Source organism: Microbispora sp. NPDC004025, from assembly GCF_053604425.1.
In genome coordinates this window covers 339,885-397,555 of the sequence record NZ_JBSGHN010000002.1, presented here as the reverse complement: position 1 = coordinate 397,555, position 57,671 = coordinate 339,885, and the positions used below count along the sequence as shown (strand labels likewise).

Sequence of the window (57,671 nt, the reverse complement as noted above, 5' to 3'; positions counted from 1 at the left end):
GTCAGGTAGAGGAGCCCGCCGGGCCGCAGGACGCGCAGGCACTCCTCCAGGCCGCGTACGGGGTCGGCCCAGTGGTGGAAGCAGGAGTAGGAGACCACGAGATCCGCGTGGCCGTCCGGATAGGGCAGGTCGTGTACGTCGGCGAGGTCGAAGAAGATCTTGCCGGGAGGGTCGAGCCGCTCGCAGGTGGCCCTGGCGATCTCGTGCATCGCGGGATTGATGTCGACCGCGTGGACGACCTCGGCGTGGTCCCTGGCGAGGTACGCGGTCAGGTGGCCCGGGCCGGTGCCCATGTCGATCGCCACCCCGGCCCGCGAGCCGAGGCCGTGAATCCTCGAAATGCGGGCGGAAAGGACCGGGTAGACATACCACTGGTACTTCTCGACGAACTCGGCATAGGTCTTGCACTCGGCTGCAGTGATCACTGGGGTCCTTTTGACGAGCTGGGACGGGGGATTTCACTGCGGCATATCCGGTGACGGAAGTATGCCGGGCAAAGGGCCGGATTCAGCGAATCAGTGGCCGCCGTCGACGACCATGCGGCGCAGCTCGATAACGACCGGCTTCACGTAGGACTTCATGACACACCTCCTCCCCGAGGGCGAGAGCGAATGGTGCGTACGTTTCACATCAGTGGCCGCCGTCGACCACCATGCGGCGGAGTTCGATGACGACCGGCTTCACGTAGGACTTCATGACACACCTCCTCTCGCGATACAGGAGAAGGGGTAATGCCCCGTTTTCGGCTGTCGACGTCCCCCGTCCCAGCTCTGTAAGGATGGTACGAAGCCGATCACAAATCGGTCAAGGGCCTTGTTTGGTTCGATTTTCAACGGTCTGCTTTTCTTTCCGGGCTTTCTCCGGTGGTCACCGGCGTGGCCTCGACTTTCGGCTCGCCGGAGACGGACAGCGCGCGCGGATGTTCGGAGTGTGCCCATGCCGGGTGGCGGGGGCCGGTGCTCGATGTGAGGGCGGTTACCTTCTACGTGTGGCTGAGCGGCGTATGCGTGGACTGCGCGGATTGAGTGGGCTGATGAGGGCGAAACCGGAGCAGGCTCCCGAGCACTCCATGGACCCCCGCGCGGGCGAGGAGGAGACGTTCCGGCACAGCGTGATCGACAACGCCGTGTACGTGGACGGCGAGCGCGTGGCCTCCCCGCTTTCGCTGGGCGACGCGATCGCCGCGCTGCGCGCGCGGCCGGGTGCGATGGCGTGGATCGGCCTGTACCGGCCGGAGGAGGCCGAGCTGATCAAGGCGGCCGAGGAGTTCGGCCTGCACGAGCTCGCCATCGAGGACGCCATCGTCGCCCACCAGCGGCCCAAGGCCGACCGGTACGGCGACACGCTGTTCGTGGTGCTGCGGGCCGCCCAGTATCTCGACCAGCCCGAGAAGGTCGCCTTCGGCGAGCTGCACGTCTTCGTCGGCCCCGACTTCGTGCTGACCGTACGGCACAGCGAGGCGCCCGACCTGTCCAAGGTGCGCCGGCGCATGGAGTCGGACCCCGACCTGCTGCGCCAGGGGCCGCAGGCCGTGCTGTACGCGATCCTCGACGCGGTCGTGGACGGCTACGCGCCGGTGGTCGCCGGGCTGCAGAACGACGTCGACGAGATCGAGGTGCAGGTCTTCGGCGGGGACCCGGCCGCGCCCCGGCGCATCTACGCCCTGTCGCGCGAGGTCATCGAGTTCCAGCGGGCGACCAGCCCGCTGGTCCCGATGCTCGACGGCTTCATCGCGGGCTCGCCCAAATATGGCGTGAACGAGGAGCTGCAGCGCTACCTGCGCGACGTCTCCGACCACGCCATCACGGTCACCGAGCGCGTGGCGGGCTTCCGGCAGATGCTGCAGGACATCCTCGTCGTCAACGCCACACTCGTCAGTCAGCAGCAGAACGAGGAGATGACCAAGCTCACGGCCGCGAGCATCGCCCAGGGCGACGAGGTCAAGAAGATCTCGGCGTGGGCGGCCATCCTGTTCGCCCCGACGCTGGTCGGCACGATCTACGGGATGAACTTCGATCACATGCCCGAGCTGCACTGGCTGCTCGGATACCCCATGGCGATCATGCTCATGGGCGTCGTCTGCCTCACGCTCTACCTGGTCTTCAAACGCCGCGACTGGCTCTGACGAACCGGGTCACGAGTACCTGAACTGGAAGGAGACCTCGAGCCTGCGCCCCATCGTGGTGTCGTCGGCCGTCAGGACGGTCCGTACCGTCTGGCCGTTCAGGCCGGCGACGACGATGGCGTCGTCGTCGCCGTCCCCGGTGGCCTGGCAGACGACGTGCTCGTCGCCGAACCAGGCGTAGACGTACTGACAGCCGGCGGTGAACCGCCGCAGTTCCCGGCCCGTGTCCGCGTCCCAGACGCAGTACGTCCTCGCCGGCCCGGCGCAGGCGGTGAGGAGCGACCGCCTGGAGGGCGCGAACAGGACCCCGACCTCGTCCGCGCGGACGGTGTCGGCGACGGCGCCGACCGCCATGTCGCGCACCGCCGTCCCCGCGCGGTCGAAGAAGCGTATTCCCCGGGCGCCGCCGGTGCCGGTGAGCGCGACCACGCCCTTGTCTCGGGCGTCCCACGTGAACGTCGAGTGAGCGATGGCGGGGTCCGCGACCGTGACGACCCGTGCCTTCGGCTCTCCCACCTCCACCATGACGAAGCCCTTGCTGGTGACCTCGGTGGAACCGGTGAACATGATCAGTGTCAGCAGGACCCTCCGGCCGTCCCTCGACCACTGGATGTTGGTGCCCTGGAGGGGTTGCCGCACCGTCAGCGTCCTGCGGACCTCGCCGGTCTCCAGGTCGATGACGTCGACCGAGTCGTAGCCGTCGGTGAACTCCGTCGGCAGACCCGCCGCGTACCTGCCGTCGGGGGAGACCTCGACCTGGAAGTAGCCCGTCCACTTCCGGAACTTCGCGCCGGGGGAACTCCTCGTGTACAGAGCCTGCGGGCGCCCCTTGGCGTCCGTCACCCGGTACGCGGCGACCGCCACCGGGTCATCCGGGTGTTCGTGGAGCACCGCGGAGACGCCGGGCAGTTCCCGCCCGGCGAGACCCGTCGTGGGAACGGCCTCGTCCCGTGCCGAGGGCGACCGCGGGCCGGAGCCGGGACGGGGCTCGGACTTGCGCTGGAACGTCGTCCCTCCGCCGGCCGCTCCGCCGCTCTTGCCGGAGGTGCCCTGCGGCCGGGGGTCGCTCGGACTCGTGACCGGGGTGGCATCCGTGGCCGGCGTCGGGTTCGCCTGTCCGGCGGGGACGACGGCGAGCGCGGACGCCGGCGGCGAGCCCGGCAGGGACGTGTGCGCCCTGGCCGCCCCCACACCCGGGTCCTCGCCCTGAGGCAGGACGAGAACGGCCGCGGCGACCGCCGCCACCGCGGCGCAGACCGCCGCGACGACCTTGGCGGCCGGGCGGCCCGGGTGCCCATCCGTGTCCGCGGCATCCGTGACATCCGTGAGCGCGTCCATGGCCGCATTCGTGCCCGCATCAGTGGCCGCGTCCGTGGGCGCGGCGACCACGCCCACCGGGCCCGGAGCGGGCGACGGCTCCGTGGTCGTCTCCGGGCGGTCGGCCCGGTCCGGCTCCTGCGCGGATGCCGCCGTGGACGCCGCACCGGCGGCCGCCGGAGGCGCGGACTCGGGCGCGGTTCCCCGCGCCCTCTGGACGAGTGAGGGCGCGGTACCCGGGGCGCTCTCGACGGGCTCGGGCGCGGTCTCGCGAACGCTTTCCCGGGCACTCCCGGAAGTGCTCTCCGGAGCGGGTTCGGGGGCCGACTGCTCGATCAGCGCGTCGATGACCTGCTGGGCGGACGGCCTGCGAGCCGGATCCTTGTCGAGGCAGGACGCCACCACATCCCGCAGCCTGCCCTCGATGTCCCGGATCTCGGGCTGGGCGTTCAGGATCCGGTTGATGACGGCGGGCAGCGACTGGTTCCCGAACGCTCCCGACCCGCTGGCCGCGAACACGATCGTGCCGGCCCAGGCGAACATGTCGGCCGCCGGGCCGATGTCCTGGTTGAGGAACTGCTCCGGCGCCATGTAGGCGGGCGTTCCGATCGGCACGGAGGTCAGCGACGACGTGGTGTCGAGGGCGCGGGAGATGCCGAAGTCGATCACCCGCGGACCGTCGGGACCGATGATCACGTTCGGTGGCTTGAGGTCCCGGTGGACGATCCCGGCACGATGGATCGCCGCGAGAGCGGTGGCCGTCCCGACCGCGAGGCGGGACAGCGCGTTTCCTCTGATGGGGCCCGAGGTGGCGACGCTCTGCTGGAGTGAGGGGCCGTCGATGAACTCGCTCACGATGAACGGCCGGTCGTATTCCACCCCGGTGTCCAGCACCTGGGCCGTGCAGAAGGCGGCCACCCTCTTGGCCGCGGCGACCTCTCGGAGGAACCGCTGGGCGCCGGCGATGTCGCCGGTCAGGTCGGGCCGGATCCACTTGACCGCGACGGGCTGCCCGGAGGGATCGACCGCGTGGTAAACCGTTCCCTGGCCGCCCACGCCAATACGACCGGTAAGTGTGTAACGACCGATTTGTGGCGGGTCTCCCGGCCTTAAAGGTGATATCTCCGGCACACGGTCATTGTTATGGATCGATCCAAGCGGCAGTAGATGTCAATGGGGCAATTGTTATCGGAACGGTGTGCTCACAACATGCGGGCGCGCGCCGAATTCACGCGCCATGACGGACGGCGCGAAGGTGAACGCGCGGTCCCCTGGTGGGGCTGGTCCGGCCGTCCGCGGGACCGCCGGTCGCGGCATGAACCGGCCCGGGGCGTGCGCACGCCCCGGGCCGGCTCACAGATCCCTTAGCGCTTCACGCGCACCCAGTCGCTCCGGCTGGAGGACGGGCCGGCCTCACCGTTGCCGGCGAAGACGACCTTCCAGTAGCCGGACGCCGACGCCGTGGTCTTGCCCCAGAGCTTGCCGGAGCCGTTCGTCCACAGCGTCTTGACGTAGTGCCAGGAGCCGCCGGCCTTCTTGAACCAGACGGTCACCTTCTGGTGGCCGTAGCCCTCCCAGCCGTGGTCCCAGACCTGCAGCTTGCCGCGGAAGGTGAGGTACCTGTGGTACTTCACCGGCTCCGGGGCCGCGTTGAACAGGATCACCCGGGTGCCGGCCCTGGGCGGAGGCACCGGCCGGGGCACGCGGACCGTCACGTAGTCGGTCGCGCTCGCCGAGTACGCCGCTCCGGCGGTCGCCTCGAACTCGGCCCGCCACCATCCGGAGGTCCTGGCCGTGACGTCCGCCGCGAAGCGGCCGCGGGAGTCGGTCCGGTCGGAGGTGACGTACTGCCAGCGGTAGCCGCCGGCCGGCTTGAACAGGATCTTCACGCTCCGCCCGGGGTAGCCGCTCCACCCGGCGAAGCCGGAGATCTCCAAGCGGCCGCGCAGGCGCAGCGTGTCACCGGCGTCGACGGGCTCGGGGGAGGCGTCGAATCCGGTGATGCGGGTACGGCTGGCCGCGGCCCTGACGTCGACGCGGTCGCTGTCGCTCGTCGCGGGCTCGGCGTCGGTGGCGCCGGCGAACTCGGCCCGCCACCAGCCGGTGCTGTCGGCCCTCTCGTCGACGGAGAACCGGCCGTTCCGGTCGGTCGTCACCGAGCCGACCCGGCTGTAGGAGCCGCCGACCGGCTTGAAGGCGATGTCCACCCTCTGGCCGTCGTACGCCTGCCGGCCGGCGCCGTCCAGGTACGTCAGCGCGCCGGTCAGCCTGATCCGGCCGCCCCGCTCGACGACGTCAGGGGAGGCGTCGAAGTCGAGGTCGGTGGTCCAGTGGACCTGGAACTCCTTGCTCGCGGTGCCGCCGTCGGCCCGCACCTGGAGCTTCCAGACGCCCGGCTCGTCCTTGAAGGTGAAGCCGTACTTCGCCGCGTAGACGCCGGGGCCCGCGGGCGCGGGGTCCAGCGGGACGGCGCGGCCGTCGCGGTCGACGAGCCTCGCCGCGCCCTTCTGCGACGCCTTGAAGGTGAAGGTCGCCGTCGTGCCCGAACCGCCGGCGACGACCACGGGATTGGGGGAGACGGTCAGGTCGCTCGGACCCGCTGCCGTCGCCGCGCCGGCGGTGGCCGGGAGCGCGACGAGGACCGCCCCTCCCAGGACCACTGCCGCGATCGCGGCTTGAATGCGTTTCAACATTCCGGTGAACCATCCTTCCCGGTGGTTGAACGCGGCCTGAGGGTGCCACGTCATTCATAACGAGTAGACGGGCGAATACCGGCGACGGTTGAGCGCACTGACCTATCGTCATCGATTTGTGTCAAACGGGAAGATCCATAACCGCTGGCGCACCAAGTTGTCGCTGTGCGGGACGGAGCGTGCATCGTGCGACATAATCGGCCGTGTGGTGCGGGACGTTGTGGAGACGCATTTCGCCGAGGCCGTCGGGGCGCTGACCCCCGGACCCGCCCGGGATCCGGACCTGCCGGTACGGCCGGGCACGGGCCTGACGGGCACGCGGTGCCGTGAACTGTTCGCCGTTCAGCTCGGCAGCCGGCTCCTCGACGTCGCCGCCCGTCACATGCGTGAGCGCGACGAGGGCTTCTACACGATCGGGTCGTCGGGGCACGAGGGGAACGCCGCCGTCGCCGCGGCGCTCCGCGTGGACGACCCCGCGCTGCTGCACTACCGGTCCGGCGCCTTCTACCTGGCCCGTTCCGCCCAGGCCGGCCGGCTGGCGGAGGAGGGGCTGCGCGACGTCCTGCTGGGCATCACGGCGTCGGCCGAGGAGCCGATCGCGGGCGGCCGGCACAAGGTGTTCGGCCACCCCGGCCTCGCCGTCATCCCGCAGACCTCCACGATCGCCAGTCACCTGCCGCGCGCCGTCGGCGTCGGCTTCGCCATCGAGCGGGCGCGCACGCTGGGCCTGCACTCCCCCTGGCCCGGGGACGCCATCGCCGTGTGCGGCTTCGGCGACGCGTCGATGAACCACGCCACCGCGCTGACCGGGCTGAACACCGCCGCGTACGGCCGCCACCGCGGGCTGCAGATCCCGGTCCTTTTCGTGTGCGAGGACAACGGCCTCGGCATCAGCGTGAAGACGCCGCCGGAGTGGATCGAGCGGGCCAGGCACCCCCTGCTGGAGTATTTCCAGGCGGACGGCTGCGACCTGGCCGACGTCTACGACGCGGCGCTGCGCGCCGTCGAGCACGTGCGCGCCAACCGTGCCCCGGCGTTCCTGCACCTGAAGACGGTGCGCCTGATGGGCCATGCCGGTTCCGACGTGGAGATCGGCTACCGCACCCGCCGGGAGATCGCCGCCGACCTGGATCGCGACCCCCTCGTCCGTACGGCGCGGCTGCTGGTGGAGGCGGGCCTGGCCGAGCCCGACGAACTGCTGGCGCGCTACGAGGCCGAGCGCGACCACGTGCTGAAGCTCGCGCTGGAGTGCGCGCGCCGGCCCCGGCTCGCCACGGCCGAGGAGGTGACGGCCCCGCTCGCGCCGCGTCGTCCCGACGCGGTGGCCGCCGAGGCCGTCCGGTCCGCGCCCGCCGAGGCGCGCGAGCGCGCCTTCGCCACCCTGCCGGAGCAGGAGGGCGGGCTGACCGTCGCCCAGGCGGTCAACCGCACGCTGGCCGACGCGATGGCGCTGGACCCCGGGGTCCTCGTGTTCGGCGAGGACGTGGCCCGCAAGGGCGGGGTGTACGGCGTGACCCGCGGGCTGCTGCGCAGGTTCGGGGCGGAGCGGGTCTTCGACATGCTCCTGGACGAGCAGGCGATCCTCGGCCTGGCGCTCGGGAGCGGGGTGTCGGGGCTGCTGCCGGTGCCGGAGATCCAGTACCTCGCCTACGTGCACAACGCCCTCGATCAGATCCGCGGCGAGGCGTCGACCATGCAGTTCTTCTCGCAGGGCGCGTATCGCAACCCGCTGGTCGTAAGAGTCGCCTCATATGCGTACCAAAAGGGCTTTGGTGGACATTTCCACAACGACAACTCAATAGCCGCATTGCGCGATATCCCCGGTGTAATCGTGGCGTCCCCCGCCCGGCCCGACGACGCCGCCGCGATGCTGCGCACCTGCCTGGCCGCCGCCCGCGCGGACGGCAGCGTCTGCGTGTTCCTCGAACCCATCGCGCTCTACCACACCCGTGACCTCTTCGATGAGGGCGACGGCGGCTGGCTCGCGCCGTACGCGCCGCCGGCGCGCTGGGCCGAGACCCACGTCCCGGTCGGTCGCGCGCGTTCCTACGGCGACGGCCGTGACCTGACCATCGTGACCTACGGCAACGGCCTGCGCATGAGCCTGCGGGCGGCGGTGAAGCTCACGGCCGAGGACATGAGCTGCCGGGTGCTCGACCTGCGGTGGCTGTCGCCGCTGCCGGTCGACGACCTCATGCGCGCGGCCGAACTGACCGGCCGCGTGCTGGTCGCCGACGAGACCCGCCGCAGCGGCGGTGTCTCCGAGAGCGTGATCACGGCGCTCGTCGACAACGGCTTCCGCGGCCCGATCAGCCGTGTGACCTCACAGGACAGCTTCGTGCCGCTCGGCCCGGCCGCCGACACCGTCCTGCTGTCGGAGTCCGACATCGAACGCGCCGCCCGGAAGATTCTCTCCTGACCCTCCTGGATCAGCGCCCGCCGGCGGGCGGTGCGGACACGACCAGGCGGTGCCAGCGGAGGAGCCCGGCGAACGTCAGGGCCGCGGTCACCACCCCGCCGGCGACCCGCACCCAGTGGCCGGCCTCGAACTCGGCGGCGACCTCGCGGAGATAGCCGGCCGGGTGGGTGCCGACCGGATCCACGAACATGATCGTGTTGCGCGGCCAGAAGAAGGCGGCGGAGAACAGGAACTCCGCGCAGACGAACACCACGGCGGCGGCCGCGACCCACCAGCGGACCGTGGGGATCCGCCAGGTGAGCAGGGTCGCCGCCACGGCGCCGGTGATGACGGTCAGCCCGAGCGGCGGGAAGAAGTCGGACGGTCCGCCCGCGACGATGAACTCGCGCGCCAGGACGAGCGAGGCGGGCGGATCGCGGAAGATGTTCGGATAGAGCATCACGGTCTCGCCGAGGATGCCTCCCAGCGAGATCATCGAGGCCCAGACGAGGACGGTCAGGACCGCGGTCGTGACCTGCCGCCTGCGAATCATACGAGTCTCCTGACGTGAGGGGTACGGATGGGACGGACTGCGCCGCCGCCTCGCCCCGCGGCAGGAGGGCGTCCCGTCCTCCGGGGGCCGGGATGTCCTCTTTCCGGCGCACAGGAGGTCGTCCTGGAACACGGAAACCGGGGTGGCGTGCCGTGCCGCACGAGGAGACGGCGCACCCGGCACGTTAGGCCGGGCGGAAGGCCCCGGTCTGCCGTGGCGGATCGTCGCGTGGTGTCGCTTCCCGGCGTACGCGCGACCCTGCGGATGTCGCCTCCGGACGAAGGCGGTGGCCGGGAGGCTCTTCCTACACTGTCCCGGTGTGGAGAACGCGAGTGCCCCCGGCCGTGCTCGACGTCGTCGCGGGGGCCGTCGTAACGGCGGTGATCGCCGTCGCGATCGGCGCCAACGTGGGCGGCACGTCGGCGCCCCCGGCAGGCGCCTATCTGGCCGCGCTGGGGTTCGGCGCGCTGCTGACGGTCCGGCGGCGGTTCCCCCTGCTCGTGCTCCTGGTCAGCGCGGCCGGGCTGTTCGGGTACTACGCCGCGGGGCTCCCGCCCATCGGGCTGGCCCTTCCGCTGGCCGCCGCGCTGTACGTCGCGGCCGAGGCGGGACGGGTGCGCTGGGCGGCCGGGACGGCGGTGGTGGTGGCAGGGGTCTCCACCCTCTTCCGCCTGCTGGAGGGAGACGACCCCGCCTTCCTGTTCGGCCTGGAGACGACATCGGCCGTCGCGCTCATGGCCGCGGTGATCGCGCTCGGCGACGGTCGGCGCAGCCGCCGCCTGCTGCGGGCCGAGATGCGCCGCAGGGAGGAGGCCGCCGCGGCCGAGCGGGAGCGGGAGGCGGCGCGCAGGACGCAGGAGGAGCGGCTGCGGATCGCGCGCGAGCTCCACGACGCCCTCGGCCACACCACCACGGTCATCTCGCTCCAGGCCGCCGTGGCGGCCGAGGCCCTCCCCGGCGACCCGTCCGCGGCGGCCTCGGCCGTCGAGGCGATCCGGCAGGCCAGCGGCGAGGCCATGAGGGAGCTGCGCGTCACACTGGGGCTGCTGCGCCGGCCCACCGGCGAGGCCGGAGGGCGGGCGCCGGTCGGCGGGCTCGCGGAACTGGACCGGTTGGTCGCCAGGGTGCGGGCCGGCGGGCTGACGGCGACGCTGCGGATCCTGGGCACGGCGGTGCCGGTTCCGCACGTCATCGACGTGACGGCCTACCGCATCGTCCAGGAGTCGCTGACCAACGTGTTGCGCCACGCCGCCGCGACCACCGCCGAGGTCGTGGTCCGCTACGGGAGGGAGCTGGAGATCACGGTGAGCGACGACGGACGGGGTGGCGCCCCCGGCGGCGGAGGCGAGGGGCTTCGCGGCATGGCGGAACGCGCGGAACTGCTCGACGGGAGCGTGTGGGCGGGCGAGGGCGAGGACGGCGGGTTCCAGGTCCGGGCCGTGCTCCCGCTGGCGGTCCCGGGCCGGGCCGCCCCGCCCGGGACCGCCCGGCTGCCGGCTCCGGCGGCGCAGTGAGCGCCGCCGGGGCGATCCGGGTGGTGATCGCCGACGATCAGCACCTCGTGCGGGGCGGCCTGCGGGCGCTGCTGGAGCGGGCGCCGGACATCGAGGTCGCCGGTGAGGCGGCCGACGGCGAGTCGGCCGTGGGGATGGCGCGGCGCGAGCGCCCCGACGTGGTCCTGATGGACGTACGCATGCCGGGCGTCGACGGCATCGAGGCCACCCGGCGGATCGCCGCCGACGATCGGCTGCGCACCGTACGGGTGGTCGTGCTCACGACGTTCGATGACGACGAGTACCTCTTCGAGGCGATTCGGGCGGGCGCGGCGGGGTTCCTCCTGAAAGACACACCGCCCGACGACCTGCGCGCCGCCGTGCGGACGGTCGCGGCCGGGGACGCGCTGCTGTCGCCCGCGGTGACCGGGCGGGTCATGAGCGCGGCGGCCCTCGCCTTCACGACTGTCGACCCGGGACGGATCGCGGGACTGACCGAGCGGGAACGCGAGGTCCTCGCCCAGGTGGCCACCGGGCTGTCGAACGCGGAGATCGGCGCCGCGCTGTTCATCAGCCCCGCGACCGCCCGGACGTACGTGAGCCGGCTGCTGACCAAGCTCGGCGCCCGCGACCGCGCCCAGCTCGTCGTCGCCGGGTACGAGAGCGGGCTGGTCCGTCCGGGCGGACTGGACCGGAGCGGGACCGCTCACCCTGGCGGGTGACGACCCCCGCCTGCCCGGGCGGCTGACACGGCGGGCCGGCGGCTCGGCGCTAAAGCCGGGACAGCGCGGCGCGGGCCATGGTGCGCAGGAGGTCGGCCATGGCCTCGGGGGCGAGCTCCCCGGCGCTGCGCGGGGTGGAGTTGAGCAGGCCGAAGACCGCGTGCGTGGCGGCGCGCAGCCGCGCGGGCGGGCAGGCGGGGTGCAGCTCGGACAGCACGGTCACCCACTCCTCGGCGTACAGCCGCTGTAGCCGCCGGATGGCCCGCCGGGCCTGCTCCGGCACGTTGTCCAGCTCGCGCTCGTGCACGCGGATCAGCGCGGGGTGATTCAGCGCGAACTCGATGTGCCCGGACAGCAGCGCGTCGAGCGCGGCCTCGGCGGTGTCCGGGTCGGCGGTGGTGGCCAGCCGCGCCCCCTGCTCGCGCAGCCGTTCGCTGATGTCCAGCAGCATCTCGGCGAGCAGGGCCTCCTTGCCGCTGAAGTGCCGGTACAACGCCGGCCCCGACACGCCCACGGCCGCGCCGATGTCCTCGATGGACACGCCGTGGAAGCCGCGTGTCGCGAAGAGGCCCGCGGCGGCGTCCAGGATCTCGGCCCGCCTGTTGCGGGTAGGGGTCTTCACGGTCCTCCCGGTCTTCACGGGACCATGGTAGACGGAGTCTGTTAACGATGACTAACATCGTGGCATGAGCACGAGTGACTGGCCGGCGCTGGAGAGCCGGTGCGACCCGGGCGGCGAGCCGTACAAGCGCAACGCGGAGGCGAACGAGCGCCTGGTGGCGGACCTGCGGGAACGGCTCGCGGCGGCGGCGCGCGGCGGCCCCGAGCGGGCCCGGGCCAGGCACGTTCAGCGCGGCAAACTGCTGCCCAGGGACCGCGTCGACACGCTCCTCGATCCCGGCGGGCGATTCCTGGAGCTGTCCCCGCTCGCGGCCACCGGCATGTACGACGACCAGGCCCCCGCCGCGGGGATCATCACCGGCGTGGGACGGGTCGCCGGGCGCGAGGTCGTGGTCGTGGCCAACGACGCCACCGTCAAGGGCGGCACGTACTACCCGATGACGGTCAAGAAGCACCTGCGTGCCCAGGAGGTCGCCCTCCACAACAACCTGCCGTGCGTGTACCTGGTCGACTCCGGCGGCGCCTTCCTGCCGAAGCAGGACGAGGTCTTCCCCGACCGCGAGCACTTCGGCCGCATCTTCTACAACCAGGCCACCATGTCGGCCCGGGGCATCCCGCAGATCGCGGCCGTGCTCGGCTCCTGCACCGCGGGCGGGGCGTACGTCCCGGCGATGAGCGACGAGGCCGTGATCGTGCGCGGCCAGGGCACGATCTTCCTCGGCGGGCCGCCGCTGGTGAAGGCCGCGACCGGCGAGACCGTCACCGCGGAGGAGCTGGGCGGCGGCGAGGTGCACGCCCGCGTCAGCGGCGTCACCGACCACCTCGCCGAGGATGACCCGCACGCCCTGAAGATCGTGCGGGACATCGTCGCGTCGCTCGGCCCCCGGCCGTCCCGGCCGTGGGAGGTGGCGCCGTCCGAGCCGCCGCTGTGGGACCCGCGCGACCTGTACGGCATCGTCCCCCAGGACACGCGCCAGCCGTACGACGTGCGCGAGGTGATCGCCCGGGTGGTCGACGGCAGCCGGTTCCTGGAGTTCAAGGCCGAGTACGGCCCGACCCTGGTCACCGGGTTCGCCCGGATCCACGGCCACCCCGTGGGGATCGTGGCCAACAACGGCATCCTGTTCGGGGAGTCGGCGCTCAAGGGCGCCCACTTCGTCGAGCTGTGCGACCGGCGCTCGATCCCGCTGGTGTTCCTGCAGAACATCAGCGGCTTCATGGTTGGCAAGGCGTACGAGGCCGGGGGCATCGCCAAGCACGGCGCGAAGATGGTGACGGCGGTGGCCTGCGCCCGGGTGCCGAAGTTCACAGTGATCATCGGCGGCTCGTTCGGCGCGGGCAACTACGCGATGGCCGGCCGCGCCTACTCGCCCCGGTTCCTGTGGATGTGGCCGAACGCCCGTATCTCGGTAATGGGCGGCGAGCAGGCCGCCACCGTGCTCACCATGGTCGGCGACGCCGACGCCGACGAGATCCGGGCGCAGTACGAGCACCAGGGCAATCCCTACTACTCGACGGCGCGCCTGTGGGACGACGGGGTGATCGACCCGGTGGACACCAGGACCGTCCTCGGCCTGGCGCTCGGCGCCGCCGCGAACGCCCCCCTCGAACCCGTAGGCTACGGCGTCTTCCGGATGTGAGGTCGACCTCGTGATGTTCACCAGTGTCCTGATCGCGAACCGGGGTGAGATCGCCGTCCGGATCATCCGCACGCTCCGCGCGCTGGGGATCCGCGCGATCGCGGTGCACAGCGACGCCGACCGCGACGCCCGTCACGTGCGCGAGGCCGACCTCGCCGTCCGGCTCCCGCGCGGCTACCTCGACATCGACGGGATCGTCGAGGCCGCCCGGGCGAGCGGCGCCGAGGCCGTTCACCCGGGATACGGCTTCCTCGCCGAGAACGCCGGGTTCGCCCGCCGCTGCGCGGCCGAAGGCCTGGTGTTCGTCGGTCCGCCGGCCGGGGCCATCGAGGCCATGGGCGACAAGATCCGGGCCAAGGAGACGGTCGCCCGCGCGGGCGTGCCGGTCGTGCCCGGCGGCGCGGAACCGCACGACGACCTGGCCGAGGTCGCCGCGCGCATCGGCTTCCCCGTGCTGATCAAGCCGTCGGCGGGCGGGGGCGGCAAGGGCATGCTGCGGGTCGAGTCCGCCGACGCCCTGGCCTCGGCCGTCGAGTCGGCCCGCCGTACGGCGACGGCGGCCTTCGGGGACGGCACCCTGCTGATCGAGCGGTTCGTGGACCGGCCCCGGCACATCGAGATCCAGGTCATGGCCGACGGCCACGGGAACGTCGTCCACCTGGGCGAGCGCGAGTGCAGCCTGCAGCGGCGCCACCAGAAGATCGTCGAGGAGGCGCCCTCGCCGCTGCTCGACGAGGAGACGCGGGCCCGCATGGGCGCGGCGGCGGTGGAGGCCGCCCGGTCGGTCGGCTACGTCGGCGCCGGCACGGTCGAGTTCATCGTCCCCGGCTCCCGTCCCGGCGAGTTCTTCTTCATGGAGATGAACACCCGGCTGCAGGTCGAGCACCCGGTCACCGAGATGGTCACCGGCCTCGACCTGGTCGAGCTGCAGCTGCGGATCGCCGCGGGCGAGCCGCTGCCGTTCGGACAGGACGAGGTGCGCCTGCGCGGCCACGCCGTCGAGGCCCGCGTGTACGCCGAGGACCCCGCCCGCGACTTCCTGCCGACGGGCGGCCGGATCCTTGCCCTGCGGGAGCCCGCGGGCGAGGGCGTGCGGTTCGATTCCGGGCTCACCGGCGGGATGACGGTGGGCAGCGACTACGACCCCATGCTGGCCAAGGCGGTGGCCTGGGCCCCCGACCGGGCGGGCGCGCTCGCTGCCCTCGACCGGGCGCTGGCCTCGACCGTGATCCTCGGGGTCACCACGAACATCGGGTTCCTGCGCGCGCTGCTGGCCGACCCGGAGGTCGCGGCCGGGCGGCTCGACACGGGGCTGGTCGAGCGGCGGCTCGCCGACGTCGTCGGCGGCCAGGTGCCGGACGAGGTGCTGGCGGCGGCCGCGCTCGTCTTCCACTCCGGCTTCGACCGCTCCGCCTCGGGCGACCCGTGGGACGTGGCGGACGGCTGGCGGCTGGGGGAGCCCGCCTGGACCGTGCACCGGCTCGGCGTGCCCATGCCCGTGCGGGTGCGGGGCGCCGCCGGAGACGTGGAGATCGAAGTTAACGAGCGTTCACTCGGCCGGGCGCGGCTCGAGTGGACCGGCTCCGAGGAGGCGGCGGTCACCCTCGGCGGTGTCACCCGCAGGTACGCGGTCGCCCGGAACCGCGACACGGTGTGGCTCGCCGAGGGGGGCCGCGCCTGGCCCGTCACCCGGCACGAGCCGGGCGACCCGCAGGACCGGCAGGGCGGGGCGCTCGCCGGCGACGGGGTCGTACGCAGTCCGATGCCGGGAACGGTGCTGCTGGTCAAGGCGGCCGAGGGCGACCGGGTCAGCGCGGGACAGCCGCTGGTCGTCGTGGAGGCGATGAAGATGGAACACACTCTGACGGCGCCGGCCGACGGCGTGCTCGCCGAGCTGCGGGCCCGGCCGGGCCAGGCGGTGGAGCTGGACGCGGTTTTGGCGCGGGTGACGCCGTGCGAGTGACGATCTACGAAGTGGGCCCGCGCGACGGCCTGCAGAACGAGTCGGCCGTCGTGCCGGTCGAGGTCAAGCGCGAGTTCATCGGGCGGCTGGCCGAGGCCGGGCTGACGACCATCGAGGCGACGAGCTTCGTCCACCCCAAGTGGGTGCCCCAGCTCGCGGACGCGGGCGAGCTGCTGGAGAGCCTGCCCCGGGTGCCCGGGGTCCGCTATCCGGTGCTCGTCCCCAACGAACGGGGCCTCGACCGGGCGCTGGAGCAGGGCGTCGCGGACATCGCGATCTTCGGCAGCGCCACCGAGTCGTTCGCCCAGCGCAACCTCAACCGGACCGTCGAGTCGCAGTACGAGATGTTCGCCCCTGTCGTCGAGCGGGCGCTGGCCCACGGCATGCGGGTCAGGGCGTACGTGTCGATGTGCTTCGCCGACCCCTGGGAGGGGCCGGTCGTGCCCGCGCAGGTCGCCCGCGTCGGCCGCCGGCTGCTCGACCTCGGCTGTTACGAGCTGTCGCTGGGCGACACCATCGGCGTCGGCACGCCACGGCACGTCGAGGCGCTGCTCGACGCCTTCGCCGAGGCGGGGGTCGGGCCGGACCGGCTCGCCGTCCACTTCCACGACACCTACGGCCAGGCCCTCGCCAACACGCTCACCGCGATCAGGCGGGGGATCACGGTCGTGGACTCCTCCGCCGGCGGCATCGGCGGCTGCCCGTACGCGAAGAGCGCCACCGGCAACCTCGCGACCGAGGACCTCGTCTGGATGCTCGACGGCCTCGGCGTCGAGACCGGGGTGGACGTCAGGTCGCTGGCCGCCACCAGCCTCTGGCTCGCCGGAATCCTGGGCCGGCCGAGCCCCTCCCGCGTCGTCCAGGCTCTCGCCAAGGAGATTTGAGATGCTCAACGACGAGCACGTCGAACTGCGCAAGTCGGTCGAGGAGTTCGCCCGCGAGGTGGTGGCCCCGGTCATCGGGGACTACTACGAGCGCTGCGAGTTCCCGTACGACATCGTCCGGAAGATGGGCGCGATGGGCCTGTTCGGCCTGCCGATCCCGGAGGAGTACGGCGGCATGGGCGGCGACTACTTCGCGCTGTGCCTGGCACTGGAGGAGCTGGCCAGGGTCGACTCCTCGGTGGCGATCACGCTGGAGGCGGCGGTCTCGCTGGGCGAGATGCCCATCCTCCGGTTCGGCACCGACGCGCAGAAGCAGCGGTGGCTGCCGAAGATGGCGGCGGGGGAGGTCCTGGGGGCGTTCGGCCTGACCGAGCCCGGCGGCGGGTCCGACGTGCCGGGCGGGATGCGCACCACGGCCGTCCTCGACGGCGGCGAGTGGGTGATCAACGGCTCGAAGGCGTTCATCACCAATTCGGGCACCGACATCACCGGCGTGGTAGGGGTGGCGGCGATCACCGGCCGCCGCGAGGACGGCAAGCAGGAGATCTCCACGATCCTGGTGCCGTCGGGCACGCCCGGCTTCACGGTGTCGAAGAAGTACTCCAAGGTCGGCTGGTCGGCCTCCGACACCCGGGAGCTGTCGTTCACCGACTGCCGGGTGCCGGAGGAGAACCTGCTCGGCGAGCGCGGCCGGGGCTACGCGCAGTTCCTCCGTACGCTCGACGAGGGCCGGGTGGCGATCGCCGCGCTGTCGGTGGGCCTCGCCCAGGGCTGTGTGGACGAGTCGCTGCGCTACGTGGGCGAGCGCCGGGCCTTCGGCCGGGAGATCGGCCGCTACCAGGCCATCCAGTTCAAGATCGCCGACATGGAGGCCAGGGCGCACACGGCCCGGCTGGCCTACTATCACGCCGCCGAGCGCATGCTGGCGGGCCTGCCGTTCAAGAAGGAGGCCGCGATCGCCAAGCTGGTGTCGTCCAACGCCGCCATGGACAACTCCCGCGACGCCACCCAGATCTTCGGCGGCTACGGCTTCATGAACGAGTTCCCCGTCGGCCGCTTCTACCGGGACGCGAAGATCCTGGAGATCGGCGAGGGCACCAGCGAGGTGCAGCGCATGCTCATCGCCCGCGAACTCGGCCTGCCCGCCTGAGCCCGCCCGCCTTGGCCCATCCGAGCTCGGCAACTCACCCGTTGTAGGCCGACCGCGAGCTACGCCTCGCCGAAACCGGGCTGATCTTCACTCCGACGTGATCAGGTCTGCGACGCCACGAGTTCGATCTCAGGTAGAGCGCGTCAGCTTCTCGTTCGTGCTCCGCGACATCTCCCGGGTCGCCTCCCATGAGCTGGTGCGGCACCGGGCCGGGCTCTCGGCCGCCTCCGGTGTGACGGGCCGGCCGGCAGGTAGGCACAGCGGGCAACGGATTCGGCCACCGGGTTTCCTGTCGGTCACCATCACGAAAGATGAGGCCTTCTGCCGGCGGTTGCGTTTAGCGCCTCTGTGTACTATCGCGAGTGCGGCCGGAATTCGGGGGAAAAGGGGTGCGCCGAGGCCGGGGCCGGGTCCGACCGGCTGGCCGGGCACTTCCACGACGGCGGGGATGCGCACCACGGTCGTCCTCGACGGCGGCGAGTGGGTGATCAACCACTTGAAGGCGTTCATCACCGATTCGGGCACCGACATCACCGGCGTGGTGGGGGTGGCTGCGCCGGGGCTACGCGCAGTTCCTCCGTACGCTGGACGAGGGCCGGGTGGCGAGCGCCGCGTTGTCGGTGGGCCTCGCCCAGGGCTGTGTGGACGAGTCGCTGCGCTATGTGGGCGAGCGCCGGGCCTTCGGCCGGGAGATCGGCCGCTATCGGAGCGTCGAGCACTGTGGGAGCCGCCAGGAACGGAGGGCCCATATGGCGGTCGAGATCGTGTACGAGACGCATTCGATCACAGAGGACAATGAGAACGGCATCGCCACCGGGTGGCTGCCCGGCAGGCTCTCCGAGCGCGGGCGGCGGCTCGCGGCCGAGCTCGGCGAGCGGCGCAGGAACACGGGTCTGGCGGCCGTGTTCGTCTCCGACCTGCACCGGGCGGTGGAGACAGCCCGGATCGCGTTCGCCGGCACGCCGATCCCCGTCCACGAGGACGCGCGGCTGCGCGAATGCGACTATGGCCCGCTCAACGGCGGCTCGGTCTCGTCGGTCGCCGCCAACCGGGCAGCGCACGTCGACGTGCCCTTTCCCGGCGGTCAGAGCTACCGTCAGGTGGTCGAGGCCACGGAGAGTTTCCTGCATGATCTGCTCGCCGGCTGGGATGGTGCTCGCGTGCTCGTCGTCGCTCACTCGGCCAACAGGTGGGCGCTGGACTGCCTGCTGACCGGCGCGCGCCTCGAAGACCTGGTGGACGCGCCCTTCGACTGGCGGGAGGGCTGGCACTACACGCTGCCCACCGGCTGGCGCGGATCCGGAAACTGACCGTCCTTCGCACGGCGATCCGCCTCCGGCCACCCTGCCGCTGCCGCCGTCCCGAGGCATAGGGTCCCGATCATGAGACGGATTCTCGTCTCGGGGGTGTGGGGGTCGCGGCGCTGGCCGTCGCGGGGGCCGTCGCCCAGGTCGTGACCTCCGCCACCGGGGCGCCCGCCTCCGCCTGCACGGCCGCGGAGGAGGCGCTCGCCGCCGCCCTCGCCGCGCTTCCCACCCTGGACATCCGCCCGGAGGGCGCGACGCCGCGCGGCGGGCGCGTGGCCGGGTGCGACCGCGACGACGCGCTCGTCTCGGCCGGGCAGTCCTACGAGCTGCCGGGACCCCGGACGGGAGTCCTGTCCTTCTATCGCTACGCGGCGCGACGAGAGGGCTGGACGCGATCCCCGGACGACGAGGGCGACGGGACGATCTGCCTCGTCAAGCGGACCGGCGGACGGGACGTCCACCTGTCGGTGTGGTTCATCGGCCCGGTGGCGGGACGGGACGGCGACGGATATCACGTGAGCGCCACCTCGTCCCTCGACGGCGCAGGGCGCTGCTGACGAGTCGCCTTTGAGGGACGGTCCGGGTGCGCCCGTCGAGGTCGTCGACGCCGGTTGCCGCGATCCCCCAGCGCCGGTTTCCGTGCCGCCTCCGGCGGTCCTGCCGGAGGCGGCGAGGTCGCGTCACGCGATCACGCGACGGCGGTCCCCTCGAGCTCGACCATCAGGTCGGGGATCGCCAGCCGGGTCACCCCGAGCATCGTGGTGGAGGGTGCCACCCCTGCTACGCCCAGCCGCGACGCCAGCACGCCGTAGTGCTCGAAGAGCCGATCGACGTCGGTGGTGTAGACGTTGAGCCGGACGAGGTTGGCGAGGGACATGCCGGCCTCGCCGAGCACGGCCTCCAGGTTGTCGAGGCTCAGCGTCAGCTGTGCCGCCATGTCCCCGGCGTGCCGGGGCTTGCCGTCGCCGCCCATCGCGGTCTGCCCCGCGCAGTACAGGGTCCGGGCATGCCCGGAGACGATCTCGCCCTGGTTGTATCCCAGCTCCGTCGACCACGCCCACGGATTGACCGCGGTTCGCTCCATCGCCATATCAGCTCCATTCGATTCGTCGACGACACGTACGTCGATCGGCTCGGTAGCCGCGTCGATGAGCCTCCCAGCGAATCACGACATCCTGTGTCGTATATTCCGGTAGGTTTTCGCCGTGCGTGCCGACCGGTTGGTCTCGCTGGTACTGCTGCTGCGGCAGCACGGCCGGCTGTCCGCGGCCGCGCTCGCCCGCGAGCTGGAGGTGTCCACCCGCACCGTGCTGCGCGACATCGAGGCGCTGTCCGCGGCCGGGGTCCCGGTCTACGCCGAACGCGGGCGGCACGGCGGGTTCGCGTTGTTGCCCGGTTTCCGCACCGAGCTCACCGGACTGAACCACGACGAGGCCCTTGCCCTGCTGGTCGCCGGGTCGCGGCGCGGCGCGCAGGCGTTCGGTCTCGGCTCGGCGCTCGCCTCGGCGATGCTCAAGGTGGTCGACGCGCTGCCCGAAAGCTATCGGGACACCGCGGCCGGAGCGGCCGAGCGATTGCTCGTCGACCCGGAGACCGATCTCCTGTCGCGTCGGCTGTCCGCCGAGGAGGTGCCCGACGCCATCGCGGCCGAGGTCCTGCGCGCGGTGTTCGCCGGACACAGGCTGCGCATCCACTACGCGGCCGTGGACCAGACGCCGAAGTGGCGCACGGTGGACCCGATCGGCCTGGTCACCGTACGCGGCCGGGGCTACCTGCTGGCCACGAGGTCCGGCGCGGACCGCACCTACCGCCTGTCGCGCATCCTGGCCGCCGAGGAGCTCGCCGAACCCGCACAGCGACCGGAGCGGGTCGATCTGGACCGGGCCTGGCAGGAACGCAGCACGCGGTTCCGGACCGGCGGCGACCAGGTCACCGCGCTGGTACGGGTGGACCCGGCGCGGCGGGAGGACCTGGTGAGCACCGCGCTGGCCCTCCGCGCCGAAGAGACCGACTCGGACGGCCGGCTGCGGCTGGAGGTGGACTTCCAGGACCCGAGACACGCCGAATGGGCGCTGTGGCAGCTCGGCACGGACGCGGAAGCCCTGGCGCCGCAGTGGTTGCGCGACTCTCTGCACGACCGCGCCGCCGCGATCGCCCTTCGCTACGGACCGTCATCCTGAGACCGTCCGCCGTCCGCGGGCTGTGCGCTCCTCGCGGACGCCGGACCGTCCACGAGCGATCAGTGGGCATCCGGCGGACGACCTCGGCGCCGGCGGAATGTATCCGTCGCCGGATTCCGCGTCAGGAGCCCTCGGTGATCCACATGCAGGTCTGCGACACCTTGAAGGTCGTCTCGACTCCATATTCCGGATCGCCCGGGAACCACTGGTACTTGTCCGATGCTTCCGCGTTCGTTGGGAAATGCAGGTACTTGCTGCTGCTGGTCCGTAGTACTGCGCCGCAGCCCTCCTGGTCGTCCAAAAATTGGACGGTGTTGGAGATGTCCGGATTGACCTTCTGTACGGCCTCGTTGTAGGTCGCTCCCGCCCGCACCACGGTGAACAGGTGCGTATAAGAGCAATGCGTGTAATTCCTGGTGCTCCCGATTTTGCCGCTGGTGCACACGGGCGGCGTCGGCTCGTGATTCGTGATCCCATCGACGATCGCGTTGGCCGGAGCGGCTGACGCGACGAGTGCGGCGACCGCCGCGGCAAATACCAGACCGGAGGCGCGAGTTATCTTCTTCATGAGCGGAAAGTTACGGCGCTCCGGATGCGATTTTCTTGCGTGATCCTTGCATGCGACTTACAGCCGTGTCGCGCCGGACCGTGCCCCCGGCGGCTCGCTCTGACCGGATCAGCGGGCGGGTGGTGCGAACTCGGGCTGGTCGAGCACGCGCAGCCAGCTCCCGTCGGGCTGGCGCCGTACGACCTGGGCCCGGGCGCCCGCGCCGTCCTTCGGCGGGGTCGAGGTCAGCGCGAGGTCGCCGCTGACCAGGGTTGGGAGGGGCTCCTCGGGCTCGAAGCGGGGACGGTTCGCGAGGACCTTCTCCCACAGGGCGCGGATCGCCTCCCGGCCGGCCGTCACGCTCCCCGGCGGGTAGGCCAGCACCGCGTCCTCCTCGTACAGCGCCGCCACGCCCGCGGCGTCCCCGGCGTTCGACCGCTCGACGAACAGGCGGGTGATGTCCTCCGGCCGCATGGCCTTCTCGTACTCCGGCATGGTTCCTCCCGATCTCTCGTACGGTCTCCAGCCTGCCGAGGGGCAGGTGAGAAGTCCAACAGATGGATCTGATGGAACCTAGAATCAGTGGTTATGGAACTGCGTCAGCTGGAGTATTTCGTCGCGGTCGCCGAGGAGCGCAACTTCACCCGCGCGGCCGAGCGGGTGCACATCAGCCAGTCCGGCGTGAGCGCGCAGATCCGGCAGCTCGAACGCGAACTCGGCGCCGAGCTCTTCGACCGGTCCGCACGGAGCGTCACGCTCACCGTCGCGGGAAAGGCCGCGCTCGATCATGCCCGCGCCGCGCTCGCCGCCGCCGGGGCGCTGGGACAGGCGGTGGGCGAGGTGACCGGCCTCATCCGGGGCCGGCTCACCGTCGGGATGGTCGTCGGCTGCACCGTCACGCCGCTGTTCGACGCCCTCGCCGCGTTCCACCGGGCCCATCCGGGGGTCGAGATCGCCTTGCTGGAGGACAACTCCGACCGGCTCGTCGACGGGGTGCGGTCCGGCGCCCTCGACCTGGTCCTCGCCGGGCTCGCCGCCGCCCCGGAGGACCTGGAGACGTTGACGGTCGTCAGCGAGCGGCTCGTCGCCGCCGTCCCACCGGACCACCCCCTCGCGAGCCGGGACGCCGTCACCCTGCGCGAGCTCGGCTCGCACCCGATCGTCTGCATGCCCGCCGGCACCGGTCTGCGTACGGTGTTCGATCGGGCCTGTGCGGCCCGGGACGTCCAGCCGGTGATCGCGCTGCAGGCCGGGGCGGCCGACTCCGTCGCGGATCTCGCGGCCCGCGGGCTGGGCGTCGCCGTCCTCAGCGAGTCGATGGCCGCGGCCCACCGCGACCGGCTCCTCGCGCTCACCATCGCGGACGTCGAGTCGCCGGCGCTGCTCGCCCTGGTGTGGCGCGGCGGGCACGGCCCCGCCGTACGCGAGTTCGTGCGGCAGGCCCGCCGGGCCTTCACCAGGGCGCCGGCGTGAGAACCGCCGGAGGACCCCCTGATTGGACGTATGTGCCCAGTTACTCCTGGGGTCCCTTCATGGGTGACCCGCCCCGCCTCACCGACGCGTGGTCCATCTCGCCCCGATATCAGGAAATCAGGCGGGCCGTTCCGGCACGTTCCTCAACGGCCCGCCGATCGCCTGATCAGACGATGAACGTGTACACATTCCCCGCGATGTTCATCAACTGCCCGTTGGTCGGGTACCCGTTCTGGCGCTGATCATTGTTCTGCAACGGGGCGCCGACGGCCAGGACATAGTTCTGCCCCGCCGCCAGTGCAGCTGCTCCGCCCGCGATCGTCACCGCAAACGAGTTGGCGAGCTGCTGGCCAAGCGTGCCCACCGCTAGGTGCATCGCTCCCGGTAGAGCCCCGGCCGGGTAGATGTAGACGTTCATGTCACTGTCCTTTGGATTGGGTTGCCGGACGCGTCATGTCGTGCGGCCCGACCATATAGGCGCAGGCATCCGTTCTCCTACTCCGAATTCGATCCGGGCTGGCATATTCAGGTACCTATTGCGGCCCATAATCGGTCGCAGACAACATAGTTCGCAAGTTACCGCCACAAAGCGACCGAGATATGGTCCCGCCGTGATTCAGGCTTCGGTGGGCACCGGAATCGCGGAGCCCGGCCAGTGCCTTGGTCGCGCTGCGGGGCCCCCGCGGCGAGCGTGACCATCGTTCGCCGGCAGGATCGAGCGAGCGCGCTGGTACCGACAACAGCGGCGCTCGCCACCAGCACGTCGTACGGCAGGCCGGTCGGGCCTTCACCAGCGCGCCGGCGTGAGAACCGCCGGAGGACCCCCTGATTGGACGTATGTGCCCAGGTACTCCTAGAGTCCCTTTCATGACGTCTGGTGATCTCCAGCTCCGGAGGGCCGAGAAGAGCGACGCGGACGAGATCTTCGCACTCGCCCGCGAGTTCGCGCTGACCTTCCGCCCCGAGCGCGCGCCGTTCGACGCCGCGCTGCCGCAACTCCTGGAGAACGAGGACGCCTTCCTCATCGTCGCCACCGTCGACGGGACCGTACGCGGCTACCTGCTGGGCTTCACCCACCTCACGCTGTTCGCCAACGGCAGGGTCGCGTGGGTGGAGGAGGCCATGATCGAGAGCAGCTACCGCCGTCACGGCATCGGGCGCAGGCTGCTCGAGGAGTTCGAGACGTGGGCACGCTCACGGCAGGCCGGGTACGTCGCGCTGGCGACCCGGCGGGCCGCCGAGTTCTACGGCGCCCTCGGCTACGAGATCTCGGCCACCTACTACCGCAAGATGCTCAGACCGAAGATCTGATTTCTTCCCCCGCCCGACCCGCGGCTGCCCGGCTCCTCGCGCGTCGCGCCGTACGCCACGCGCGGGCGGGGCCGGTCAGACCGAGGACGTGAGCTGGGCGTCCAGGCGGTATCCGTCCACGGTCACGTAGACGGAGTCACCGGGCCGCGCGTTCAGCCGCATCAGGACGGGCTGGAGCGAGTCGAACACCGGCTGCCGGTCGCGCCACACCAGGACGACGGCGTTGTCCCCCGGGCCGGTGACCGACAGCAGCGTCCCCGGGCGCATGCCGAGCTGCGCGGCGTATCCCTCGGGTACCGCCACCGGCTCGCCGCGCAGATGGCCGCTGGTGACGTCGATCCGCTGCCAGCGGCGCGGGTCGGAGGCCGGGCTCGAGGTGGGGCGGGGGTTCGGCACCAGATGCGGCCGGGGCACGCCCCCTGCCAGGTTCCCGTTCAGATTGCCGCCGAGGTTGCCGTTCAGGTTGCCGCCGATGTTGCCGTTCGTGAGCGCGTTGAGCGCGGCGAGCGCGGTGGCGGCGTCGGGCCCGTTGTTGGCCTGCGAGGGGACCGGGATCCCGCCGCGGCCGTGGTGGTGCCCGTTCGCGCCGGGCGTACGGCGGGGCAGCGGCGTGGGCTTGGCGGCCTGCTCGGACCCGTTCCGGGTGGGCAGGGGGCCGGCTTCGGACGGGGAGCTCGCCTTCGGCATCGAGTCCAGCCACGCCTTGGCGGAATGGGCACGGATGCCGAGCTGGCCGAGCAGCTCCACGACGTCCGCGTCCGCGGGCTTGTTCGCCAGCAGCTGGCGGGTCTTGTCGCGCAGCCCCACCAGGTCGCCGACCACGAGCCAGCCGTCCTGGAGGCGCCGGTCCGGCATCAGCGTGACCAGCACCCGCCACAGCGGCGTGCCGAGCGCCGGGACCTCGACGGGGTGGGACGGGTCCGCCGCGATGAGCTGTTCCTGGGTGGCCGCGGCGCCCAGCCACTCGGTGAGCCCGAACAGGTGGCCGGTGAGCGGCGCGGAGTCGGGGGAGCGCAGCCACAGCAGCACCCGCTCCTCGGCCGTGCGCTGGGCCTGGGAGAGCAGTTCCCGGTCAACGTTGAGGTTGTGCGCCAGCGTGCGGAGGCTCACGGGTTCGGCGGCGAACAGCCGCTCGGCCGCGACGGCCCTGGCGAGCGGGTCCCAGTCGCGGAACAGGCCCTCGATGACCGCGATCATCGGGTGCGCGCTGAGGTCGGGCGGCTGCCGATCCGGCGCCGGTTCGGCGGCGGGCTGGGCGGGAGAGGCCGCGGGCTGCGGGAGCGAGGCCCCGGCCTGCCGGGCGAAGGGCTGGGTGACGGGCTTGGCCGGCTCGGCGAGAGGCGCCGGCGCGGCGGGCGACGGGGCCGGCGCGCCCTGTACCGGTCGTCCGGGCGCCTGCCCCTGCTGTGCGGGCGCCTGGGCGGCCTGCCCGGGCGCGGGCGCGGCCGGGCGGGCGAACGGCGGCGCCGTGGCCCCGGGGGCGGCCTGGGGGAACGGTTGAGAGACCGGCCCGGGAGTGACCTGCGGGAACGGCTGGGAGGAGGTCCCGGCCTGCGGGACCGGCTGTGACGGCGCCCCGGGGGCGGCCTGGGGGAACGGCTGGGAGACCGGCCCGGGAGCGACCTGCGGAATCGGCTGGGAGACCGGTCCGGGGGTGGGCTGCGGGAACGGCTGGGAGGTGCTGCCCGGGGCCGCGGCCTGCGGGAACGGCTCGGAGGCGGGGCCGGCCGGTGCCTGCGCCTGCGCCTGCGCCGGTTTCTCGTCTCCCGCGAGCGCCTGCGCGGACTCACCGGAGGCCAGCTCGCTCTCCAGGCGTGCGAACACCTCACGGAACACCGTGGTCAGGAGGACCTCGGGCGAGGCGGGGGCGGCCGGAGCCTGGAGATCGCACGGCGTCAGGCGGCGCAGCCGGTACCACCCGCCGAGCTGGTTGACCACGGTGCGGACCGGGTCGGGCCAGCCGGGCATGGCCGGGTCCACGGTGTGCACCTGGAGCGCCGGAAGCAGGTCGGTGAGGGGCAGGTGATCCCAGCGGCCGACGGCCAGGCGGGCGAGCCGCTCGCAGAGCCAGTCAACGCCGGTCGCCCGCATCGCCCGGCCGACCCCGACGGATGCCCACCAGCCGCCGGGCAGGCGCGGGTCGGCCAGCGTCTCGGCCACCTGCTGAGGACGGCTCCACCGCAGGGCCGGGACCAGGTCGCTCAGGCAGATCGTTGACTCGGCGTCCATCGGTATGACCGCACCCTCCCGAGAGTGACGCATGTTGCTAATGGTGCAGCTTACGCCGCAAACCAGCAATTGGTGTCAATAGGGTAAAGTTCCCCGAACCGGCCGGCCGCCGACCTGGGCGACCGCCACGGCCCCCGCCTCACACCCCTTGCGCAGTGCTTCGTCGGGTGCGCACCCGGCCATCGAGGCGACCAGGAACCCCGCGGCGAACGCGTCTCCCGCGCCCGTCGAGTCGACCACCTCCGCCGGGGGCGCGGCCGCCTTGGCGACTATACGGCCATCGCGGGCCAGCACGGCACCGGCGGCCCCCAGCTTTACCACCGCGGTGCCGTAGTGGCCGCTGAGCGTGCGGGCCGCCGTCTCGGGATCCTCGGCGTCCGCGAGCAGCAGCGCCTCCTCCAGGTTGGGGATCACGACGCCCGCCGGGGCGGTCTCGCGGAGGAACCGCTCGCGGCCGAACGCGCGCAGCGGCCCGCAGGAGGCCGGATCGACGCTGATGGAGATGCCGCGCCCGGCGGCCTCGCGCATGGCCAGCCGCGCGAGCTCCAGGCCCGGCTCGGCGAACATCGTGTACGCCGACAGGTGCAGGTGCTCGACCCCGTCGAGGAGGCCGGGAGCCCAGTCGCCGACCCCGATGTGGCCGCTCGCCCCACGGTTGGTGAGCATGGACCGCTCCCCGGTGGCGTCGACCATCGCGATCACGACTGCCGAGGGCCGTTCCGGGTCGATCCGCAAGTGGGGCCGGACCCCGGCCTTGCCCAGCTCGGCCGCGTGCCACTCGCCGGTGTCGTACCCCGCCCGCGCCAGCAGGCGGGTGTCGGCGCCGAGCCGGGCGGCCCAGGAGGCGGTGTTCGCCCCCGAGCCGCCCGGCCGCAACGCGATGTCGGCGGGCGTGTCGGTGCCGGTGGCCGCGGGGCCGTCGTGCAGCGCGACGACGTCGGTGACCACGTCGCCGATCACCAGCAGAGCGCTCACCCGGCCGCCCAGGAGGCGGCGATCTCCCCGGCCAGGCGCGTGTTGCCGCGTACGGCCGCGAGGTTGGCCTCCAGCGAGGCGCCACCCGTGCCCTCGACCAGGTACTCCAGCAGGAACGGGGTGATGGCCTGACCGGTGATCCCGCGCTCCTCGGCGGCGCGCAGGCCCTCCGCGAGCACCCGGTCGTGCAGGCCGGGGTCGAGCTGCAGGTCGGCGGGGACCGGGTTGGCCACGATCAGCGCAGTCTCCAGCCCGGCCAGCGCGTCCTGGGCCCGCATGATGCCGGCGGCCTCCTGCGGCGTCTCGATGCGCCAGTCGACCGGTTCGCCCGAGCTGTGCAGGTAGAAGCCCGGGAACTCGTCGGTCCGGTAACCGACGACGGTGACCTGCTTGGTCTCCAGCCGCTGCAGGGTCGCGGGCACGTCGAGGATCGACTTCACCCCGGCGCACACGACCGTGATCCGGGTGCGGCTGAGCGTGTCGATGTCGGCCGACTCGTCCTGCACCGTGGTCCAGCCCCGGTGGACGCCGCCGAGACCCCCGGTGGCGAACACCCGCACGCCCGCACGGGCGGCCAGGAACGAGGTGCCCGAGACCGTGGTGGCGCCGCTCAGCCCGAGCGCGGCGGCCGGGGCGAGGTCCCGGAAGCCGAGCTTGCGCAGGCCCGGCTCGGTCGCGATCCGCTCCAGCCCGTCCTTGTCCAGACCCACCCGGGGAACGCCGTCCAGCACCGCCACCGTCGCCGGCACGGCCCCCGCCTGCCGGACGATGTCCTCCAGTTCGAGGGCGACCTGAAGGTTGCGGGGCTGGGGCAGTCCGTGCGAGATGATGGTGGACTCCAGGGCGACCACCGGACGGCCGGTGGCCAGCGCCTCGGCGACCTCATCGGTAACGCGCATGTCTCTCCTGTTCATAGTGGCGGAGGATTGTCCGCTTCGGCATATTCTGCCCGGGTCTTGTGGGGGAACTTGCGATAGGTTGCGGGCATCCGCCCAGGCCCGTCCCGCGACACCGAGCCACGTACGACCGGGAGAACGCTCCATGCCACGCTCGCACTACGACGTCGTCATCGCCGGGGCCGGGCACAACGGCCTCGTCGCCGCGGCCTACCTCGCCCGGGCGGGGCGCGAGGTGCTGGTCCTGGAACGCCTCGGGCACGTGGGCGGCCTCGCCGTGTCAGCCCGGGCGTTCCCCGGCGTGGACGCGCGGCTCTCGCGCTACTCCTACCTGGTCAGCCTGCTGCCCACCAAAGTCGTGAAGGACCTCGGGCTGCGCCTCGACCTGCGCCGCCGCCGCTTCGCCTCCTACACCCCGGCCGGCGACACGGGCCTGCTCGTGGACAACGAGGACGCCGGGCGCACCGCCGCGTCCTTCGAGGCCGTGACCGGGGGACGGCACGACCTCGCGGCCTGGGAGCGGTTCTACGGGATGACCGCCCACGTGGCCGGGCGCGTCGCGCCGACGCTGCTCGAACCGCTGCCCGGCCGTACGGACCTGCGCGAGGCCGTGGGGGACGACGAGGCGTGGCGCGACCTGTTCGAACGGCCGATCGGCGAGGTCGTGGACGAGCGGTTCGCCGACGACACGGTCCGCGGGGTCGTGCTCACCGACGCGCTGATCGGCACCTTCGCCGACACGGCCACCGACCTGCTGGCCAACCGGTGTTTCCTCTACCACGTGATCGGCGACGGCACGGGCGACTGGAACGTGCCGGTCGGCGGCATGGGCGCGGTGACGACCGAACTCGCCGAGGTCGCGCGGCGGCACGGCGCCGAGATCCGCACCGGGGCCGAGGTCCTGGCGATCGACCCGGACACGGGTGAGGTCACGTTCGACGACGGCGCGCAGCACGTGGTGACCGCGGGGAAGGTGCTGGCCAACCTGCCGCCCGCCGTGCTCGCCCGGCTGCTCGGCGAGACGCCCGAGCGGCCCGAGGGCGCACAGCTCAAAATCAACATGGTGCTGTCGCGGCTGCCCCGGTTGCGGGACCCCGCGGTGGACCCCGCCGAGGCGTTCAGCGGCACCTTCCACATCAACGAGAGCCGCGACCAGCTCGCCGCGGCGTACGCGCAGGCGGCCTCGGGAAAGGTGCCGGAGCTGCCGCCCGCCGAGGTCTACTGCCACTCGCTCACCGACCCCTCGATCCTCGGCCGGGATCTGCGGGAGGCGGGGGCGCACACGATGACGCTGTTCGGCCTGCACATGCCGGCGCGGCTGTTCGCCGACCCGCAGGCCAAGCGGGAGGCGCTGGCCCGGACGCTCGCCTCGATCGACTCGGTGCTCGCCGAGCCCATCGAGGACTGCCTGCTGCGCGCGCCCTCGGGCGAGCCCTGCCTGGAGGCCAAGACCCCCCTCGACCTGGAACGGGAGGCGGGCCTGCCCGGGGGCCACATCTTCCACCACGACCTGTCCTGGCCGTACGGCGAGGAGGGCGACCACGGGGCCCGGCCCGGTCAGTGGGGCGTCGAGACCGCGCACGAGCGGGTGCTGCTGTGCGGGGCGGGCGCCCGGCGCGGCGGCGGCGTCAGCGGCATCCCCGGTCACAACGCCGCCATGGCCGTTCTCGGCGGAGTCTGACGCGCCACGCCCCGCCGCGCGTGGCGCGGGCGGCGCCCCGCCTCGCCCACCCGGAGCCGCGGCCTTAAGCGGATTCTCATGACCCTCGGGTAGCTTGTGCCGGTGCGTGAGGAATCGGCGAAACTGCTGGTAGTGGACGATGAGCCGGCCCTCAGGGAGGCGTTGCGCAGCAGCCTTGAGTTCGAGGGGTACGCGGTCGAGAGCGCCGCGGACGGGCTGACCGCGCTGGACCTCCTGGAGCGGGGGGACTTCGACGCGATGCTCCTCGACGTCATGATGCCCCGGCTCGACGGGCTGACGTGCTGCCGCCGGCTGCGCGCCTCCGGCAAGCGGGTGCCGGTCCTCATGCTGACCGCGCGCGACGCCGTCGGCGACCGCGTCTCCGGCCTGGACGCCGGAGCGGACGACTACCTGGTCAAGCCGTTCGAGCTCGACGAGCTGCTCGCCCGGGTGCGGGCGCTGCTGCGGCGCGGCGGGCGGTACGCGCAGAACGAGGCCGGCGGCGACGTCCTCGCCTTCGGCGACCTGCGGATGGACACGGCGAGCTGGGAGGTCACCCGGGCCGGCCGCAGGCTCGACCTCACCCGCACCGAGCACCTGCTGCTGGAGCTGTTCCTCACCCATCCCCGGCAGGTGCTCACCCGCGAGCAGATCCTGCGCGAGGTGTGGGGCTTCGACTTCGAGCCGTCGTCCAACTCGCTCGACGTGTACGTGATGTATCTGCGGCGCAAGACCGAGGCGGCCGGGCTGCCCCGCCTCATCCACACCGTGCGCGGCGTCGGCTACGTGCTGCGGTCGTCGCCATGAGACGCCGTACGCTGCGATCCCGGCTCACGCTGCTGATCGCGGCGGCGGTCGCCCTGGCCGTCGCGGTGGCGGCGGCGGTGTGCTGGCTGCTCGTCCGCGGCGAGATGCGCGGCCAGATCGTCGACTCGATCACGGACCTGCGGCCGCCCGCGCAGCAGGTCGCCTTCGCCCTGTGGGACTGCGCGGGTCATGGGCGCAAGGAGGGCCCGCGCCCCGACTGGGACCCCTCGGGGCGCAGCTGGCAGGTCGTCATGGCGGACGGCCCGGTGTGCGTCGCGTCCGGGTCGGCCCTGGTGACGCCGACCGCGCGGGAGCGGGCGATGGCCGCCTCCGGGGGCACGCCCGTGCTGCGCGACGCGGTCACGACCGACGGGACCTCCGTGCTCGTCTACACCTTCAGGTATGAGCCGCGTCCGGGCGGCCCGCCGAAGGACGCCGCGCAGTTCGCGGAGCCGCCCCTGCCGCAGGGCCCGGTGACGGTCAGCGTGTTCCGCTCCACCGCCGAGATGGACAAGACGCTGCGCATCCTCGCCCTCGTCTTCGGCTCGGTCTGCGTGCTCGGCGTGCTCGGCGCCGCCGTGGCCGGGCTCTGGCTGGCCCGTACGGCGCTGCGCCCGGTGGAGCGGCTGACCCGCGCGGTCGAGCACGTGGCCAGGACGGAGGACCTGAGCGTGACGATCCCGGTCGAGGGGGAGGACGAGATCGCCCGCCTCAGCAGGTCGTTCAACACGATGACCGCCGCCCTGTCCAGCTCGCAGGAGCGCCAGCGGCGGCTCGTGGCCGACGCCGGGCACGAGCTGCGCACCCCGCTGACCAGCCTGCGCACCAACATCGACCTGCTGCTGCGCAGCGAGAACACCGGCCGGGCCATCGAGCCCTCGGCCAAACGGCGACTGCTGGTGAACGTCAAGGAGCAGTTCGAGGAGATGTCGAGCCTCATCGGCGACCTGCTGGAGCTGTCGAGGAAGGCGGAGAGCGGCGAGCTGTCGTCCGGGATCGACCTGCAGGAGGTGGTGGCGTCGGCGGTCGAGCGGGCCAGGCGGCGTGGTCCCGGGCTGCGCTTCGACGTCGGCCTGGAGCCGTGGCAGGTCCGGGGGGACGCCCGCGGCCTGCAGCGGGCCGCGGTGAACGTGCTCGACAACGCGGTGAAGTTCAGCCCGCCCGGGGGCCTGGTGACCGTGCGGCTCGAGGGCGGCGTGCTGACCGTGCGCGACGAGGGTCCCGGCATCCCCGAGGACGAACTGCCGCACGTCTTCGAGCGGTTCTGGCGCTCACCGTCGGCGCGCGGCCTGCCCGGCTCCGGCCTCGGCCTGGCGATCGTGGCGCAGGCCGTACGGGACGCCGGGGGACGGGTCGCCATCGAGAACGCCCCCGGCGGCGGAACGCTCGCCACGGTCGAACTCCCCGCAGCCCCGCCCGAGGCCTGACGGCCCGCGTGACGGCCCGGACGGGGCGGGGATCGCGATCGGCAGGAAATCGCAGGTGAACACCACTAGGGTGACGGGTTGACGCGACGGGAACGGCGGATGACGAGATCCCGCTCGCTCCACCAGGTGCCGAGCCCGTGCGGGAGACGCGACAGGATGACCAGCCCGAAGGCGACCGTCGACGTGGTGGTGCTCACCATGAACGACCGGCCCGAGCCGTTCGAACGGGCGATGGCGTCGCTCCTGGCCCAGCGCGACGTCGACCTGCGCGTGGTCGTCGTCGGCAACGGCGTGGAGCCCGACCACGTGCCCGCCGGGGTCCGCACGGTGGCCCTGCCCGTCAACGAGGGCATCCCCGCCGGCCGGAACATCGGCGCCGACGCCCTCGCTGGGCCGGACGCCGGGGAGTTCGTGTTCTTCCTCGACAACGACGCCGTCTTGCCCACCCCCGACACCCTCGCCCGGCTCGTCGCCGTGGCCCGCCGCCGTCCCGGGGCGGCGTACGTGCAGCCGCGGATCGCCGACCCCGACACCGGGGTCACGCTGCGCCGCTGGGTGCCGCGCCTGCGCTCCGGCACGGCCACGCGGCCGGGCACGGTCACGGTCATGGCCGAAGGGGTCGTCCTCGTCCGCCGCGCCGACTACGAAACCGCCGGGGGCTGGCCGGGGCACTTCTTCCTCTTCCACGAGGGCGTCGACCTGAGCTGGCGGCTGTGGGACCTCGGGCGCACCGGCCACTACGCGCCGGACGTCGTGGTCCACCACCCCGCCACCGACCCCGCGAGGCACGCCCCCTACTACCGCCTCGTCGCGCGCAACAGGGTGTGGCTGGCCTATCGCCGGCTGCCGGCCCCGCTCATCCCCGTCTATCTGGCCGTCTGGACCGTGGTCAGCGTCGCCCGGATCCGCTCCCGCGCGCATCTCGCCGTCTGGTTCCGCGGGCTGCGCGAGGGGCTGAAGGGCGGGCACGGGCAGCGCGGCCCCATGTCCTGGACCACCGTGGCACGGCTCACCCTCGCGGGCCGCCCTCCGATCGTCTGACCGGAGCCTCCCGGGCGTTCTCATCCGGGGTTAATGAACGCCTCAGAGCCGTCCCATCCCCGCTCGCGAGCGTGGGCGCATGAGCATGACGATGGTTTCCGGGCCGGTGGCGGGCGCGTCCCGCAGGACCCGCCTGGTCGAGGTGGTCGTTCCCGTCTACAACGAGGAACGCGTGCTGGCCGCGAGCGTGCGGCGGCTGCACGCCTATCTGAGCGGCGACTTCCCGTACGGCTTCCGCGTGACGATCGCCGACAACGCGAGCACGGACGGCACTTGGACGCTCGCCCTGCGGCTGGCCCGGGAGCTGCCGGGAGTGCGTGCCGTCCACCTCGACCAGAAGGGCCGCGGCCGGGCGCTGCGGCGGGTGTGGGAGGCCAGCGACGCCGACGTGGTCGGCTACATGGACGTGGACCTGTCGACCGGCCTGGACGCGTTCCTCCCGCTGGTCGCGCCGCTGATGACCGGCCACAGCGACCTGGCGATCGGGACCCGCCTGTCCCCGTGGTCCACCGTGGTGCGCGGACCGAAGCGCGAGGTCATCTCCAGGTCCTACAACCTGCTGCTGCGCTCGCTGATGGGGGCGCGCTTCTCCGACGCGCAGTGCGGGTTCAAGGCGGCACGCACCGAGGTCGTCCAGGCCCTGCTGCCCGCCGTGCGGGACGAGGCGTGGTTCTTCGACACCGAGCTGCTGCTGCTGGCCGAGCAGCACGGGCTGCGCATCCACGAGGTGCCGGTCGACTGGGTGGACGACCCCGACAGCCGGGTGGACATCGTCAGGACGGCGGTCGACGACCTGAAGGGCATGTGGCGGGTCGCCCGGCGCAGCCTCGCGGCCCCGGCGCCGCCGCCGTCACGGACGTCGGTGCGCACGCAGATCCCGGCGTTCGCCGTGATCGGGGCGATCAGCACGCCGGCGCACCTGGCGCTGTTCTGGATGCTGCGCTCGGTGCTGTCGCCCGTTGCGGCCAACGCGATCGCGTTGTTCGTCACGGCCGTCGCCAACACCGCGGCCAACCGCCGCTTCACCTTCGGCGTACGCGGCCGGGCGGGCGCCCTGAGGCACCACCTCGGCGGGCTCGTCGCCTTCGTCGCGGGTCTCGCGCTGACCAGCGGGGGTTTGGCCGCGCTGCCCGGCGGCGCGTCGCGGGCGGCCGAGCTCGCCGCCGTCATCGTGGCCAACGGCCTCGCCACCCTGCTGCGCTTCCTGCTCCTGCGATCCTGGGTCTTCGCACCCCGGAAGGACGTCCGGTGACCGTCCTCGCTCCCGCGACCCCGATCGGCAACCGGGCTCCGGCGGACCGCGTGACGCCGCTTCTGCGCTGGGGGAAGTGGGCCGTCCTCGCGCTCGCGGCGGTGCTCCACACCTGGGCGCTCGGCCGCAACGGGTACGCCAACGACTACTACGCCGCCGCGATCTACTCCGGCACGAAGAGCTGGAAGGCGTTCTTCTTCGGCGCGCTGGACGCCGGGTCGTACATCACGGTCGACAAGCCGCCCCTCGCGCTGTGGGTGATGGGGCTGTCGGCCCGGATCTTCGGCTTCGGCACCTGGAGCATGCTGCTGCCGCAGGCGGCGGCGGGGGTCGGGTCGGTCGCCCTGGTCCACTCCGCCGTACGGCGGGCCCTGCTCGGGCTCGGTGCCCGCGCGGCCGGGGCGGCGGCCCTGCTCGCCGGGCTCGTCATGACGCTGACCCCGATCACCGTGGCCATCGACAGGGACAACAACCCGGACACCGTCCTGGTGCTGCTGCTGGTGGCGGCCGGATGGTTCTGCCTGGAGGCGATCCGCACCGGGCGCCTGCGCACGCTGCTGGTCACCGCCGCGCTGGTGGGCCTCGCCTTCAACACCAAGATGCTCCAGGCGTACCTCGTGCTGCCGGCGTTCGCGCTGACCTATCTCCACGCCGCGCCGGGGACGGTCGTACGCCGGCTCGGGCGCCTGGCGGCCGCCGGGGCGGTCCTCGTCGTCACCAGCGCGTGGTGGATGATCGTGGTCGACCGGTGGCCCGCGTCCTCGCGGCCGTACGTCGGCGGCAGCACGGATGACACCGTCCGGGACCTGGTGATCGGGTACAACGGCCTCGGCCGGATCTTCGGCGGCGCGGGCAACGGCGGCGGCCCGGGCGGACTGCCCGCCGACGCCGCGGAAGGCGTGACGCGCGCGTTCGACGGCATTGGCGACGGCATGGGCGGCGGCTTCGGTGGTGGTGGCGGGGGTGGCGGCTTCGGCGGCGCGTCCGGCGCGGGCAGGCTGTTCAACGACGTCATGGCCGGGCAGATCTCCTGGCTGCTCCCGTTCGCCGCCGTGGCCCTGGTCTGCGGCCTCGTCCTGGCCGCGAGGCCGGGCCCCGAGCCGGCGCAGGGAACGGCAGGGAACGCGGTCCGTGCGTCGCTGCTGGTGTGGGGTGGCTGGCTGGTCGTGCACTACGCCGTGTTCAGCTTCTCCAGCGGGACCTTCCACCCGTACTACTCCACCGCGATGGCCCCCGCGATCGCCGCGCTGAGCGGCATCGGCGGCGTGCTGATGTGGCGGGCGGCCCGCGTCTCGGCCGTCTGGCGGCTGGTGCTGGCCGCCGCGGTCGCCGTGACCGGGGCCTGGTCGTTCGTCGTGCTACGCCGTACGCCCGATTTCGTACCGTGGCTCGCCTGGGCGGTGGCGGGCGCGACCGCCGTCGCGGTGCTCACCCTGGCGGTTACGGCGCGCGCCTCCACGGCACCGGAGCGCGGCGCCCCGGCAGGGCGTGGGGGTTGGCTGGCCGCGCGGGTGACGGCGGCGGCGCTGGCCGCGGCGGTCACGGCCGGGCTGGCCGGCCCGGCGGCGTACGCGCTGACGCCGCTGGGCTCGGCGGTGAACGGCACCAACCCCACGGCGGGGCCGTCTCAGGGTAGGGGAGGACCGTCCGGCCGCGGTGGCTTCGGTGGCTTCGGTGCCTTCGGTGGCCCCGGCGGGCCGGACGGACCCGGCGGCATGATCCCGCCCGGCGGGAACGCAGAGGACGGAAACGCACAGGACAGGAACGCACAGGGCGGCGACCGGCAGGGCGGACGGGGCACGGGCGGGCCCGGCGGCCGGGTGGACGCGGCGATGGCGGCGTACCTGAAGCGGAACAAGGGGAGCGCCACCTGGCTGGTGGCGGTGGACAGCGCGCAGAGCGCGTCGTCGCTCATCCTGTCCACGGGCGAGCCGGTCATCGCGATGGGCGGGTTCACCGGCTCCGACCCGGCGATGACGGTGGAGAAGCTGCAGCGGTACGTGTCCGAGGGCAGGTTGCGGTACATCCTCCTCGGCGAGGGCGCTTTCGGACCCTCGCGCGGGGCGAGCGCGGACGTCACCGAGTGGGTGAAGGCGCACGGCACACGGGTCGAGGCCGCGGAGTACGGGGGCGTGGACGCCGGCACTGTTGGCGGCACTGATGGCGGCACTGGTGGCGGCACTGTTGGCGGCACGGACGCCGGCATGGTCGGCGGTGGCTCGGCGCTCTACAAGCTGGGCTGACGGCGTTCGGCGGCCTCCTCAGCGGGTACGTGATGGGCCTTTGGAGCGACGAAAGGAGTCCCATGGACACCGAGGGCTTCATCGCCCTGCTGAACGAGGATCTGGAGAGCGAGTACCGCTCGATCGTGCAGTACGTGCAGCACGCGGCCACCATCAAGGGCGCGGAGTACCTGTCGATCATCGAGGAGCTCAAGGAGCACCTCGGTCAGGAACTCAACCACGCGAGCACGCTGGCCGAGCAGATCGACTTTCTCGGCGGCGTACCGAGCGTCCGCGTCCCCGAGGTGCCGGTGGCGACCGACGGCGCGGACGCGCTCCGGCTCGATCTCGAGTTGGAGCAGGAGCAGCTTCGCCGCTACCGCGAGCGCGTGGAGCAGGCCCAGGAGCTCGGCCTGAGCGACGTGGCCGAGGCGCTGCGCCCGCTGCTGCAGCAGACGCAGGACCACGTCATGGACCTGCAGACCGCCCTCGGCAAGTGACCTGACGGGCGGGGCGAGCCGGGGTACGGCGCGTGCCCCGGCGGCGCGGCCTCGGCGCGGTGGGCCGTATGAGGGCCGGCGCGATGCACGGCGGAATGGCCGGCGGCGATGGCTCGGAGCGACAAGTCGGTGCGGAGGGTCGCGTGGTTCGTCGGCGCGATCGGCCGCGATGGGTCGGTGTGGTGGGTAGTCGTGATACTCGGCCGCGCTTGGTCGGCGCGCTTTGTCAGCGCGGCCGGGCGTAGTCGTCGAGGGCGCGCACGATCAGCGCTCTCGCGTCGTCGCGGAAGGCCGCGACCTCGCAGAACTCCTCGAACGCCTGGGCGTAGAAGGCGACGTCCGCGGCGTCGCGCAGCAGCAGGTCCCTGGTCCTGGTCGCCACCCCGACCATGCAGTCGTCGTAGAGCCAGAACGAGTTCATCAGGGCGGACGGCAACTGCGCCTCGAACGGCAGCAGCCCGAACTCCACGTTCGGCAGCGTGGTCACCGCGATCAGCCGGTCGAGCTGGCCGCGCATCACGTCCGGGGGCGCGAGCCGGTAACGCAGCACCGCTTCCGGCATGACGAACCGGAACCGCCGCGCCGGGTCGTACAAGATCTCCTGGCGGCGCATGCGGATCCGGATCGCGTCGTCCACGTCGTCGGTGGACTCGTGCACCCGCCTGACCTTGCCGAAGATGTGCCTGGCGTATTCGGTGGTCTGCAGCAGGCCGATCACCACGCCCGGCTCGAACGCCCGGAACAGCCGGGTGCGCGTCTCCAGCTCGCGGATGTCCTCCTGCAGCGCGGCGAGGCCGTTCCTGTGCCGCTGCCGCCAGGAGTCGTGCCGCTCGAGCAGGCCGGCCGCCTGCCGGATCAGGTCGTCGATCACATGCGGGTCGGCGTCCACCGCCTTCCCCCAGGCGGTCACGTCGTCCTCGGTGGCGGTCTGGCGCGCGTTCTCGATGCGCGAGACCTTCGACGGCTGCCAGCGCAGCCGCTCGGCGAGGTCCTTCCCGGACAGCCGGGCGTTCTCCCGCAACTGGCGTAGCTGGGCTCCCAGGTCCATGCGGGCCTGATGGAAACCGCTCACTTCCACCTCCGGCCGTGGTGCGGTCCAAGGTAGACCCGGCGCGCCGGATCATGCCAGACGGCGGCCCTCAATCGTGATCGGACAGGACCCGCCGGGCGATCTCGACGAGCAGTTCCCTCGGCACCTCGACCGCGGTCTCCCCGTCGAGCACGTGGCGCAGGTCGGCGCGGGCCTCACGGTCCACGACCTCCAGGCCCTGTACGACGATCGTGCCGCGGTCGGTCTCGTAGAGGGAGGGGCAGGCCCCCGCCTCGGACGTGGAGCCGAGAAAGCGCAAACGCATGTCCTTTTCTCCCGATTCGCGGCAATCGCGGGCAATCCTAGTCACGATGGGATGGGCACGCACACGGCGCGAAGACGCTCACCGAGCGCCTTGGCCTGGGCGTCGAGAAGCGGGCTGGCGGCCACGCCTCTGCCCAGCAGCCCGTGGACGACGAAGTTCAGCGCGTGCAGGTTCGGCAGCGCGAACCGGTCGATCGGCAGGCCGCCGACCTCCGGCAGCAGTTCCCTGAGCCGGTCCACGGTCAGGAACGCCGCGAGCCACGGGTATCGGGCGGGGTCGCGCACCCAGACGCCGAGGTTGGCGTCGCCGCCCTTGTCGCCCGAGCGGGCGCCGGCGACCGTGCCGAGCGGCCTGACCACCCCGGCCGACAGATCCCCGGCGTACGGCGGCACGACGGCGTCGCCGGGCGGTCCTCCCGCCTGCTCGCCCAGCACCGGACCGGGCGGAGCGTACGGCACCTCGACGCGGAGCCCGTCCACGGTCACCACAGGGAGCACGGCCCGCGCCTCGATCGACGAGGGCCAGTAGACGCCGTAGGGAGAGGCGTCGCCGGGCGGCGTCAGGCCGTAGAAGCCGGGGTAGCTCGCCAGGCCGGTCTCCACCACCGCGGAGGAGAACGTTCGCCCGGCCGTGCGCGGATCGGGGTCCATGACCGTGATCCGCAGCAGCGCCGTCCCGGCCGTGCCCACGCCGCCTGTGCCTGTGCTGTCCGTGCCCGTGCTGTCCGTGCCTGTGCTGTCTGTGCCTGTGCCGCTCGCTTCGGGGCCGCTCGGGGTGCCGGGGCCGTCACCCGCGCCGAGGGGGGTCAGTTCCACGTGGACCTGTTCGAACGACTCGCGCGGGACGCGGGCCCAGATCGCCTCCTGCGCGACCCGGGCCTTGGCGGCGAGGTCGAGGCCGGTGAGCACGAGCGTCATCGTGTTGCGGTGGCCGCCCAGGTAGGTGACGGCGACCTTCAGGGTGTCCGGCGGGGGTTCGCCGCGCACGCCCGTGATCCTGACCCGGTCGGGCCCCTCCTGCTCCAGCCGGATGGTGTCGAACCGGGCGGTCACGTCCGGCCCGAGATAGCGCGGCGAGGCGATCTCGTAGAGCAGCTGCGCTGTCACGGTCCCGATCGAGACCAGCCCGCCGGTGCCCGGGTGCTTCGTGATCACGCTCGACCCGTCGGCGTACAGCTCGGCGATGGGGAAACCGCAGCGGGCGAGGTCGGGCACCTCCTCGAAGAAGGCGTAGTTGCCGCCGGTCGCCTGGCAGCCGCACTCGATCACGTGCCCGGCGACGACGGAACCGGCCAGTGGGTCGAGGTCGCCGGGGTCCCAGCCGAACCACCACATGCCGGGCCCGGTGACCAGGGCTGCGTCGGTGACCCGCCCGGTGACGACGACGTCCGCGCCGTGCTCCAGCGCCACCGCGATCGGCCGGCCGCCCAGGTAGGCGTTGGCGGTCAGCGGAGTGGCCCGCAGGGTCTCGCCGGTGTCCGCGTGGACCGGCGGCGCGGCGAGCGGCATGAGGTCGTCGCCGGTGACGTGGGCGACGGCCGCGCGCAGCCCGAGCCGGTCGGCCAGGGCCGACACCGCCTCCGCGCAGCCGGCGGGGTCGAGGCCGCCCGCGTTGGCGACGACCCTGATCCCCCGGTCGAGACAGGTGCCGAGAACCTGCTCCATCTGCGTGAGGAAGGTGCGGGCGTAGCCGGGACGGCCCTTCAGCCGGTTGCCGGCGAGGATCGACATGGTGAGCTCGGCCAGCCAGTCGCCGGTGAGCACGTCGATCGGCCCGCCCTCGACCATCTCCCGGGCGGCCGACAGCCGGTCGCCGTAGAAACCGCCGCAGTTCGCGACCCGCATCGGTCCCGGCCGCCCGGCCTCCGCCGTCATCGCCCGGCGTCTCCGGCCGTGACCTCCGACGTGACCTCCGACGGAACCCAGGCGGCGGGCCGTTTCTCCGCGAACGCCCGGATGCCCTCCTGCCCCTCCGCGGAGGTGAAGCGCTCGGCCGACAGCGCGGCCATCGCGCGAAACCCCTCCTCGACCGGCAGCAGCGGCACCTCCCGCACGAGCCGCTTGGTGATCGCAAGTGCCTCGGGGCCGCCGCGCAGCAGCATGCCGGTGTAGTGCGCGACGGTCGCGTCCAGGTCCTCCTCCGGGACGGCCCGTGTCAGCAGGCCGATCTCCACGGCGCGCGCGGCGCCGAAGACCTCGCCGGTGAGGAGGTATTCGGCCGCGGCCCTGGGGTCCAGACGGCGCAGGCAGGTGACCGCGATCATGGCGGGGACCACCCCGAGCCGCACCTCGGTGAAGGCGAACGACGCGGTCGCCGGGGCGACGGCGAAGTCACATGCCGCCACCAGGCCGAGGCCGCCCGCCCGGGCCGTGCCGTTCAGGCGGCACACGACCGGCTTCGGGCTCTCCCAGATCCGCAGCATGATGTCGGGGAACGACGCGGTGACCGGCGCCCCTCCGCCGCGCTGTTCCTTCAGGTCGGCGCCGGCGCAGAACACCGGTCCCGTGCCCGTCAGCACGATCACCCGTACGGCGGGGTCGTCCAGCGCCCAGGACAGGGCGTCGTCGAGTTGCCGCAGCAGGCGGGACGACAGGGCGTTGCGGTTGTGCGGAGAGTCGAGCGTGATCGTGGCCACGCCGCCCGCCTGCTCCCGGCGTACCAGGACCTCCTGCGGTTCGCTCATGGCTGCGCCGCCTCCCTGCCCGGATTCGCACCGATGTCCGTGCCCCGCGCGCCCGTCTCCGTGCCGATCTCGGCGCCGATCTCCGTGCTCCCGGAAGGGGCCGCCTCCGAGGCCGCCGCAGGCACCGCCTCCGAGGCCGGCGGAGAGCCCGCCTCCGGGCGCGACGGGAGGCCAGTCTCCGGTGGCGACGGGAGGCCCGTTTCCGGGGTGGGCGACAGGCCCGTTTCCGGGGCCTGCGGGAGATCGGCTTCCGGGCCTGCGGGGGAGCCGGTCTCCGCGCCGCCCTCCGCGCCCGGGCCCTGGTCATCCGCCGCACCGGTCGCCGCACCGGTCGCCGCACCGGTCGCCGTGCCGGTCGTGCCGTGCTCAGGGCGGATCTCCGGGCGGTTCTCAGTGCCGTTGTCCGGGCCGTTGTCCGGGCCGTTGTCCGGGCCGATGTCCGGGCCGCTCCGCGCGCCCGGCTCTTCCGGGTGCGGGCCGCCGCCGGGTTCTCCCGGGGCCGACGGCTCGATGACGGCGAGCGGCACGCCCGCCTCGACCTGCGCGCCCGGCGTCACGTGCAGGGCCGTCACCGTGCCCGAGGCGGGGGACACGACCAGATGCTCCATCTTCATCGCCTCCAGCACGACCACCGGCTGCCCGGCCTCGACCACGTCGCCGGGCTTGACCTCGACACGCAGGACCGTACCCGGCATCGGGGCGGGCAGTGCCCCCGGCGTGACGTGCGCGGCCGGTTCGGGCAGCCGCTCGACCGGGGCGAGCCGGACCGGCCCCAGCGCCGAATCGACATGCACCACACCCGGATAGGCGGCCACCTCGAAGGTGTGCCGCAGGCCCGCCGTCTCCAGCACCACCCGTCCCGGGTCCGCCGCCACCAGCATGACGTCCTCGAAGCCCTCGGCCCGCAGCCCGTCCCTGGTCAGCCGGTAGGCGATCTCCAGGCGTCCGCCGTCCTTGGTGCCGAACGCGGTGCGTTGCGGCTGGGAGGGGACGTTGCGCCAGCCGCTCGGCAGCCCGCCCAGCACCCCGTCACGCCGGGCGGCCGCGCGGCCCGCCTCCGCCCCGGCGAGCGCCGCCGCGAGCGCGGACAGCCGTACGGCCTCGGGACCGGCGAGCGACGCCGGAACGGGGTGCCGCTCGAGAAACCCGGTGTCGAGCGCCCCGGACAGGAAGTCCGGATGCCGCAGCACTCCCACGAGCAGGTCGCGGTTGGTCGCCGGCCCGTGGATCCGCGCGCGGGCGAGCGTGTTCGCCAGCCGCCTGGCCGCCTCCGCCCGGTCCCGGCCGTACGAGACGACCTTGGCCAGCATCGGGTCGTAGTGGACGCCCACCTCGGTGCCGGAGACCACCCCGGAGTCGAGTCGCAGCCGCGCCCCGAGACCGAACTCGCCGTCCACGCCGGGGATCTCGAAGCGGTGCAGCACGCCGCTCCGCGGGCGGCCCTCGGAGTCCTCCGCGTACAGCCGGGCCTCGATGGCGTGCCCGACCGGGCTCGGCGGCAGCGCGGCGAGGTGGGCGCCCTCGGCCACCTCGATCTGCAGCCGGACCAGGTCGACTCCGTAGACGCATTCGGTGACCGGGTGCTCCACCTGAAGGCGGGTGTTCATCTCCAGGAAGAAGAACCCCTCGCCGGACAGCAGGAACTCGACCGTGCCCGCGCCCCGGTAGCCGATCGCGCGGGCGGCCCGGATCGCCGCCTCGCTCAGTTCGCGCCGCAGCTCGGGACCGACCGCGGGGGAGGGGGCCTCCTCGATCACCTTCTGATGGCGGCGCTGGATCGAGCACTCGCGCTCGCCGAGCGCCCAGACCGTGCCGTGGGCGTCGGCGAGGATCTGCACCTCGATGTGGCGGGCGCCTTCCACCAGGGGCTCGGCGAACAGCGTCCCGTCGCCGAACGCCGACAGCGCCTCCCGCCGGGCGGACTCGACGGCCCCGGCCAGGTCGGCCGGGTCGCGCACCACCCGCATGCCGCGCCCGCCGCCGCCCGCCGACGCCTTGACCAGCACGGGAGCCGTCATCTCCACCGGGCCGTCCGGGGACAGCGGGATGGTCGGCAGGACCGGCACGCCGGCCTCCGCCATCAGCGCCTTGGCCTCGATCTTCTTGCCCATCGCGGCGACGGCCTCGGGGGAGGGGCCGATCCAGGTCAGCCCGGCGTCCAGCACGGCACGGGCGAAGCCGGCGTTCTCCGACAGGAAGCCGTACCCGGGGTGGACCGCGTCGGCTCCCGCCCTGCGGGCCGCCTCGACGACGCGCTCCGGGTCGAGGTACGCCGACGGGCCGCCCAGCCGCACGGCCCGGTCCGCCTCGGCGACGTGCGGGGCGGACGCGTCGGCGTCGGTGAAGACGGCGACGGTCTCGATGCCCAGTTCCCGGCAGGTGCGGAAGACCCGCCGGGCGATCTCCCCGCGGTTCGCGACCAGCAGCCGCCCGATCATGACCCCTCACCCCCGCCGATCCGCATGAGCCCGGTGCCGGTAAGAACGGTGTCGATGCGCATGCCGTTCACATCCGGAAGACGCCGTAGCCGGCCCGGCCTGCGTCGGGCGCCCCCGCGACCGCCGACAGGCACAACCCGAGCACCGTACGGGTGTCGCGGGGGTCGATGACCCCGTCGTCGTACAGCCGCCCCGACAGGAAGAACGCCGCCGACTCCGACTCGATCTGCGCCTCGACCGCCGCGCGCATCGCCGCGTCGGCCTCCTCGTCGTAGACCTGCCCCCGCGCCTGCGCGGCGGCCCGTCCCACGATCGACATCACACCCGCGAGCTGGGCCGGCCCCATGACGGCCGACTTCGCGCTCGGCCAGCTGAACAGGAAGCGGGGGTCGTAGGCCCGCCCGCACATGCCGTAGTTGCCCGCGCCGTAGGAGGCGCCCATGACGATCGTGATGTGCGGCACGGTCGAGTTGGCCACCGCGTTGATCATCAGTGCGCCGTGCTTGATGATGCCGCTCTGCTCGTACTCCCTGCCGACCATGTACCCCGTGGTGTTCTGCAGGAAGACGAGCGGCGTACGCGACTGGTTCGCGAGCTGGATGAACTGGGCGGCCTTCTGGGACTCCTCCCCGAAGAGCACACCCCGGGCGTTGGCGAGGACCCCGAGCGGATGGCCGTGGACGCTCGCCCATCCGGTGACCAGGCTCGGCCCGTAGAGCGGCTTGAACTCGTCGAAGTCGCTGCCGTCCACCACCCGGGCCAGGACCTCGCGCGGGTCGAAGGGGACCTTCAGGTCCTCCGGCACGATCCCCAGCAGCTCGTCCTCGTCGTGCAGCGGGGCCGCGTAGCCGGCCGCCGGAACGTTCCCCGCCTTGCGCCAGTTGAGCCTCCGCACGATGCGGCGGCCGATCCGCAGCGCGTCGTACTCGTCGGCGGCGAGGTGATCGGCCAGTCCGGAGGCCCGCGCGTGCATCTCCGCCCCGCCCAGCGACTCGTCGTCGGACTCCTCGCCGGTCGCCATCCTCACCAGGGGCGGGCCGCCGAGGAACACCTTGGCGCGCTCCCGCACCATCACGACGTGGTCGCTCAGGCCCGGCACGTACGCGCCGCCAGCGGTGGCGTTGCCGAAGACCAGCGCGATCGTCGGGACGCCGGCGGCCGACAGCCGGGTCAGGTCGCGGAACACCTGGCCGCCGGGGATGAAGATGTCCTTCTGCGAGGGCAGGTCGGCGCCGCCCGACTCCACCAGGTTCACGTACGGCATGCGGTTGCGCAGCGCGATCTCGGCGGCGCGCAAGGTCTTGCGCAGCGTCCAGGGGTTGGACGCGCCGCCGCGCACGGTCGGGTCGCTGGCCGTGACGACGCACTCGACGCCCTCGATCACCCCGATGCCGGTCACGACGCTCGCGCCGACGGGATACTCGGTGCCCCAGGCCGCCAGCGGGGACAGCTCCAGGAACGGCGAGTCGGGGTCGATGAGCAGTTCGATCCGCTCGCGGGGGAGCAGCTTGCCGCGCTCCCGGTGCCGTTCGACGTACTTCGGCCCGCCTCCGGCGACGGCCTTGGCGTGCTCGGCCTCGAGCTCGGCGAGCTTCGCCAGCATGGCCTCGCGCCGCGCGCCGTACTCGCCGCTGGAGGCGTCCAGCCGACTCACGAGCACCGTCATGGCATCACCGAACCCAGTTCTGTCACGTGATGATCCTCCTGATGAGCCGCCGCCGCGTCAACGAGCCGGGCCCGGCCTCCGCCGTCCCGGCCGCTCGTGAATCGGCCGTTCGTCGATCAACCGCCGTCGTCAGCCGCCGTCGTCAGCCGCCGTCGTTAGCCACAGTGCGACCATGAACTGCTCCAGGCGGCGGTGCCGTAGCCGCCGCCCCAGATCACGCACTTGCCCTTGGCGGGCAGCCGGATCGGCCCGGCGTAGACCGTGTAGCTGCCGGAGTCGGTCTTCGACGACCCGTTCTGGACCTTCAGCACCGCGCTCATCTTGATCTTGCTCGACATGACGTACTTCGACAAGGTGATCACGCAGTTGTAGCCGTTCGAGGCGTTGTAGAGCAGGTATGTCGTGGCCTGGCCGTAGGAGTGCGAGTCGACGACGCCGTATCCACTGCCGCACACGCCCTTGGCGGTGTAGGTGTTCAGCTTGGGCGCGGCGGTTTTCGTCGGGGTGGCCTTGGCCGTCGCGCTGGGTTTGGGCGCAGTGGTGGTCTTCGTCGGCGCCGGGGTCGCCTTGGTCGGCGCGGGGGTGGCCTTCGCGGGCGGAGGAGTGGGCTCGGCGGCGCCGGTGGGCTTGACGGTGGGCTTGGCGGCGGCGGTGGGCTTGGCCTGGGCCGGCCCCTTGGAAGGCGACGGCTGCGCCGGACGGGTGCGCGTGGGGGAGACGGCCGGTTTCGCGCTCGGCTGGAGCCGTCGTGCCGAGGGGCTCGGCGAGGGCTTGCCGGGTTTGCGCCCGGTGGGAGTGACCAGCTCGGACGGCTGCGGGATGGGCATCTCCACGTCCTGGGACGGCGTCACCGCGGGCGACGCGGCGGGGCCGAGGGCGTCCTCGGAGGAGATCTGCCGGGCGGAGACCAACGTCGGCACGAGGAAGGCCGCGGCCGCGAGGGCCGACACGCCGACCCCGGCCACCGCCCATGTCAGCACCGGCCGCCGCGGCCTCGTCCCGCCGGCGCCGGACCGGCGCGGTACGGGCGGGACCGGCGCCCCCGCACCTCCCGGCCCGGACGGGGGCACGTGCGATCCCGGTGCCTGAGGTCCCGGCGCCGGTGCGGGGCCGTGCGGTCCTCCTGCGGGTGCCTGCGGGCCGGGTGCCTGCGCCGGGCCGTGCGATCCCGGTGCCTGGGGTCCCGGTGCGTGGGGTCCCGGTGCCTGGGATCCCGGTGCCTGGGGTCCCTGTGTCTGGGATCCCGGCGCCGCCGCCTGTGGTGGGGGCGGCGCGGCGGCGGGCCGTACGGGCGCGGTGGGCTGTCCGGTGAGCCGCGCGACGACGTCCTCGGCCGAGGGACGCAGGGCGGGGTCCTTCGACAGGCAGGCGGCGACGATGTCCCGCAGGGGCATCGCGAGATCGCCCAGGTCGGGCTGCGCGTGCAGGATCCGGGTGATGACCGAGGGGATCGTGTCCGCGCCGAAGGCGGGCTTGCCGGTGGCGGCGAACACCATCGTGACGCCCCAGGCGAACATGTCGGCCGCGGCGCCCGCGGTGCCGCCCGACAGCACCTCGGGAGCCAGGTAGGCGGGCGTTCCGATGGACGCGCCGGTCGCGGTGGCCTGCGGCGAGTCGGGCGCCCTGGCCACGCCGAAGTCGATGACGACCGGGCCTTCCGGGCCCATCAGGACGTTGGCCGGCTTGAAGTCGCGATGGGTGATCCCCGCGCGGTGGATGGCGGCCAGGGCCGTCGCCGTGCTGATGGCGAGCCGTTCGAGCGCGGCGCCCCGGCGCGGTCCCTCGCGGTCCACGAGCTGCCGCAGCGACGGCCCGGACACGAACTCGCTGACGATGAACGGCTGGTTGCCCGCGAGGTCGGCGTACAGGACGGGGGCCGTGCAGAACGGCGCCACCCGCTGCGCGAGCGCGACCTCGCGCAGGAACCGCTCCCGAGCCTCCGGATCGGCCGTCAGCCGGGTGTGCAGCAACTTGACCGCGACCTGCTCGCCCGCCGGGCCCCGGCCGAGGAAGACGACCCCCTGGCCGCCCTCGCCGATCCGGTCGACAAGAGTGAACGGGCCCAGGCGTGCCGGATCACCAGCCTCTAACGCCACAATCGCCCCCGATTACCCCTACAACCTCACAATGGAGGCAAACGCTACCAGCGGTCAGATGGCTTTACCGGGGTTGAGGATGTTCAGTGGATCGAACACCTGCTTGATGCCCTGGTGAAGTTCGGCGGCCACCGGACCGGTCTCCAGTTCGAGCCAGCGCTTCTTCAGCAGGCCGACGCCGTGCTCGCCGGTCAGCGTGCCGCCGAGATCGAGCGCGGCGCGGAAGACCTCGTCGGCCGCGGCCCAGACCTCCGCCGGCGGCTCGGTCAGGCCGCGGTCGAACACGAACACCGGGTGGACGTTGCCGTCCCCCGCGTGCGCGACCGTCGCGATCATCACGTTGTGCCGGGCCGCGACCTCCTCGATCGTGGTGATCATCTCGGGGAGCGCCGAGCGGGGCACGCACACGTCCTCCACCAGGCACTGGCCCAGCCGCTCCTTGGCCTGGTAGGCCAGGCGCCTGATGCCGATGAGCTCGGCCGCCTCCTCAGGGGTGGACGAGACCGCGACGAACGAGGCGGCCGCGCACAGGTCCGCCATCCGGGCCGCCGTCTCGTCCGGCGGGCCCTCGGCCTGGGCGATGAGCATCGCCCTGGTGGACGGCTCGAGCCCGATGTTCTTCCAGTCGTCGATAGCCTGCAGGGTCGTGCGGTCCATCAGTTCGAGCAGCGACGGCTGGCAGCCCGCGGCGACGATCGCCGCCACGGCCGCGGCGGCGTCGCGCAGCGAGGTGAACTCGGCGGCGACCGTGGCCGTCTCGCGGGGCGCTTGCCGTAGCCGCAGCGTCGCGGCGGTGATCACGCCGAGCGTCCCCTCCGACCCCACGAACAGGCCGGTCAGGTCGTAGCCGGTCACGCCCTTCATCGTGCGGCGGCCGGTGCTGAGCACGCGGCCGTCGGCCAGCACGACCTCGAGCCCGAGCGTGGAGTCGCGGGTCACGCCGTACTTCACGCACCGCAGGCCGCCAGCGTTCGTCGCCAGGTTGCCGCCGATGGTCGAGATCTCGTACGACGAGGGGTCGGGGGCGTACATCAGGCCGTGCTCGCGGGCCGCCCGGTCGAGGTCGGCGGTGATGACGCCGGGCTCCACGACCGCGATCTCGTCCTGCGGCGACAGCTCGCGGATCGCGGTCATCCGCGCGAGCGACAGGACGACGCACCCGTCGACGGCGGTCGCCCCGCCGGCGAGCCCGGTGCCCGCGCCGCGCGGGACCACCGGCACGCGGTGCTCGCTCGCCCAGCGCATCGTGGCGACGACGTCGTCGCGCGACTCCGCCAGGACCACTCCGAGCGGCCTGCCCGGCGGCACGAAGGTGCGGTCCCCGGCGTACGAGCCGGTGACGTCGGGATCGGTGAGAACACGCCCGTCCGGCAGCGCCGCGGCGAGCGCGGAGGTCATCTCGTTCACGTCTGGACTTTACGGCACGGTTCGGTATCGGGTCTCATCCGGAATTATTAACGGTTTTCGGTACAGATCACATTTTGACAACCATACCGGCTGGCTCTTTACCCTCCCTTTACCCGCTCGTTTAAGGTCCCGCATGCGCGCTCATCCCGGCGCGCCGTGCATGGGTGTCCGGGGAACCCGGACGGGAAGGGATCTCGTTGTCCAAGAGAATCCGGCGTCTCGCCGCGATCGTGCCCGCGCTCGGGCTGGCGGCAGGAGGTCTGGCTGCGGCCGGTGCGGCTGCGGCGCCCACGGCGGGCTATCAGCCCTCCGCCAAGGACCACTACATCAACTACGCGCCGCCCCGTGTGCAGGGCGACTTCACCACCACCGAGGAGAAGGTCCCCGCCAAGGGCGCCAGACGGACGGCCGCCCTGGCGCGGGCCGTCGACCACAAGTTCGCGAGCGGCAACCCGGTCGCGGCGCGTGTGCTGGCCAAGCACGAGAAGCAGGCGATCAGAACCGGGAAGAACCCCTTCGACTTCATCTACAAGAAGGCGAAGACGACCCGCACCGCCAAGCTGCTCACGCTGCTGGTCGAGTTCAACGACCAGGCCAACGACGACTTCTCGGGCTGGTCGCACCCGAGGACGATCGACGACGTCGACGACTGCATCACCGAGCCGCCCGGCACCAAGCTGAACGGGCCGCTGCACAACACGATCCCCAACCCCGCGACCGCCGCAGGTGGGGGCAAGGACAACAACTCGATGTGGGTGGCGGACTTCAACACCGCCCACTACAACAACATGCTCTACAGCTCGACGGGGATCACGACCCGGGTCCGGCCGGACCTGAAGGACCCCCGGGACGGCAAGAAGGGCATCGACATCTCCGGCTACACCATGAAGAACATGTACGAGGAGATGTCGAAGGGCGCCTACACCGTCACCGGTGAGGCCGTCGGCTGGCTCAAGGTGCCGCACTCCGAGGCGTGGTACGGCGCGGGCAAGTGCCACACCTACCCGCAGGACATGACCGGTCACCCGGACAACCCGCGCGGCGCCGCCCAGCTCGCGGTCGACGCGGTCGACGCGCTCGTGAAGTCGAACCCGAACTTCCCGTGGGCGGACTACGACGTCGAGGACGTCTCCGACGCCGACGGCGACGGCAACTTCGACGAGCCCGACGGCGTCGTCGACCACCTCGTGCTGATCCACGCCGGTGAGGACAAGTCGGGCGGCGGCGGCAACGAGGGCACGATGGCCCTGTGGGCCCACTCCAGCGACGTCGCCGGCGGTTACACGGTCCCGGGCACCAGCATCAAGATCTCCAACTACATCCTCCAGCCCGAGGACTCCGGCGTGGGGGTGTTCGCCCACGAGTACGGTCACGACCTCGGCCTGCCGGACCTGTACGACACCACCGGCGCCGGCGACTCCGACGTCGACTTCTGGGACCTGATGTCGAGCGGCTCGCACTCCGGGCCGATCTTCCAGTCGATGCCGACCCACATGGGCCTGTGGGACAAGTGGGTGCTCGGCTGGGCCAACCCGAAGGTCATCGAGCAGGGCGGCAAGACCGAGCTCGTGGCGGTCGGCCAGACCTCGCGTACGCCGAAGGGCACCGAGGACGGCGTCCGGATCAACCTGCCGGAGAAGCTGAACATCATGTCCACCCCGCACAGCGGGTCGAACCTGTGGTGGTCCAACAGCGACCAGAACTGGGCCGACAACAAGCTGAGCAGGGCCCTCGACGTACCGGCCGGGCCGGACGCGAAGTTCTGGTGGTGGAGCGACTGGGGCATCGAGGCCGACTGGGACTTCGGCTTCTTCGAGGTCTCCGCCGACGGCGGCGCCACCTGGACCGAGCAGAAGATCTACAACGAGGACGGCAGCCTCGCCAGCACCGGCGACGACTACGCCGACCCCAACGGCCGCCTGAAGGACTACGGCGGCAAGAAGTACGGCCTCACCGGTGAGAGCGGCGGCTGGCACCACCTGTACGTCGATCTCGCGCCGTTCGCGGGCAAGTCCGTCCAGATCCGCCTGCGCTACGCCACGGACGCGGCGTCCATGCAGCGCGGCTGGTTCAACGACGACTTCTCGCTGAACAACGGCGCCACCGCGGTCTGGACCGACGACGTCGAGGGCGGCGCCAACGGCTGGACGGCCACCAAGGGCACGTTCACCGACAGCACCGGCGCCGGCTGGGTCATCCACTCCGGCCGGGAGCAGGCGGCGCAGTACTACCTGGCCGAGTGGCGCAACTTCGACGGGTTCGACAAGGGCCTGCAGTACGCCTACGACTCGACCTGGCTGCGCGACGGCGCCTGGAAGGTCGAGAAGGTCAAGTACAACGCCCCCGGCCTGCTGGTCTGGTACCGCGACACCGCCGTGGCCAACAACGACGTCTCGGGCCGCACGTTCGACCTGCCGTCGGTGGGCCCGAAGGGCGAGCTGCTCATCGTGGACTCGCACTTCGACCCGCTGCGCCGTACGGGCACGGCGGCGGAGAAGGACCCGACGGTTCTGAAGAACCTCCCGTCCCGCCCGCAGTCGTCCAACGCGGCGTTCAACTTCGTCGGCACCTACCCGTTCAAGGAGTGCATCGAGGGCGAGCCGTTCACCGAGTACTGCACCTCGTTCGGCAAGCAGGCCGCGGTGACCTCGTTCACGGACGCCAAGGGCTGGTACCCCGGCCTTGAGGTCCGTGACGGCACGCTCTACTTCCGTCAGCGTGACTCCTCGGCCGTCGTCCCGTCCAAGGGCAACCAGCCGTACACGACGAGGGTCGTCAACGCGGACGGCACCCCGGCGAAGGACCTGTACGGCACCGACCTCGGCGACGGCCTCGTTCTCGGCTCCGGCAACCCCGGCGACGAGGGCAAGCAGCTCGGCGTGCAGGTCAAGCTGATCAGCCCGCTGCCGGCCAACCTGGGGGCGCTCGTCCAGATCACTCCCGCCAAGAAGTAGCCGCCGCCGGCTGGTAAAGCCCCGCGCGGTTCCGTGCCCGGCCGCCGTCCGCCCCCCCGGACGGCCGCCGGGCACTCTCATGCGCGCCCGGGCCCGCAGGCCCCTAGCATGTGAGCGTGCGGAGCAAGGCGGATCACACGGCTGCCATCCACCGGGAGCGGCGGGCCGCCGTCGTCGTGAACACGAAATCCCGGCGAGGTCGCCGCCGCTACGCCGAGGTGGTGCGGCTGCTGCGGGACCGGGACTTCCGGCTCACCGGCGTCCACCCGGTCACCGACCCCTCCCGGCTGCGCGACGTCATCACCCGCGCGCTCGAACAGCAGCCCGACCTGCTCGTGGTCGGCGGCGGCGACGGCACGCTGAGCAGTTCGGTCAAGCACGTGGCCGGCCGCGACGTCGCCCTCGGCGTGCTGCCGCTGGGCACCACCAACAACTTCGCCCGCAGCCTCGGGCTGCCTCTCGACCTCCCCGGTGCGGTCGGCGTGTTCACCGAGGGCAAGGTGGCCGACATCGATCTCGGCATCTGCGGCGACCGGCCCTTCGCCAACCTCGCGAGCTTCGGCGTCTCGGTCGAGGTGGCGGGCACCGTCAAGCCGTGGCTCAAGCGGATGCTCGGGCGGGCGGCCTACCCGCTGACCGCGCTCACGATCCTGCCCGGGCACCGGCCGTTCCGCGCCTACATCACCGTGGACGGCAAACGCCACGAGCTGCTGACCCACCAGCTCAACATCGCCAACGGCCGCTTCCACGGCGGGTGGCAGATCGCCAGGGACGTCAGCATCGACAACCGCAAGCTGGTGGCCTACCAGCTCGGCTCGGGCAAGCGGCTGCGGCTGCTGGGGGAGACGCTCGTCCGGGCGACCACCGGCAGGTGGACCAGCCTCGCGGGCGGGCCGTTCGTCACCGGTCAGGAGATGCTGCTGGAGACCGACCCGCCCATGGCCGCCGACATCGACGGCGAGGTGCGGCTGCGCACCCCGCTCGTGCTCAGGACCATCCCGAACGGCGTCCGCGTGATGGTCCCGCAGAGCTTCGAGGACACCTGATCCCTGCCGGGGTCGTGTTCCGTGATCGCTGCGGCCGATCGCGGCCGCTACGGCAGAAGATCACGGGACGCCTCCCTCGGCCTCCTCGTTCTCCCCCGTCGCGAAGGTCCGGTACGCCGGCCGCAGCAGGTCGAGGAGCGGGATGTGCCTGGCCTTGACCTTCGGCGGGTCCAGCGCGCGCAGCAGCAGGTCGGGATGCCCTTCGGGGCCGGGCGGCGGGGCGAGGCGGGCCGCCGAGGCGCCCGGCTCGTAGAAGTCGCCGAGCCGTTCTGCGAACGGGACGTCGGCCACGTCGGGAAGCCCCGGCGGCCCGGGCTCGCTCCCGGCTCCAGCCCCGGCCTCGCCCCCGGTCGCGGTCCCGGCCTTGCCCCCGGCGGCGGTCCCGGAATCGCCAGCGGTCCGGCGCAGCGCGTCGAGCAGGGCGTCCCTGGCCATGCCCCGCCAGGCCAGCACCCGGAACGGGTCGTCGTCGAACACCTCGGCCAGCAGGTACAGCACCGCCGACAGGTGCTTGCACGGAAAGCCCCAGTCGGGACAGGAGCAGGCCATGTCCAGGCCGTGCTCGCCGGGGAACAGCGGCAGCCCGCACCCGGCGAACACGTCCTCGATCTCCGGCGGCATCTCCCCGGCGAGCAGCTTGGCCCGGTGGAGGGCCTGCGCGGCCAGCGCCTCGACCAGCCCCGCCCACTCCGGCTCGCCGTACGCCGTGATGCGCACGCTCACGTCGTACGGCTCCGGGCGCGACCCCTGCACCCTGGCCTTCGCCAGCCCGGGACCGAGGTCGAGGTCGAGCACCTGGCCGCGCCGGGCGTACGCCCGGCCCCGGCTCAGCCTGCCCGGGTCGCAGACGCGCTCCAGGATGTCGATGAACCGCCGCGACCACCACTGCTCGCCGATGGACCCGCGTTTCGAGCGCGCCCTGATGCCGCCCTCGACCCTGATGGGCCGCGCGGCCTCGAACCACCCGTCCCTGCCGACCGGCATCAGCTCACCGCCTCGGGCGACAGGCGGAACAGCTCGCGCAGCTCCGCCGTGGACAGGTCGGCGATCCAGTCCTCGCCCGTCCCCACCACGCTCTCGGCCAGGGCCTTCTTGCGCTCGATCATCTCGTCGATCCGCTCCTCCAGCGTCCCGGCGCAGACGAACTTTCTGACCTGCACGTTCCTGGTCTGCCCGATGCGGAAGGCCCGGTCGGTCGCCTGGTCCTCCACGGCCGGGTTCCACCACCGGTCCACGTGGACCACGTGGTTCGCGGCGGTCAGGTTGAGCCCGGTCCCCGCGGCCTTGAGCGACAGCAGGAACAGCATGGGCTCGTCCTCGGTCTGGAACCGCTCCACCAGCGCGTCGCGGGTCTTCTTCGGCAGGCCGCCGTGCAGCCACAGCACCGGGCGGTCGAGGTGCGCCGCCAGGTAGGGCTGCAGCATCGAGCCGAACTCGGCGTACTGCGTGAACACCAGCGCCTTGTCGCCCTCGCTGACGATCTCTTCGGCCAGCTCCTCCAGCCGGGCCAGCTTGCCGGAGCGGCCCGCCAGCCGGGAGCCGTCCTTGAGCAGGTGGGCCGGGTGGTTGCAGACCTGCTTGAGCTTGGCCATCGCGGCCAGGACGTTGCCGCGCCGCTCGATGCCCTCGCTGCCGGAGATCTTGCCGATCATGTCCTCGACCACCGCCTGGTAGAGGCTGGCCTGCTCCGGCGTGAGCGTGCACCAGACCTTCATCTCCAGCTTGTCCGGCAGGTCGGAGATGATCGTCTTGTCGGTCTTGAGCCGCCGCAGGACGAAGGGGCCGGTGGCCCGTTTGAGCGCGGCGGTCGCGGTCTCGTCGCCGTGCCGTTCGATCGGCTCCTGGTAGCGGTCGCGGAAGGCCCGGGCCGATCCGAGCAGGCCGGGGTTACAGAACTCCATGATCGACCACAGCTCGGCCAGGTGGTTCTCCACCGGAGTGCCGGTCAGCGCCAGCCTCGTCCGCGCCGGGAGCGAGCGCACCGCCTGGGCCTGCCTGGCCGCGGCGTTCTTGATCGCCTGGGCCTCGTCGCAGACGACCCTGGCCCAGGTGAACCCGGCGAGGGCGTCGCGGTCGCGCAGGGCCGTGCCGTACGTCGTGAGGACGAGGTCGGCCCCGGCGACCCGGCCGGCCAATTCCTCGCCGCGCAGGCGGCCGGTGCCGTGGTGGAGATAGACGTCCAGCGACGGCGCGAAACGGGCGGCCTCCTTCTGCCAGTTCGTGAGCAGCGACATCGGGCACACCAGCAGCGTCGCCCCCACCCGCTCGCCCGACTCCCGCTCCTTCGCGAGCAGTGATAGCGTCTGGGCCGTTTTGCCCAACCCCATGTCGTCCGCGAGGATGCCGCCGAGTCCGACTCGGGACATGAAGTCGAGCCAGGCCAGCCCGCGCTCCTGGTAGGGCCGCAGCGTGCCGTGGAAGGCGGCCGGCGTCGCGACGGGCTCGAGACGGCGGTCGGCCTCGCCGGACAGCAGATCGCCGAGCAGTCCGTCGGCGTCCACCTCGACGAGCGGCAGCTCGTCGTCCCCTCCGTGGACCACCTCCTGGATGACCTCGCCGACCGTCATCTGCCCCGACCCGCGTCGCTCCACCGCCTTCAGCGCCGCCCCGAGCTGCCGGGCGTCCAGCTCGACCCACTGCCCCCGCAGCCGGACCAGCGGCACTTTCAGCCGGGCCAGCTCGGCCAGCTCCGCCTCGCTGATCGTCTCGTCGCCGACGGCGAGCTCGGCCGTGAAGTCGACGAGCTGCGCCAGCCCGAATCCCTGGGCGGCGGCCGCGCCGGGCCCGGAGCGGGACCGGGCGGTGAGCTTCAGGCCGAGCCGGGTGCGGCCGGCCCACGCGGGCAGTTGCACGCCGAACCCGGCCGACTGCAGAAGCGGCGCCGCATGGCGGAGGAAGTGGAAGGCTCCTGCGGCGTCCAGACCCACGTGCGCCGGCCGGGCCTCCCGCAGCGCGTCATCGATCTTCGGGTACAGGCGTACCGCCCGGCCGAGACCGGCGAGCAGCGTCTCGTCCGGACGTCCGGGCAGGCCGGGCATGGTCTCGCCGGCCCAGACGAGGGGAGCGGGCAGGTACAGGCTCGGATCCTCGGCCGACTGGAGGGCGAACTCCACCCGCCAGCCTCCGGCGTCCGGCGGGGCCGTCGCCTCTGCCTGTGCGGAGGGCGCTGCGCCCGCTGCGGCCGGGCCGCGAGGTGCGGCCGCGCGGGCCGTGGCGGGATCGGCGAGTGCTCCGGCCGGGCCCCGCGGCGCGGCCGCGTGGGCAGTGGCGGGCTCGGCCGCCATCTCCCGGCCGGCGGTCGCATCCTGCCCGGGATGCTCCTCGGCCAGGAGGGGCTCGACGAGACGGAAGCACACCTTGACCGGGCCGTCGAGCTGGTGGGCGGCCCTGAACCAGTCCTCCAGCGGCCGGGCCAGCGTCTCCGCTTCCTCCTCGCGCACTCCGGGAAGGGCCGCCGTGTCACCGGTGAGCGCCACCGTCCAGCGGTCGGCCAGGGGACCGCGCCGCCCGGGATGGTGCCCGCCCAGCAGCCGCTCGGGCAGGGCCTGCCGTACGGCGGCGTCGGCCAGGCCCGCCAGCGCCTCGCTCAGGACCCGCGCCGAGGGATGCTCTGCGCCGACGGCCCGGCAGACCGGCGGCATGGCGGCGGCCAGCTCCCGGAAGCGCGCGGCGTGGGGGCCGGTCAGGACGGGCCGCCAGCGTGCGGCGTAGCCGCCGTCCTCGGTGACGAGCTGGGGCAGCACCCGGCCGCGCCGCACCAGGTCACGGGCGTGGGCGGCGACGACCGCGAGATAGCGCAGGGACGGCCCGGCGACAGGTGGCGGCTCGAACGCCTCCGTCAGCAGGCGCAGCGCGGGCCCGGGCTCGACCAGCAGCGCGGGCATCCGCCACGGACTCATCCTCGGGCGGCGCGCGGTGATCCGCAGGCCGGTCTCCGGGGAGGGGAGGGGACTCGTCGCCGAACTCGGCAGCAGCAGCACGGCTTCGCCGGACACGGCCTTGCCCGCCGCCTCGGCCGCCGCGTCCCCCCAGCGCGACAGCTCCGCGGCCAGGGTGCTCGCCGGGACGGCGAAGGGGTGGGGGCGCACCTCGGCGCGGGAGGCCACCGGCTCCGCGCCGGTCGTCTCCTCGGCCCAGAGCACGAGTCTCCCGCCATTCCAGGCGGCGTGGATCACGACCACGCCGTCTCCTTCACCCGGAGTGCGAGCCGTCCGCCGTCGCAGGCCGTGTGGATCACGAGCACACCGTCTCCTCCCGCCAATCCGGAACGCTAGCAGCGGCGACGGAGCTTCCCGGCCGCTCCCGCCGTCGCCTGTGGACAACGCTCCGCGCGCCTGGCCGGGGCGGGACGGCGTCAGGCGCCGCGGCCCCGCTCGGGCATGGTGGTGTAGTCCGTGAACCCGACCGTGTTGCCCCAGGGATCGGCGACCTCGACGGTCCAGCCGGTCGCGACCGGGAAGGGGTCGGCAAGAGCGGCGATACCTGACTCCCGCAGGGCCCGCGCGGTGGCCCGGGCGTCGGCCACCTCCAGCCACACCCGCGGCCGCCCCGCGCCGGAACCCACCGCCGCGGAGATCTCACCGCGGCGTACGAGCAGCCCCGCCGGCTCGTCGCCCAGC

The 57,671-nt window shown here is 72.7% G+C and carries 44 protein-coding genes and 1 pseudogene (2 of these 45 cut by a window edge); 22 read left to right on the top strand and 23 right to left on the bottom strand.

The genetic code is table 11. From position 1 onward, the window contains the following. Positions 1-425, bottom strand: the 5' portion of a protein-coding gene (locus ACWEQG_RS06185; protein WP_452282204.1) for a class I SAM-dependent methyltransferase. 295 nt of this gene lie to the left of the window's left edge; only the first 425 of its 720 coding nucleotides appear in the window; its start codon is at positions 423-425; its stop codon lies off the left edge, out of view. Between the two features lie 608 nt (positions 426-1,033). Between ACWEQG_RS06185 and ACWEQG_RS06180 the strand changes: the two genes are divergently transcribed. Continuing rightward, positions 1,034-2,125: a magnesium and cobalt transport protein CorA gene (locus tag ACWEQG_RS06180; RefSeq protein ID WP_452282202.1), complete on the top strand. Its 1,092-nt coding sequence runs from the start codon at positions 1,034-1,036 to the stop codon at positions 2,123-2,125. 9 nt (positions 2,126-2,134) lie between these two features. Here the strand turns inward: ACWEQG_RS06180 and ACWEQG_RS06175 are convergent, their stop codons facing one another. Beyond that, positions 2,135-4,573, bottom strand: coding sequence for a protein kinase domain-containing protein (locus ACWEQG_RS06175; RefSeq protein WP_452282200.1), 2,439 nt, complete (start codon positions 4,571-4,573; stop codon positions 2,135-2,137). A 233-nt stretch (positions 4,574-4,806) separates the two neighbouring features. Next, positions 4,807-6,135, bottom strand: coding sequence for a hypothetical protein (locus ACWEQG_RS06170; protein ID WP_452282198.1), 1,329 nt, complete (start codon positions 6,133-6,135; stop codon positions 4,807-4,809). Positions 6,136-6,340: 205 nt separating this feature from the next. On the opposite strand from ACWEQG_RS06170, the gene ACWEQG_RS06165 reads away from it, so the two are divergent. After that, a complete protein-coding gene (locus tag ACWEQG_RS06165) occupies positions 6,341-8,554 on the top strand; it encodes a thiamine pyrophosphate-dependent enzyme (RefSeq protein WP_452282196.1) in 2,214 nt (737 codons plus the stop codon). Between the two features lie 10 nt (positions 8,555-8,564). Here the strand turns inward: ACWEQG_RS06165 and ACWEQG_RS06160 are convergent, their stop codons facing one another. Continuing rightward, positions 8,565-9,086: a hypothetical protein gene (locus tag ACWEQG_RS06160; protein ID WP_452282194.1), complete on the bottom strand. Its 522-nt coding sequence runs from the start codon at positions 9,084-9,086 to the stop codon at positions 8,565-8,567. Positions 9,087-9,403: 317 nt separating this feature from the next. On the opposite strand from ACWEQG_RS06160, the gene ACWEQG_RS06155 reads away from it, so the two are divergent. Further along, positions 9,404-10,600: a sensor histidine kinase gene (locus ACWEQG_RS06155; protein WP_452282192.1), complete on the top strand. Its 1,197-nt coding sequence runs from the start codon at positions 9,404-9,406 to the stop codon at positions 10,598-10,600. Further along, complete coding sequence (locus tag ACWEQG_RS06150) at positions 10,597-11,301, top strand: response regulator (RefSeq protein WP_452282190.1); 705 nt, start codon at positions 10,597-10,599, stop codon at positions 11,299-11,301. Before ACWEQG_RS06155 ends, ACWEQG_RS06150 begins: the two co-directional genes overlap by 4 nt. A 49-nt stretch (positions 11,302-11,350) precedes the next feature. On the opposite strand, the gene ACWEQG_RS06145 is transcribed toward ACWEQG_RS06150, so the two are convergent. Next, complete coding sequence (locus ACWEQG_RS06145; protein WP_363468569.1) at positions 11,351-11,941, bottom strand: SACE_7040 family transcriptional regulator; 591 nt, start codon at positions 11,939-11,941, stop codon at positions 11,351-11,353. Between the two features lie 46 nt (positions 11,942-11,987). Between ACWEQG_RS06145 and ACWEQG_RS06140 the strand changes: the two genes are divergently transcribed. The 6 genes from ACWEQG_RS06140 to ACWEQG_RS06115 all read left to right on the top strand — a co-directional run bounded on the left by ACWEQG_RS06140 (position 11,988) and on the right by ACWEQG_RS06115 (position 19,423). Beyond that, the gene (locus ACWEQG_RS06140) at positions 11,988-13,562 is read left to right on the top strand and encodes a carboxyl transferase domain-containing protein (protein ID WP_452282188.1); all 1,575 of its coding nucleotides are present in this window, start codon (positions 11,988-11,990) and stop codon (positions 13,560-13,562) included. A gap of 13 nt (positions 13,563-13,575) precedes the next feature. Next, positions 13,576-15,525, top strand: coding sequence for an ATP-binding protein (locus ACWEQG_RS06135; protein ID WP_452282872.1), 1,950 nt, complete (start codon positions 13,576-13,578; stop codon positions 15,523-15,525). After that, entirely contained in the window at positions 15,516-16,409 is an 894-nt protein-coding gene (locus ACWEQG_RS06130; RefSeq protein ID WP_452282186.1) for a hydroxymethylglutaryl-CoA lyase, read from the top strand. The genes ACWEQG_RS06135 and ACWEQG_RS06130 overlap by 10 nt, the downstream gene beginning before the upstream one ends. 1 nt (position 16,410) lies before the next feature. Continuing rightward, complete coding sequence (locus tag ACWEQG_RS06125; RefSeq protein WP_452282184.1) at positions 16,411-17,559, top strand: acyl-CoA dehydrogenase family protein; 1,149 nt, start codon at positions 16,411-16,413, stop codon at positions 17,557-17,559. 599 nt (positions 17,560-18,158) lie between these two features. After that, positions 18,159-18,869 carry a histidine phosphatase family protein gene (locus ACWEQG_RS06120; RefSeq protein WP_452282182.1) on the top strand — a complete coding sequence of 237 codons (711 nt, stop codon included), beginning with the start codon at positions 18,159-18,161 and terminating at the stop codon, positions 18,867-18,869. Between the two features lie 98 nt (positions 18,870-18,967). Next, positions 18,968-19,423 (top strand): hypothetical protein, encoded by a 456-nt coding sequence (locus ACWEQG_RS06115; protein WP_452282180.1) that lies wholly within the window; start codon positions 18,968-18,970, stop codon positions 19,421-19,423. Between the two features lie 131 nt (positions 19,424-19,554). Here the strand turns inward: ACWEQG_RS06115 and ACWEQG_RS06110 are convergent, their stop codons facing one another. Then, positions 19,555-19,950 (bottom strand): RidA family protein, encoded by a 396-nt coding sequence (locus ACWEQG_RS06110; RefSeq protein WP_452282870.1) that lies wholly within the window; start codon positions 19,948-19,950, stop codon positions 19,555-19,557. A gap of 121 nt (positions 19,951-20,071) precedes the next feature. On the opposite strand from ACWEQG_RS06110, the gene ACWEQG_RS06105 reads away from it, so the two are divergent. Next, positions 20,072-21,046 (top strand): helix-turn-helix transcriptional regulator, encoded by a 975-nt coding sequence (locus tag ACWEQG_RS06105; RefSeq protein ID WP_452282178.1) that lies wholly within the window; start codon positions 20,072-20,074, stop codon positions 21,044-21,046. A gap of 121 nt (positions 21,047-21,167) precedes the next feature. Here the strand turns inward: ACWEQG_RS06105 and ACWEQG_RS06100 are convergent, their stop codons facing one another. Further along, on the bottom strand, positions 21,168-21,614 hold the full coding sequence (locus tag ACWEQG_RS06100) for a hypothetical protein (protein WP_452282176.1): 447 nt from the start codon (positions 21,612-21,614) through the stop codon (positions 21,168-21,170). 108 nt (positions 21,615-21,722) lie between these two features. Continuing rightward, entirely contained in the window at positions 21,723-22,088 is a 366-nt protein-coding gene (locus tag ACWEQG_RS06095; RefSeq protein WP_452282174.1) for a YybH family protein, read from the bottom strand. 93 nt (positions 22,089-22,181) lie between these two features. On the opposite strand from ACWEQG_RS06095, the gene ACWEQG_RS06090 reads away from it, so the two are divergent. Continuing rightward, complete coding sequence (locus tag ACWEQG_RS06090) at positions 22,182-23,066, top strand: LysR family transcriptional regulator (RefSeq protein WP_452282172.1); 885 nt, start codon at positions 22,182-22,184, stop codon at positions 23,064-23,066. Positions 23,067-23,232: 166 nt separating this feature from the next. On the opposite strand, the gene ACWEQG_RS06085 is transcribed toward ACWEQG_RS06090, so the two are convergent. Beyond that, on the bottom strand, positions 23,233-23,484 hold the full coding sequence (locus ACWEQG_RS06085) for a hypothetical protein (protein ID WP_363468541.1): 252 nt from the start codon (positions 23,482-23,484) through the stop codon (positions 23,233-23,235). 449 nt (positions 23,485-23,933) lie between these two features. Between ACWEQG_RS06085 and ACWEQG_RS06080 the strand changes: the two genes are divergently transcribed. Continuing rightward, positions 23,934-24,377, top strand: a complete 444-nt coding sequence (locus tag ACWEQG_RS06080) for a GNAT family N-acetyltransferase (protein ID WP_363468539.1) — start codon at positions 23,934-23,936, stop codon at positions 24,375-24,377. Between the two features lie 75 nt (positions 24,378-24,452). Here ACWEQG_RS06080 and ACWEQG_RS06075 read toward each other — a convergent pair whose 3' ends face one another. The 3 genes from ACWEQG_RS06075 to ACWEQG_RS06065 all read right to left on the bottom strand — a co-directional run bounded on the left by ACWEQG_RS06075 (position 24,453) and on the right by ACWEQG_RS06065 (position 28,480). Next, complete coding sequence (locus ACWEQG_RS06075; protein ID WP_452282170.1) at positions 24,453-26,606, bottom strand: hypothetical protein; 2,154 nt, start codon at positions 26,604-26,606, stop codon at positions 24,453-24,455. A gap of 75 nt (positions 26,607-26,681) precedes the next feature. Then, positions 26,682-27,581: a carbohydrate kinase family protein gene (locus ACWEQG_RS06070; protein WP_452282168.1), complete on the bottom strand. Its 900-nt coding sequence runs from the start codon at positions 27,579-27,581 to the stop codon at positions 26,682-26,684. Continuing rightward, positions 27,578-28,480 carry a pseudouridine-5'-phosphate glycosidase gene (locus tag ACWEQG_RS06065; protein ID WP_363474146.1) on the bottom strand — a complete coding sequence of 301 codons (903 nt, stop codon included), beginning with the start codon at positions 28,478-28,480 and terminating at the stop codon, positions 27,578-27,580. The genes ACWEQG_RS06070 and ACWEQG_RS06065 overlap by 4 nt, the downstream gene beginning before the upstream one ends. A gap of 142 nt (positions 28,481-28,622) precedes the next feature. Here ACWEQG_RS06065 and ACWEQG_RS06060 point away from each other — a divergent pair, with 142 nt between their 5' ends. The 7 genes from ACWEQG_RS06060 (at position 28,623) to ACWEQG_RS06030 (ending at position 37,407) form a co-directional block, all read left to right on the top strand. After that, on the top strand, positions 28,623-30,158 hold the full coding sequence (locus tag ACWEQG_RS06060; RefSeq protein WP_452282165.1) for a phytoene desaturase family protein: 1,536 nt from the start codon (positions 28,623-28,625) through the stop codon (positions 30,156-30,158). 102 nt (positions 30,159-30,260) lie between these two features. Further along, complete coding sequence (locus ACWEQG_RS06055) at positions 30,261-30,965, top strand: response regulator transcription factor (RefSeq protein ID WP_452282164.1); 705 nt, start codon at positions 30,261-30,263, stop codon at positions 30,963-30,965. Further along, on the top strand, positions 30,962-32,392 hold the full coding sequence (locus ACWEQG_RS06050) for a HAMP domain-containing sensor histidine kinase (RefSeq protein ID WP_452282162.1): 1,431 nt from the start codon (positions 30,962-30,964) through the stop codon (positions 32,390-32,392). Before ACWEQG_RS06055 ends, ACWEQG_RS06050 begins: the two co-directional genes overlap by 4 nt. 156 nt (positions 32,393-32,548) lie before the next feature. Then, positions 32,549-33,433 carry a glycosyltransferase family 2 protein gene (locus ACWEQG_RS06045; protein ID WP_452282160.1) on the top strand — a complete coding sequence of 295 codons (885 nt, stop codon included), beginning with the start codon at positions 32,549-32,551 and terminating at the stop codon, positions 33,431-33,433. Positions 33,434-33,512: 79 nt separating this feature from the next. After that, entirely contained in the window at positions 33,513-34,685 is a 1,173-nt protein-coding gene (locus tag ACWEQG_RS06040) for a glycosyltransferase (protein ID WP_452282158.1), read from the top strand. Next, the gene (locus ACWEQG_RS06035; protein ID WP_452282156.1) at positions 34,682-36,928 is read left to right on the top strand and encodes a glycosyltransferase family 39 protein; all 2,247 of its coding nucleotides are present in this window, start codon (positions 34,682-34,684) and stop codon (positions 36,926-36,928) included. The genes ACWEQG_RS06040 and ACWEQG_RS06035 overlap by 4 nt, the downstream gene beginning before the upstream one ends. Positions 36,929-36,990: 62 nt before the next feature. Then, complete coding sequence (locus ACWEQG_RS06030; protein WP_346224084.1) at positions 36,991-37,407, top strand: ferritin-like domain-containing protein; 417 nt, start codon at positions 36,991-36,993, stop codon at positions 37,405-37,407. Between the two features lie 226 nt (positions 37,408-37,633). Here ACWEQG_RS06030 and ACWEQG_RS06025 read toward each other — a convergent pair whose 3' ends face one another. The 8 genes and pseudogenes from ACWEQG_RS06025 to ACWEQG_RS05990 form a co-directional block, all read right to left on the bottom strand. Next, positions 37,634-38,479, bottom strand: a complete 846-nt coding sequence (locus ACWEQG_RS06025; protein WP_452282154.1) for a helix-turn-helix domain-containing protein — start codon at positions 38,477-38,479, stop codon at positions 37,634-37,636. Between the two features lie 67 nt (positions 38,480-38,546). Beyond that, complete coding sequence (locus ACWEQG_RS06020) at positions 38,547-38,762, bottom strand: hypothetical protein (RefSeq protein WP_182905752.1); 216 nt, start codon at positions 38,760-38,762, stop codon at positions 38,547-38,549. A 41-nt stretch (positions 38,763-38,803) separates the two neighbouring features. Then, positions 38,804-40,636, bottom strand: coding sequence for an acyclic terpene utilization AtuA family protein (locus ACWEQG_RS06015; RefSeq protein WP_452282152.1), 1,833 nt, complete (start codon positions 40,634-40,636; stop codon positions 38,804-38,806). Then, positions 40,633-41,445, bottom strand: coding sequence for an enoyl-CoA hydratase-related protein (locus ACWEQG_RS06010; protein ID WP_452282151.1), 813 nt, complete (start codon positions 41,443-41,445; stop codon positions 40,633-40,635). The genes ACWEQG_RS06015 and ACWEQG_RS06010 overlap by 4 nt, the downstream gene beginning before the upstream one ends. A 497-nt stretch (positions 41,446-41,942) precedes the next feature. Then, positions 41,943-43,883, bottom strand: a pseudogene (locus ACWEQG_RS06005) (acetyl/propionyl/methylcrotonyl-CoA carboxylase subunit alpha); the annotation flags it as partial. Positions 43,884-43,950: 67 nt separating this feature from the next. After that, on the bottom strand, positions 43,951-45,549 hold the full coding sequence (locus ACWEQG_RS06000; RefSeq protein WP_452282149.1) for an acyl-CoA carboxylase subunit beta: 1,599 nt from the start codon (positions 45,547-45,549) through the stop codon (positions 43,951-43,953). Between the two features lie 155 nt (positions 45,550-45,704). Then, the gene (locus ACWEQG_RS05995; protein WP_452282147.1) at positions 45,705-47,645 is read right to left on the bottom strand and encodes a protein kinase domain-containing protein; all 1,941 of its coding nucleotides are present in this window, start codon (positions 47,643-47,645) and stop codon (positions 45,705-45,707) included. Between the two features lie 54 nt (positions 47,646-47,699). Next, the gene (locus tag ACWEQG_RS05990; RefSeq protein ID WP_452282868.1) at positions 47,700-49,043 is read right to left on the bottom strand and encodes an FAD-binding oxidoreductase; all 1,344 of its coding nucleotides are present in this window, start codon (positions 49,041-49,043) and stop codon (positions 47,700-47,702) included. 206 nt (positions 49,044-49,249) lie between these two features. Here ACWEQG_RS05990 and ACWEQG_RS05985 point away from each other — a divergent pair, with 206 nt between their 5' ends. Further along, a complete protein-coding gene (locus ACWEQG_RS05985) occupies positions 49,250-52,006 on the top strand; it encodes an immune inhibitor A domain-containing protein (protein ID WP_452282146.1) in 2,757 nt (918 codons plus the stop codon). Between the two features lie 116 nt (positions 52,007-52,122). Continuing rightward, the gene (locus tag ACWEQG_RS05980; protein ID WP_452282144.1) at positions 52,123-53,052 is read left to right on the top strand and encodes a diacylglycerol/lipid kinase family protein; all 930 of its coding nucleotides are present in this window, start codon (positions 52,123-52,125) and stop codon (positions 53,050-53,052) included. Between the two features lie 60 nt (positions 53,053-53,112). Here ACWEQG_RS05980 and ACWEQG_RS05975 read toward each other — a convergent pair whose 3' ends face one another. From ACWEQG_RS05975 to ACWEQG_RS05965, 3 genes are all read right to left on the bottom strand, one after another. After that, positions 53,113-54,036, bottom strand: coding sequence for an SWIM zinc finger family protein (locus ACWEQG_RS05975; protein ID WP_452282142.1), 924 nt, complete (start codon positions 54,034-54,036; stop codon positions 53,113-53,115). Beyond that, a complete protein-coding gene (locus ACWEQG_RS05970) occupies positions 54,036-57,233 on the bottom strand; it encodes an SNF2-related protein (protein ID WP_452282140.1) in 3,198 nt (1,065 codons plus the stop codon). Before ACWEQG_RS05970 ends, ACWEQG_RS05975 begins: the two co-directional genes overlap by 1 nt. A gap of 173 nt (positions 57,234-57,406) precedes the next feature. Continuing rightward, positions 57,407-57,671: the 3' portion of a VOC family protein gene (locus ACWEQG_RS05965; protein WP_452282138.1), read on the bottom strand. The gene runs 149 nt beyond the window's last position; the window shows 265 of its 414 coding nt (coding positions 150-414); its start codon lies off the right edge, out of view; it ends in the stop codon at positions 57,407-57,409.

Excerpts from the sequence above, each read along its gene's own strand:
- ACWEQG_RS06045 (WP_452282160.1), top strand. The coding sequence starts at position 32,549 with ATGACCAGCCCGAAGGCGACCGTCGACGTGGTGGTGCTCACCATGAAC.
- ACWEQG_RS06065 (WP_363474146.1), bottom strand. The coding sequence starts at position 28,480 with ATGCGCGTTACCGATGAGGTCGCCGAGGCGCTGGCCACCGGCCGTCCG.
- ACWEQG_RS06030 (WP_346224084.1), top strand. The coding sequence starts at position 36,991 with ATGGACACCGAGGGCTTCATCGCCCTGCTGAACGAGGATCTGGAGAGC.
- ACWEQG_RS06125 (WP_452282184.1), top strand. The coding sequence starts at position 16,411 with ATGCTCAACGACGAGCACGTCGAACTGCGCAAGTCGGTCGAGGAGTTC.
- ACWEQG_RS06000 (WP_452282149.1), bottom strand. The coding sequence starts at position 45,549 with ATGACGGTGCTCGTGAGTCGGCTGGACGCCTCCAGCGGCGAGTACGGC.
- ACWEQG_RS06020 (WP_182905752.1), bottom strand. The coding sequence starts at position 38,762 with ATGCGTTTGCGCTTTCTCGGCTCCACGTCCGAGGCGGGGGCCTGCCCC.
- ACWEQG_RS06140 (WP_452282188.1), top strand. The coding sequence starts at position 11,988 with ATGAGCACGAGTGACTGGCCGGCGCTGGAGAGCCGGTGCGACCCGGGC.
- ACWEQG_RS05975 (WP_452282142.1), bottom strand. The coding sequence starts at position 54,036 with ATGCCGGTCGGCAGGGACGGGTGGTTCGAGGCCGCGCGGCCCATCAGG.
- ACWEQG_RS06015 (WP_452282152.1), bottom strand. The coding sequence starts at position 40,636 with ATGACGGCGGAGGCCGGGCGGCCGGGACCGATGCGGGTCGCGAACTGC.
- ACWEQG_RS06170 (WP_452282198.1), bottom strand. The coding sequence starts at position 6,135 with ATGTTGAAACGCATTCAAGCCGCGATCGCGGCAGTGGTCCTGGGAGGG.
- ACWEQG_RS06075 (WP_452282170.1), bottom strand. The coding sequence starts at position 26,606 with ATGGACGCCGAGTCAACGATCTGCCTGAGCGACCTGGTCCCGGCCCTG.
- ACWEQG_RS06050 (WP_452282162.1), top strand. The coding sequence starts at position 30,962 with ATGAGACGCCGTACGCTGCGATCCCGGCTCACGCTGCTGATCGCGGCG.
- ACWEQG_RS06090 (WP_452282172.1), top strand. The coding sequence starts at position 22,182 with ATGGAACTGCGTCAGCTGGAGTATTTCGTCGCGGTCGCCGAGGAGCGC.
- ACWEQG_RS06095 (WP_452282174.1), bottom strand. The coding sequence starts at position 22,088 with ATGCCGGAGTACGAGAAGGCCATGCGGCCGGAGGACATCACCCGCCTG.
- ACWEQG_RS06085 (WP_363468541.1), bottom strand. The coding sequence starts at position 23,484 with ATGAACGTCTACATCTACCCGGCCGGGGCTCTACCGGGAGCGATGCAC.
- ACWEQG_RS06160 (WP_452282194.1), bottom strand. The coding sequence starts at position 9,086 with ATGATTCGCAGGCGGCAGGTCACGACCGCGGTCCTGACCGTCCTCGTC.
- ACWEQG_RS06040 (WP_452282158.1), top strand. The coding sequence starts at position 33,513 with ATGAGCATGACGATGGTTTCCGGGCCGGTGGCGGGCGCGTCCCGCAGG.
- ACWEQG_RS06180 (WP_452282202.1), top strand. The coding sequence starts at position 1,034 with ATGAGGGCGAAACCGGAGCAGGCTCCCGAGCACTCCATGGACCCCCGC.
- ACWEQG_RS06060 (WP_452282165.1), top strand. The coding sequence starts at position 28,623 with ATGCCACGCTCGCACTACGACGTCGTCATCGCCGGGGCCGGGCACAAC.
- ACWEQG_RS06080 (WP_363468539.1), top strand. The coding sequence starts at position 23,934 with ATGACGTCTGGTGATCTCCAGCTCCGGAGGGCCGAGAAGAGCGACGCG.
- ACWEQG_RS06010 (WP_452282151.1), bottom strand. The coding sequence starts at position 41,445 with ATGAGCGAACCGCAGGAGGTCCTGGTACGCCGGGAGCAGGCGGGCGGC.
- ACWEQG_RS05990 (WP_452282868.1), bottom strand. The coding sequence starts at position 49,043 with ATGACCTCCGCGCTCGCCGCGGCGCTGCCGGACGGGCGTGTTCTCACC.
- ACWEQG_RS06135 (WP_452282872.1), top strand. The coding sequence starts at position 13,576 with ATGTTCACCAGTGTCCTGATCGCGAACCGGGGTGAGATCGCCGTCCGG.
- ACWEQG_RS06100 (WP_452282176.1), bottom strand. The coding sequence starts at position 21,614 with ATGAAGAAGATAACTCGCGCCTCCGGTCTGGTATTTGCCGCGGCGGTC.
- ACWEQG_RS06110 (WP_452282870.1), bottom strand. The coding sequence starts at position 19,950 with ATGGAGCGAACCGCGGTCAATCCGTGGGCGTGGTCGACGGAGCTGGGA.